58 protein-coding genes and 1 tRNA gene (2 of these 59 running past the window's edge) are annotated in these 57,204 nt (G+C 51.1%); 28 read left to right on the top strand and 31 right to left on the bottom strand.

Annotated features, from left to right (window positions below):
• The 4 genes from recN to V0288_RS05035 all read right to left on the bottom strand — a co-directional run.
• Nucleotides 1–507, bottom strand: the 5' portion of a protein-coding gene (gene recN / locus V0288_RS05050) for a DNA repair protein RecN (RefSeq protein ID WP_332863940.1). 1,239 nt of this gene lie to the left of the window's left edge; 507 of the gene's 1,746 nt are visible here — the first part of the coding sequence; the start codon lies at nt 505–507; its stop codon lies off the left edge, out of view.
• Between the two features lie 185 nt (nt 508–692).
• Nucleotides 693–1,376, bottom strand: a complete 684-nt coding sequence (rppA, locus tag V0288_RS05045; protein WP_332863939.1) for a two-component system response regulator RppA — start codon at nt 1,374–1,376, stop codon at nt 693–695.
• Between the two features lie 135 nt (nt 1,377–1,511).
• Nucleotides 1,512–2,231: a Uma2 family endonuclease gene (locus V0288_RS05040; RefSeq protein WP_332863938.1), complete on the bottom strand. Its 720-nt coding sequence runs from the start codon at nt 2,229–2,231 to the stop codon at nt 1,512–1,514.
• A gap of 134 nt (nt 2,232–2,365) precedes the next feature.
• Nucleotides 2,366–3,019 carry a glutathione S-transferase family protein gene (locus V0288_RS05035; RefSeq protein ID WP_332863937.1) on the bottom strand — a complete coding sequence of 218 codons (654 nt, stop codon included), beginning with the start codon at nt 3,017–3,019 and terminating at the stop codon, nt 2,366–2,368.
• A gap of 68 nt (nt 3,020–3,087) precedes the next feature.
• Between V0288_RS05035 and V0288_RS05030 the strand changes: the two genes are divergently transcribed.
• The 7 genes from V0288_RS05030 to V0288_RS05000 all read left to right on the top strand — a co-directional run bounded on the left by V0288_RS05030 (nt 3,088) and on the right by V0288_RS05000 (nt 9,747).
• Nucleotides 3,088–3,729 carry an L-threonylcarbamoyladenylate synthase gene (locus V0288_RS05030; RefSeq protein WP_332863936.1) on the top strand — a complete coding sequence of 214 codons (642 nt, stop codon included), beginning with the start codon at nt 3,088–3,090 and terminating at the stop codon, nt 3,727–3,729.
• Nucleotides 3,730–3,731: 2 nt separating this feature from the next.
• Nucleotides 3,732–4,382: an ATP phosphoribosyltransferase gene (gene hisG / locus V0288_RS05025; RefSeq protein WP_332863935.1), complete on the top strand. Its 651-nt coding sequence runs from the start codon at nt 3,732–3,734 to the stop codon at nt 4,380–4,382.
• 55 nt (nt 4,383–4,437) lie between these two features.
• On the top strand, nt 4,438–4,995 hold the full coding sequence (locus V0288_RS05020) for a Uma2 family endonuclease (RefSeq protein WP_332863934.1): 558 nt from the start codon (nt 4,438–4,440) through the stop codon (nt 4,993–4,995).
• Nucleotides 4,996–5,096: 101 nt separating this feature from the next.
• Nucleotides 5,097–6,473: a phospholipase D-like domain-containing protein gene (locus V0288_RS05015; RefSeq protein WP_332863933.1), complete on the top strand. Its 1,377-nt coding sequence runs from the start codon at nt 5,097–5,099 to the stop codon at nt 6,471–6,473.
• A 315-nt stretch (nt 6,474–6,788) separates the two neighbouring features.
• On the top strand, nt 6,789–8,441 hold the full coding sequence (locus tag V0288_RS05010; protein ID WP_332863932.1) for an acetolactate synthase large subunit: 1,653 nt from the start codon (nt 6,789–6,791) through the stop codon (nt 8,439–8,441).
• 78 nt (nt 8,442–8,519) lie between these two features.
• Nucleotides 8,520–8,798: a BrnT family toxin gene (locus tag V0288_RS05005; RefSeq protein WP_216403159.1), complete on the top strand. Its 279-nt coding sequence runs from the start codon at nt 8,520–8,522 to the stop codon at nt 8,796–8,798.
• The gene (locus V0288_RS05000; protein ID WP_332863931.1) at nt 8,779–9,747 is read left to right on the top strand and encodes a hypothetical protein; all 969 of its coding nucleotides are present in this window, start codon (nt 8,779–8,781) and stop codon (nt 9,745–9,747) included. The genes V0288_RS05005 and V0288_RS05000 overlap by 20 nt, the downstream gene beginning before the upstream one ends.
• 37 nt (nt 9,748–9,784) lie before the next feature.
• On the opposite strand, the gene V0288_RS04995 is transcribed toward V0288_RS05000, so the two are convergent.
• Nucleotides 9,785–10,147, bottom strand: a complete 363-nt coding sequence (locus V0288_RS04995; RefSeq protein WP_332863930.1) for a nucleotidyltransferase family protein — start codon at nt 10,145–10,147, stop codon at nt 9,785–9,787.
• 33 nt (nt 10,148–10,180) lie between these two features.
• Here V0288_RS04995 and V0288_RS04990 point away from each other — a divergent pair, with 33 nt between their 5' ends.
• The 3 genes from V0288_RS04990 (at nt 10,181) to trpE (ending at nt 12,511) form a co-directional block, all read left to right on the top strand.
• The gene (locus V0288_RS04990; protein ID WP_332863929.1) at nt 10,181–10,387 is read left to right on the top strand and encodes a hypothetical protein; all 207 of its coding nucleotides are present in this window, start codon (nt 10,181–10,183) and stop codon (nt 10,385–10,387) included.
• An 81-nt stretch (nt 10,388–10,468) separates the two neighbouring features.
• Entirely contained in the window at nt 10,469–10,894 is a 426-nt protein-coding gene (psaD, locus tag V0288_RS04985; protein ID WP_332863928.1) for a photosystem I reaction center subunit II PsaD, read from the top strand.
• Nucleotides 10,895–10,993: 99 nt separating this feature from the next.
• Entirely contained in the window at nt 10,994–12,511 is a 1,518-nt protein-coding gene (gene trpE, locus V0288_RS04980; RefSeq protein WP_332863927.1) for an anthranilate synthase component I, read from the top strand.
• A 69-nt stretch (nt 12,512–12,580) separates the two neighbouring features.
• Here trpE and V0288_RS04975 read toward each other — a convergent pair whose 3' ends face one another.
• From V0288_RS04975 to V0288_RS04965, 3 genes are all read right to left on the bottom strand, one after another.
• Nucleotides 12,581–13,240, bottom strand: coding sequence for a hypothetical protein (locus V0288_RS04975; RefSeq protein WP_332863926.1), 660 nt, complete (start codon nt 13,238–13,240; stop codon nt 12,581–12,583).
• A 322-nt stretch (nt 13,241–13,562) separates the two neighbouring features.
• Nucleotides 13,563–14,228: a hypothetical protein gene (locus V0288_RS04970; RefSeq protein ID WP_332863925.1), complete on the bottom strand. Its 666-nt coding sequence runs from the start codon at nt 14,226–14,228 to the stop codon at nt 13,563–13,565.
• 89 nt (nt 14,229–14,317) lie between these two features.
• Nucleotides 14,318–14,959 carry a hypothetical protein gene (locus V0288_RS04965; protein ID WP_332863924.1) on the bottom strand — a complete coding sequence of 214 codons (642 nt, stop codon included), beginning with the start codon at nt 14,957–14,959 and terminating at the stop codon, nt 14,318–14,320.
• Nucleotides 14,960–15,339: 380 nt separating this feature from the next.
• Between V0288_RS04965 and V0288_RS04960 the strand changes: the two genes are divergently transcribed.
• From V0288_RS04960 to ligA, 4 genes are all read left to right on the top strand, one after another.
• Nucleotides 15,340–17,241: a transketolase C-terminal domain-containing protein gene (locus V0288_RS04960; protein WP_332863923.1), complete on the top strand. Its 1,902-nt coding sequence runs from the start codon at nt 15,340–15,342 to the stop codon at nt 17,239–17,241.
• A gap of 228 nt (nt 17,242–17,469) precedes the next feature.
• Nucleotides 17,470–17,793, top strand: a complete 324-nt coding sequence (locus tag V0288_RS25260; RefSeq protein ID WP_479687453.1) for a deaminase domain-containing protein — start codon at nt 17,470–17,472, stop codon at nt 17,791–17,793.
• 105 nt (nt 17,794–17,898) lie between these two features.
• Nucleotides 17,899–18,597, top strand: coding sequence for a hypothetical protein (locus V0288_RS04955; RefSeq protein ID WP_332863922.1), 699 nt, complete (start codon nt 17,899–17,901; stop codon nt 18,595–18,597).
• Nucleotides 18,598–18,681: 84 nt separating this feature from the next.
• Nucleotides 18,682–20,691, top strand: a complete 2,010-nt coding sequence (gene ligA, locus V0288_RS04950) for an NAD-dependent DNA ligase LigA (RefSeq protein WP_422661903.1) — start codon at nt 18,682–18,684, stop codon at nt 20,689–20,691.
• Between the two features lie 55 nt (nt 20,692–20,746).
• Here the strand turns inward: ligA and V0288_RS04945 are convergent, their stop codons facing one another.
• The 3 genes from V0288_RS04945 to V0288_RS04935 all read right to left on the bottom strand — a co-directional run bounded on the left by V0288_RS04945 (nt 20,747) and on the right by V0288_RS04935 (nt 22,865).
• Nucleotides 20,747–21,475, bottom strand: coding sequence for a Uma2 family endonuclease (locus V0288_RS04945; protein ID WP_332863920.1), 729 nt, complete (start codon nt 21,473–21,475; stop codon nt 20,747–20,749).
• Between the two features lie 73 nt (nt 21,476–21,548).
• Entirely contained in the window at nt 21,549–22,313 is a 765-nt protein-coding gene (locus tag V0288_RS04940; RefSeq protein WP_332863919.1) for a sulfite exporter TauE/SafE family protein, read from the bottom strand.
• Entirely contained in the window at nt 22,314–22,865 is a 552-nt protein-coding gene (locus V0288_RS04935; RefSeq protein ID WP_332863918.1) for a DUF2854 domain-containing protein, read from the bottom strand. It abuts the gene before it with no gap.
• Between the two features lie 152 nt (nt 22,866–23,017).
• Here V0288_RS04935 and V0288_RS04930 point away from each other — a divergent pair, with 152 nt between their 5' ends.
• On the top strand, nt 23,018–23,200 hold the full coding sequence (locus tag V0288_RS04930) for a hypothetical protein (RefSeq protein WP_332863917.1): 183 nt from the start codon (nt 23,018–23,020) through the stop codon (nt 23,198–23,200).
• Between the two features lie 19 nt (nt 23,201–23,219).
• Here the strand turns inward: V0288_RS04930 and V0288_RS04925 are convergent, their stop codons facing one another.
• On the bottom strand, nt 23,220–23,630 hold the full coding sequence (locus V0288_RS04925) for a response regulator (RefSeq protein ID WP_332863916.1): 411 nt from the start codon (nt 23,628–23,630) through the stop codon (nt 23,220–23,222).
• A gap of 237 nt (nt 23,631–23,867) precedes the next feature.
• Nucleotides 23,868–24,368, bottom strand: a complete 501-nt coding sequence (locus V0288_RS04920; RefSeq protein WP_332863915.1) for a phosphoribosyltransferase — start codon at nt 24,366–24,368, stop codon at nt 23,868–23,870.
• Between the two features lie 352 nt (nt 24,369–24,720).
• On the opposite strand from V0288_RS04920, the gene V0288_RS04915 reads away from it, so the two are divergent.
• Entirely contained in the window at nt 24,721–26,589 is a 1,869-nt protein-coding gene (locus tag V0288_RS04915; RefSeq protein WP_332863914.1) for a chloride channel protein, read from the top strand.
• 96 nt (nt 26,590–26,685) lie between these two features.
• On the opposite strand, the gene V0288_RS04910 is transcribed toward V0288_RS04915, so the two are convergent.
• The 3 genes from V0288_RS04910 to V0288_RS04900 form a co-directional block, all read right to left on the bottom strand.
• Nucleotides 26,686–26,868, bottom strand: coding sequence for a hypothetical protein (locus tag V0288_RS04910; protein ID WP_332863913.1), 183 nt, complete (start codon nt 26,866–26,868; stop codon nt 26,686–26,688).
• A complete protein-coding gene (locus V0288_RS04905) occupies nt 26,868–27,143 on the bottom strand; it encodes a hypothetical protein (protein WP_332863912.1) in 276 nt (91 codons plus the stop codon). The genes V0288_RS04910 and V0288_RS04905 overlap by 1 nt, the downstream gene beginning before the upstream one ends.
• Nucleotides 27,144–27,733: 590 nt before the next feature.
• Complete coding sequence (locus V0288_RS04900) at nt 27,734–28,018, bottom strand: hypothetical protein (protein ID WP_332863911.1); 285 nt, start codon at nt 28,016–28,018, stop codon at nt 27,734–27,736.
• A gap of 251 nt (nt 28,019–28,269) precedes the next feature.
• Between V0288_RS04900 and V0288_RS04895 the strand changes: the two genes are divergently transcribed.
• Nucleotides 28,270–29,502, top strand: coding sequence for a lipid-A-disaccharide synthase-related protein (locus tag V0288_RS04895; RefSeq protein ID WP_332863910.1), 1,233 nt, complete (start codon nt 28,270–28,272; stop codon nt 29,500–29,502).
• Nucleotides 29,499–31,226 (top strand): ABC transporter ATP-binding protein, encoded by a 1,728-nt coding sequence (locus V0288_RS04890; protein WP_332863909.1) that lies wholly within the window; start codon nt 29,499–29,501, stop codon nt 31,224–31,226. Before V0288_RS04895 ends, V0288_RS04890 begins: the two co-directional genes overlap by 4 nt.
• A 21-nt stretch (nt 31,227–31,247) precedes the next feature.
• Here V0288_RS04890 and V0288_RS04885 read toward each other — a convergent pair whose 3' ends face one another.
• Nucleotides 31,248–31,994, bottom strand: a complete 747-nt coding sequence (locus tag V0288_RS04885) for a hypothetical protein (protein WP_332863908.1) — start codon at nt 31,992–31,994, stop codon at nt 31,248–31,250.
• 558 nt (nt 31,995–32,552) lie between these two features.
• Between V0288_RS04885 and V0288_RS04880 the strand changes: the two genes are divergently transcribed.
• Nucleotides 32,553–33,557: a DUF389 domain-containing protein gene (locus V0288_RS04880; protein ID WP_332863907.1), complete on the top strand. Its 1,005-nt coding sequence runs from the start codon at nt 32,553–32,555 to the stop codon at nt 33,555–33,557.
• A 472-nt stretch (nt 33,558–34,029) separates the two neighbouring features.
• Nucleotides 34,030–34,389, top strand: coding sequence for a hypothetical protein (locus V0288_RS04875; RefSeq protein WP_332863906.1), 360 nt, complete (start codon nt 34,030–34,032; stop codon nt 34,387–34,389).
• A 198-nt stretch (nt 34,390–34,587) separates the two neighbouring features.
• Here V0288_RS04875 and V0288_RS04870 read toward each other — a convergent pair whose 3' ends face one another.
• The 5 genes from V0288_RS04870 to V0288_RS04850 all read right to left on the bottom strand — a co-directional run bounded on the left by V0288_RS04870 (nt 34,588) and on the right by V0288_RS04850 (nt 38,314).
• Nucleotides 34,588–35,754 carry an LptF/LptG family permease gene (locus tag V0288_RS04870; protein WP_332863905.1) on the bottom strand — a complete coding sequence of 389 codons (1,167 nt, stop codon included), beginning with the start codon at nt 35,752–35,754 and terminating at the stop codon, nt 34,588–34,590.
• 190 nt (nt 35,755–35,944) lie between these two features.
• Nucleotides 35,945–36,673, bottom strand: coding sequence for an LPS export ABC transporter ATP-binding protein (gene lptB, locus V0288_RS04865; RefSeq protein ID WP_332863904.1), 729 nt, complete (start codon nt 36,671–36,673; stop codon nt 35,945–35,947).
• Between the two features lie 156 nt (nt 36,674–36,829).
• The gene (locus V0288_RS04860; RefSeq protein WP_332863903.1) at nt 36,830–37,330 is read right to left on the bottom strand and encodes an LptA/OstA family protein; all 501 of its coding nucleotides are present in this window, start codon (nt 37,328–37,330) and stop codon (nt 36,830–36,832) included.
• Nucleotides 37,331–37,504: 174 nt separating this feature from the next.
• Nucleotides 37,505–37,942, bottom strand: a complete 438-nt coding sequence (locus V0288_RS04855; protein ID WP_332863902.1) for a DUF309 domain-containing protein — start codon at nt 37,940–37,942, stop codon at nt 37,505–37,507.
• A 12-nt stretch (nt 37,943–37,954) separates the two neighbouring features.
• Nucleotides 37,955–38,314, bottom strand: coding sequence for a ferredoxin-thioredoxin reductase catalytic domain-containing protein (locus V0288_RS04850; protein ID WP_332863901.1), 360 nt, complete (start codon nt 38,312–38,314; stop codon nt 37,955–37,957).
• A 276-nt stretch (nt 38,315–38,590) separates the two neighbouring features.
• Here V0288_RS04850 and V0288_RS04845 point away from each other — a divergent pair, with 276 nt between their 5' ends.
• Together V0288_RS04845 and V0288_RS04840 are read left to right on the top strand one after the other, a co-directional pair.
• Complete coding sequence (locus V0288_RS04845; protein ID WP_332863900.1) at nt 38,591–38,884, top strand: DUF1816 domain-containing protein; 294 nt, start codon at nt 38,591–38,593, stop codon at nt 38,882–38,884.
• Nucleotides 38,853–39,530, top strand: a complete 678-nt coding sequence (locus V0288_RS04840; protein ID WP_332863899.1) for a ComF family protein — start codon at nt 38,853–38,855, stop codon at nt 39,528–39,530. The genes V0288_RS04845 and V0288_RS04840 overlap by 32 nt, the downstream gene beginning before the upstream one ends.
• Here the strand turns inward: V0288_RS04840 and V0288_RS04835 are convergent.
• The 6 genes from V0288_RS04835 to V0288_RS04810 all read right to left on the bottom strand — a co-directional run bounded on the left by V0288_RS04835 (nt 39,511) and on the right by V0288_RS04810 (nt 46,894).
• Nucleotides 39,511–40,668, bottom strand: coding sequence for an acyl-CoA dehydrogenase family protein (locus V0288_RS04835; protein ID WP_332863898.1), 1,158 nt, complete (start codon nt 40,666–40,668; stop codon nt 39,511–39,513). The two genes, V0288_RS04840 and V0288_RS04835, sit on opposite strands and share 20 nt — an antisense overlap.
• 48 nt (nt 40,669–40,716) lie before the next feature.
• Nucleotides 40,717–41,580 (bottom strand): hypothetical protein, encoded by an 864-nt coding sequence (locus V0288_RS04830; RefSeq protein WP_332863897.1) that lies wholly within the window; start codon nt 41,578–41,580, stop codon nt 40,717–40,719.
• A 174-nt stretch (nt 41,581–41,754) separates the two neighbouring features.
• The gene (locus V0288_RS04825; RefSeq protein ID WP_332863896.1) at nt 41,755–42,021 is read right to left on the bottom strand and encodes a MoaD/ThiS family protein; all 267 of its coding nucleotides are present in this window, start codon (nt 42,019–42,021) and stop codon (nt 41,755–41,757) included.
• Between the two features lie 348 nt (nt 42,022–42,369).
• Nucleotides 42,370–43,089, bottom strand: coding sequence for a hypothetical protein (locus tag V0288_RS04820; protein ID WP_332863895.1), 720 nt, complete (start codon nt 43,087–43,089; stop codon nt 42,370–42,372).
• Between the two features lie 820 nt (nt 43,090–43,909).
• Entirely contained in the window at nt 43,910–45,544 is a 1,635-nt protein-coding gene (locus V0288_RS04815) for a vanadium-dependent haloperoxidase (protein ID WP_332863894.1), read from the bottom strand.
• A gap of 705 nt (nt 45,545–46,249) precedes the next feature.
• Nucleotides 46,250–46,894, bottom strand: coding sequence for a hypothetical protein (locus tag V0288_RS04810; protein WP_332863893.1), 645 nt, complete (start codon nt 46,892–46,894; stop codon nt 46,250–46,252).
• A gap of 459 nt (nt 46,895–47,353) precedes the next feature.
• On the opposite strand from V0288_RS04810, the gene V0288_RS04805 reads away from it, so the two are divergent.
• From V0288_RS04805 to V0288_RS04795, 3 genes are all read left to right on the top strand, one after another.
• The gene (locus V0288_RS04805; RefSeq protein ID WP_332863892.1) at nt 47,354–47,485 is read left to right on the top strand and encodes a hypothetical protein; all 132 of its coding nucleotides are present in this window, start codon (nt 47,354–47,356) and stop codon (nt 47,483–47,485) included.
• A gap of 121 nt (nt 47,486–47,606) precedes the next feature.
• Entirely contained in the window at nt 47,607–48,455 is an 849-nt protein-coding gene (locus V0288_RS04800; RefSeq protein ID WP_332863891.1) for a methyltransferase domain-containing protein, read from the top strand.
• A gap of 15 nt (nt 48,456–48,470) precedes the next feature.
• Complete coding sequence (locus V0288_RS04795) at nt 48,471–49,244, top strand: PD-(D/E)XK nuclease family protein (protein ID WP_332863890.1); 774 nt, start codon at nt 48,471–48,473, stop codon at nt 49,242–49,244.
• Between the two features lie 37 nt (nt 49,245–49,281).
• Here the strand turns inward: V0288_RS04795 and V0288_RS04790 are convergent.
• From V0288_RS04790 to V0288_RS04780, 3 genes are all read right to left on the bottom strand, one after another.
• Nucleotides 49,282–49,355: transfer RNA gene (locus V0288_RS04790), tRNA-Met, on the bottom strand.
• 50 nt (nt 49,356–49,405) lie between these two features.
• Nucleotides 49,406–50,356, bottom strand: coding sequence for an undecaprenyl-diphosphate phosphatase (locus tag V0288_RS04785; RefSeq protein ID WP_422661898.1), 951 nt, complete (start codon nt 50,354–50,356; stop codon nt 49,406–49,408).
• Nucleotides 50,357–50,474: 118 nt separating this feature from the next.
• Entirely contained in the window at nt 50,475–51,704 is a 1,230-nt protein-coding gene (locus tag V0288_RS04780; RefSeq protein ID WP_332863888.1) for a hypothetical protein, read from the bottom strand.
• 736 nt (nt 51,705–52,440) lie between these two features.
• Here V0288_RS04780 and V0288_RS04775 point away from each other — a divergent pair.
• The 3 genes in view from V0288_RS04775 to V0288_RS04765 are tightly spaced (at most 23 nt apart) and all read left to right on the top strand, a layout consistent with a single transcriptional unit that may run on beyond the window.
• Nucleotides 52,441–52,935 carry a hypothetical protein gene (locus V0288_RS04775; RefSeq protein ID WP_332863887.1) on the top strand — a complete coding sequence of 165 codons (495 nt, stop codon included), beginning with the start codon at nt 52,441–52,443 and terminating at the stop codon, nt 52,933–52,935.
• A gap of 23 nt (nt 52,936–52,958) precedes the next feature.
• Nucleotides 52,959–54,452, top strand: a complete 1,494-nt coding sequence (locus tag V0288_RS04770) for an FtsZ/tubulin family protein (protein WP_332863886.1) — start codon at nt 52,959–52,961, stop codon at nt 54,450–54,452.
• A 10-nt stretch (nt 54,453–54,462) separates the two neighbouring features.
• Nucleotides 54,463–57,204: the 5' portion of a hypothetical protein gene (locus V0288_RS04765; RefSeq protein WP_332863885.1), read on the top strand. Its footprint extends 510 nt past the window's final position; 2,742 of the gene's 3,252 nt are visible here — the first part of the coding sequence; the start codon lies at nt 54,463–54,465; its stop codon lies off the right edge, out of view.

Raw genomic sequence — 57,204 nt, 5'->3', positions numbered from 1 at the left:
CGTGTATTCGGAAGCTACTTTCGATCGTTGGTTCTGAACCGTCTCGCCACCGTAGAGGTCGAGTAATTCCCGCTGTCGGGTTTCGTCCATTAACTGCACCGTTTGCCCCTGCGCGGTGATCTCTACCAGCAATTCGCGTAATTCCGCCAATTGTTGCCGATTAGCTATCACACCGTTAATCCTAGAACGCGAGCGGGAGGAAGTCCCCGAAACCGTAAGATCTCGGCTAACCACCACGGTATTCTCTTCTAAAAAGTCGATATCCTGACTTTCTAGCCACTGCCGAACTTCGGGGGACGCGTGAAAAGTCGCCTCGATAATCGCCTGACGGGTTCCCTGACGGATCACGCGAGTAGTAACTTTCCCACCGAGAACAATGTCGATCGCGTCCAGGATAATCGATTTTCCCGCGCCCGTTTCCCCCGTCAACACGTTCAATCCGGCGCCGAAGGATAATTCCAATCGATCGATCAGGGTAAAATTAGTGATTTGCAGGGAGGACAGCATGGAGAAAGGGGGATGGGGGGATGGGGGGATGGGGAGAAGCCCTATATCATTATAGACTTAGGGCATAATTCCCGTTTTATCGTCAGAAAGAATAGAATTGTAGAATTTATCGAATCAAGGTAGATCTTTTCTTTCTTTTCCACGCGGAAAATATACGCTGTTTCTTCCTCCTGCCTCCTGCCTCCTTAACGATTGTCCCCGAAACGGTAGCCCTTGCCGTAGACGGTTTGAATTAAGGGAATTTCGCCATCCGCTTCTATTTTCCGTCTTAAAAGCCGGATTAACGCGGGAACCACGTTACTATTCGGTTTTTCTTCCCCCGGCCACAATTGCTGATAGATTTGTTCGTGGGTGATAAGCTGTCCCGGCCGTGTCATCAGGAGGGTTAATAATTGTACTTCCTTATCCGATAGATTAATCGCCCGTCCCTGCCGGTAAGCGACCTGATTCTCGCTATCGAGTTCGAGATCGGCGATTTTAAGCCGATTGCTACTACTCGCTTCAAAATTCGGCGAACGGCGCAGTAAAGCGCGCACTCTCGCCAGTAATTCCCGCAATTGAAAGGGTTTTACTAGGTAATCATCCGCGCCCGCGTCCAGCCCCGAAACTCGATCGTCTAGGGTGTCCTTAGCCGTAAGAAAAAGAACGGGAGTCATATCGCCCCGATCGCGCAAAAATTGACAGATTTCCAAGCCCGATCGATAGGGTAACATCCAATCGAGAATTAATAAATCGTACTCGTTCTCGCGGGCTTTTTCCAGTCCCGATCGCCCGTTATCGGCGATATCGACCCGATAACCCTCTCTAGAAAGAATTTCCTCCAGAGGTTCCGTTAATTCTCTTTCATCATCGACCAAAAGAATTTTCATACAGCAGGAGTCAGGAGTCAGGAGTCAGGAGTCAGGAGTCAGGAGTCAGGAGTCAGGAGTAAAAAAGCTTTATAGTATCGCTTTAAGCATTAGAATCATACCTTTTTTCACCGAACAAGACTATCGGCGAAAAAGTTAACCATTTTCCTCGGGATCGATGCCCATCTCGCGCAATCTTCGCGCTAGTCGTTCCGCGCGTTGTTGTTCCCTCGCGATCCGTTCACTAGCCCATAAGAGCATATTCCCCTCGCTATCCCACCAACGTAACCAGTACGCGGTGATCTCTTGTCGTTTTCCGTGCCAGATTCCTAGAGAGAGATTCAGGGGGGGAAGAAAATAACGTCCGTCGCGATCCGGGGTTAGGAGTTCGTAGCGATCGCCCTGTAAAGATCGTACCTCTAAAATGGCGCGGGCGGGATCGAAAATTACATAATAAGGTACTTGTAGAATTCGTTCGTAAAACCAAAATTTTCCATAGGGATAAACGGGACGAGTCGAATATTCTCCACAATCACTATCGGAAAGAAATTCCATGACGATCTGTATATCCCCTTCCCCGCGCGGGGTGTAACTCCGTCGGATCTCGTTGTCCGGTGTGGGTTCGGCATCCGGGACGTAAAACCAATCGGGGGCTTTGACGACGGTTTTTCCATCAAGATTCGCGCAGATAGCCATATCGATCGCTACCAAGATCGCGGGAGTTAATAAACCCGCGAGATCGAGCGCTTCATTGAGGGCGAACGCGAGTAAAGGTTGTAAGATACTTTCCACGGGTTCTTCGGGTAAGATGTAATCTTCGGGAAGTTTTTCCCAGATCACTTTCGGCTGTTTTCGGGGGGTATCGATCGAGGTCATGATCGGTAGGGTAGGTAAAATTCTTGAACGGGAAGGGGAAAATTCTAGAGTCGGGACTCTGGATTCAGGAATCCTAGAAAAAATACCGCTGTAATTTACAATGCAGATCGAGGTCTTTGGTGGTTTATCTTCTCTCAGTATATCTCGGCATCGGCGATAATTTCTGTCTCCTGAACTCCCGCTTCTACCCAGGCTTGTAAATTATGGAGATTGTAAATCGTATCCGCGTATTCTTGTTCGATCGCTCCCAATTTCACCCCGTAGGTGACGAATCGTAACACGACCGGCGCGAACATGGCATCGGCGATCGAGAAATTCCCGAACAGAAAATCACCATCCTGCCCGTATTCCGTCCGACAATCGCGCCAGATTTCCGAAATCCGTTGAATATCCTTTTCTACTTCCGGTGTCATTCCTTGTCCGGGGTGACGCGCGCGACAGTTCATCGGCATATTCTGACGGAGGGCGAAAAATCCCCCGTGCATCTCGTGGGAGACCGATCGCGCGATCGCCCGAATCTTACCATCCTCCGGCCACAACCCCGGCTCGAACTGTTCGGCGATATATTCACAGATCGCTAGAGATTCCCAGATAACGAGATTATTATGTAGTAAAACGGGGACTTTTCCCGATGGCGAGTATTTTAGAATTTCCTCCCGGCTATTCTCGGCATAGAGGGGAATACGGATTTCTTGAAAATCTAACTCGGCCTGTTTCATCGCCAACCACGGACGCAACGACCAAGAGGAATAGTTTTTATTACCGATAACGAGGGTTAGTTCACTCATGATGGGGGATGAAAAGTTCTCTCTCTTTATGATAGTTTGAACAACCGGGTGATATTCGACTGAATACGATGACTTTACCGAAAACAGCGCGCGCGTCCACGAATTTACTGGACGAGATACGGCAACGCCTCGAATCTGGCGAGGTCGTCATTTTACCGACCGATGTTACTTATATTTTCGTCGCTCACGCCTTTAAACCGCGGGCGATCGCCGAGATCCACGAGTTAAAACGCTGGAATCCTCCCCAACCGCTCGTTTTACTCACCGATCGCCGAAAAGCCGGGGAGTTCGCCGAGATAAGTCCCGCTTGCGGGAAATTAATCGATCGCTTTCCCTACCCGATCACGCTGATCGTTCCCTCGAAAAATAAACTGCCGGAAAGCGTCACCGCGGGCTATAAAACCCTATTTATCGCCTGTCCAGACCCGTTTATACACGATATCGTCGAAAATTGTCCTTTCCCGATCGTCGCGACTCCCGCGGGTTTCGGGGCCGATTATAAAGCCCGTAGCTACCCATCCGCGGTACAGTTGTTCGGCGATCGGGTATCCTCGATCGTGGACGGGGGAAAATGCAAGTACGAGATGCGGGCGACACTGATCGACTGTAGTTTACCGATTCCGACTATTATGAATTTCGGGGCGGTTTCCGTCGATGATCTGCGTCCGATCGTCCCCGATATCGAACTCCCCTCCCATCTGCGAAAATAATCATGCTGACGATCGCACTGCCCAAAGGCGCGTTACTCACCGATACGATTAAACTCTTCCAGAATATCGGCCTGGATTTTAGCGCCTTTCTCGACTCCAAAAACCGCCAGTTACAGATTACCGATCCCACCGGACGAGCGAAAGCGCTGTTAGTCCGGGCGACGGATGTGCCGGTTTATGTCGAGTACGGGCAGGCACAGCTAGGGATCGCGGGGTATGACGTTTTGCTGGAAAAATCGCCGGATGTCGCCAATTTAGTCGATCTAAAGTTCGGTTACTGTCGGATGTCGGTGGCGGTTCCCGCGGACAGTCCCTACAAGAGTCCGGTGGATATTCCCCATCACGGCAAAGTCGCCTCGAAATTCGTCAACTGCGCGAAAGATTATTTCCGGCGCCTGGATATTCCGGTGGAAATTATTCCCCTGTACGGTTCGGTGGAATTGGGGCCGATTACCGGGATGTCCGAGGCGATCGTCGATCTGGTTTCCACCGGTCGCACCCTGCGCGAGAATGGATTAGTCGAGATCGATGAATTATTCGCCAGTACCGCGAGATTGATCGCCCATCCCCTCAGTTACCGACTCGATCGAGATAATATTTCCGATTGGGTAGAGAAGTTACGCGACGCGATCGCGGTCGTTCCTAGCGCGTGAATTCGAGAAGCTTTGTTATCATAAATGGGAGGATCATTTTCTCCCGTAACTCGCTATGGTACAAACTCCCACGACGATTAGTGATGAAGAATTACTTCAGATCAGTAGTCAGAACCCGGAATTACGCTTTGAACGCGACGCGGACGGAACGTTAGTAACTATGCCCCCAGTTGGAAGTATTTCTGCTAATAAAGAAGTAAAAGCCATTACCCGTTTAGGTGTATGGGTGGAAAACAACGATTTAGGAGAAGTGTTTAGTTCTAGTGGGGGTTTTAAACTCGCGAATAGCGCGGTACGCTCTCCCGATGCCGCTTTCGTGTCTAAGGAACGCTTACCCGAAGGATGGAAAGAAAAAGAAGATGAGTTTTTAAATCTCGCGCCGGATTTCGTGATCGAGATCCGTTCTAAAACCGATAGTTTAACCAAGTTGAAACAGAAAATGGAGGAGTATCGGGAGAATGGTGTTAAATTAGGTTGGTTGATCGATCGAATCAATAAACAGGCTTTTGTCTATCGTCAGGACGGTTCGATCGTGCAATATCCCGCGACGGCTACTTTAAGCGGTGAAGATGTGGTTCCGGGTTTCACCTTAGCGTTAGAAGTTCTGTTATAAACCCCGCGCGAACGAAAATACAGATTGTCGATCGCCACTCGGGGAAATTTTGCCGGGTAAAATGGGAATCATAAAAACGTGGTCTCGAACTTTTCCCGATTATGCGATCGATCGCCTTCCTCCTCTCCCTCCTCCTGCTAACCGGCTGTAATGCCCTCAACGCGGGGCCGGATCGTCCCGCACCTCTACCCCAAGAGAAATCGATTCAAGTGTATTTTAATCACGATCGATCGCGCGGGGATGACTACACCGATCCCTATCGAAAAATCTCTCGATCGGGCGATAATTTAGAAGCGATTATTCTGGAAAATATTAACTCGGCGAGGAGATCGATCGATGTCGCGGTTCAAGAATTACGCTTACCCGAAATCGCTACCGCTCTCGTCAAACGCCATCGCGAGGGAATTAAAGTTCGGGTGATCTTGGAAAATAGTTATAATCGATCGATCGCGAGCCTGAAAGATCGAAGCGACAAAATGAGCGATCGAGAACAGGAACGCTTACAGAATTTATTCGATCTAGTAGATAGTAATCGAGACGGTAAGTTAAGTCCCGAGGAGATCGATACAAGAGACGCGATCGCGATCTTGCAAAAGGGAGGGGTTCCCGTGATTGACGATACCGCCGATCGATCGAGAGGAAGCGGTTTAATGCACCATAAATTCACCATCATCGATGATGATATTACCCTCGTCAGTTCCGCGAACTATACCCTTAGCGATATTCACGGCGACTTTTCCAACCCGAAAACCGTGGGCAACGCCAATCATTTATTAGTCATTAAAAATCCCCAACTCGCCCGCGCTTTTCAACGGGAATTCGATATCATGTGGGGAACGGACGGCGAGCCGAAATTCGGTACCGACAAACCCTATCGAAAACCGCAAACCATCACGATCGATAACAGTACAGTTACCGTTAAATTCTCCCCGAACGCGGAAAGTTACCCGTGGAATATCAGCACGAACGGAGCGATCGGCGATACCCTAAGTACCGCGACAAAATCCGTCGATCTCGCTCTCTTCGTTTTCACCGAACAAAAACTAGCGGATATTCTGGAAAATCGACACGACAAAGGCGTGAAAATTCGAGTCCTGATCGATCCCGGTTTCGCCTTCCGCGACTATAGCGAGGGATTGGACTTACTCGGAGTCGCGTACCCGAAAAAATGTCGCTACGAGAAAGATAATAATCCCTGGAAAAATCCGATCGATACGGTGGGAGTCCCGCGATTGGAAGCGGGGGATAAATTACATCACAAATTCGGGCTGATCGATAATCGGATCGTCATTACCGGCTCTCACAATTGGTCGAGAGCGGCGAACTCGAAAAACGACGAAACCCTACTAATCATCGAGAATCCGACGATCGCCGCCCATTTTAGCCGGGAATTTCAAAATCTCTACCGCACCGCGTCGCTAGGGCTTCCCGACACGATTAAAGAGAAAATCGAGGCCGAGACCAAACGCTGTCGCTAGAGCGCGTTGTTTACATGAAGAAACATTACAATTATTCGCCCGATAGACAATCCTGTGTATTTAGCGAAAAACGATCGATACAAACCGTCAATCCCGGACTTTCCCCCGCGCTCGCGAGAAAGATTGTTCGGCCAAAACAGACGAGTGTAGGTCACAATAGAATACAGGACGAAGTAAACAAAATTTTGATTTAGCGACATCGGTACAAATCATCGACTGATATCGTCCCGAAGGATCGATCGCCCCGGCCTCGTTCCATCGGGATGTCGTATCTCTAGAGGAGTGAGTGATGAAGTGCGCGATGAGGAGAGAATTATGGGGGAATTGAACACAGCCGAATTATTGGTAAAATGTCTAGAAAATGAGGGAGTAGAGTATATTTTCGGGCTACCCGGTGAAGAAAACCTGCATATCCTCGAAGCCTTGAAGGATTCCTCGATCCGGTTCATCACCACGCGTCACGAACAGGGAGCGGCCTTCATGGCCGACGTGTACGGGCGCCTGACCGGGAAAGCCGGGGTCTGTCTCTCCACCCTCGGGCCGGGAGCGACCAACCTGATGACCGGGGTAGCCGACGCGAACCTTGATGGCGCGCCCCTGGTGGCGATCACGGGACAGGTGGGAACCGATCGAATGCACATCGAATCCCATCAATATCTCGATCTCGTGGCCATGTTCGCCCCGGTGACGAAATGGAACAAACAGATCGTCCGTCCCGGCATCACTCCGGAAGTGGTCCGCAAAGCCTTTAAAACCGCGCAGAGCGAGAAACCGGGGGCCGTACACATCGACCTCCCGGAAAACATCGCCGCCATGCCCGTCACCGGCACACCCCTTCCCCTCGATAGCAAGGAAAAAGTCTACGCCTCCTATCGCACCCTGAATATGGCGGCCGCGATCATTTCTAAGGCGAAAAATCCGCTGATTCTGGCGGGAAACGGGGCGATCCGGGCGAACGCCAGCGAAGCCCTGACGGAATTCGCCACCACGTTAAATATCCCCGTCGCCAATACTTTTATGGGGAAAGGCGCGATTCCCTACACCCATCCCCTGGCGCTGTGGGCCGTGGGACTGCAACAGCGAGATCTGATCAGTTGCGCTTTCGAGCGTAGTGACCTGATTATCGCGGTCGGCTACGATTTAGTGGAATATTCGCCGAAAAAATGGAATCCGGAGGGGAAACTGCCGATTATCCATATCGGGATGACCCACGCCGAGGTAGACAGCAGTTACACGCCGCTAGTCGAGGTCGTGGGCGATATCACCGATTCCCTGCTCGATATCCTCAAGCGGGCCGATCGACAGAACAAACCCACCCCCATCACCGCGGGACTGAAAACGGAAATCCGCGCCGATTACGAGTTCTACGCCAACGATACGGAATTTCCCATCAAGCCGCAAAAACTGATCTACGATCTACGGCAGGTCATGGGGCCGGAAGATATCGTTATTTCCGACGTGGGAGCGCATAAAATGTGGATGGCGCGCCATTATCACTGCGATCGACCGAATACCTGCCTGATTTCCAACGGTTTCGCCGCGATGGGTATCGCGATTCCGGGCGCGATCGCCGCCAAGCTCGTCCATCCAGAAAAAAGGATCGTCGCCGTCACCGGGGACGGTGGTTTCATGATGAACTGTCAGGAGTTGGAAACGGCTTTACGGGTCGGGACTCCTTTCGTGACGGTGATCTTTAACGATAACGGCTACGGACTGATCGAGTGGAAACAGATCAATCAATTCGGTTCGGCCTCGTTTATCAAGTTTACCAATCCCGATTTCGTCAAGTTCGCGGAAAGTATGGGACTCAAGGGCTATCGTGTCGAGTCCGCCGCGGATCTGATCCCGACGTTGGAAGACGCTTTTCAACAGAAAGTCCCCTCGGTGATCGATGTACCCGTCGATTACGGGGAAAATCTCCGCCTTTCCAAGAAGTCCGGGGACTTGAGTTGTCAGATCTGGGAATAGTAGGTTCCTAGAATGTAGAGAGTCAGGGAAAACGTTATCGGTTTTCCCTTTTTTTTCTAGATCTTCTATGATGAATATATGGAATTTGAGTGGGATCGATCGAAGGCGAGTAGGAATTTCCAAAAACACGGAGTTAGTTTTGAAGAGGCTAGAACCGTTTTTGACGATACCTTGGCTGGCATTTTCGACGATCCGATCCACTCGATCGAGGAGCGACGGGAAATTATTATCGGTTATTCCCGTCAAAATCGGTTACTTTTAATTAGTTTTACGGAACGCCCCAACGCTATCCGAATCATCAGCGCCCGTCCGGCCACGAGAAAGGAACGAGAGAACTATGAACGAAATATACAATAACTCGATCGATCCCGACTTCGAGGATGAACTCTTACCCGAATACGATTTTGATTATCAAAAAATGAAACCGAATCGTTTTGCCGTTCCTAGTAATCAAGAGATGTCTAAAAAAATGATAATTTATAGTTTTGTTTGTTCAAATAAAACCTACAATGAATGTATCGAACGCAGTCTTTTTGGAAATAACAACGCATGGCCAGAACAAGTCAGAAAAGGCGATTATTGTATTCTTTACAATTCTAGCAAACACAAGATCCTGTATCTTTGGAAAGCTGTTTGTGACGGTCGGAAAGACATTGAAAAAAATGCTTGGAATGGAAATTATCCCTATCAAGTAAGAGTTCAAAAGTGTACTGAAGAAATATACGACATCTCTTTAGATGATTTGGATACTCAAGCTAGAAAACAAGTTACTCAAGGTGAAAAACCCATAGAAGGAAAAGATGCAGAAGCTCTCTTAAACTTATTATTTAAAAATGAAAAGAAACAGTTAGAAACATTGCTCGATCTGGAGAAAATAAAAGATGAAGATAAACCGTTAGAACTGTTTCTCGATCCAGAAAATTTAAAGATAGAAAAAGACTATCGACAAGAATATCCAGCTACTTTTCGGTGTCGAGATGGTCATTATGTTCGCTCGAAGGCAGAAAAAATTATTGATGATTATTTTACAGAATACAAACTATTTCATATGTACGAACCACATATAGTAAATCTTCCAGAAAGAGATAGATTAATTCCAGATTTTAAGGTTTATAACAAGGATCACAAAGAAATTTATATTGAATATTGGGGGATGCTTGACAAGCCCAATTATTATCAAAGAATGAAACGCAAACAGGAAATATATAAAAAGCACAACTTGCGTTGTATTGATTTGTATGATAGAGACATTGAAAATATAGACTTCAACTTGTCAGAAAAACTAAAAAAATTTAAAGTTCTATAATTTCCGCTCAAGAATAATTGAGCGTCGAGATCGGTTTTTAGGATGGCGAGGGTGTTTTTGTCCATAGAATGCCCGTTTGCCGGATGCGATCGGCGAAAAAACAGCGATCGAGTTGAATGATATCCACGTCCCTCTCTAAATAGGTCGAGAGTTCACTGATCGCCGTAAAGTACCCTTCCATATCGATCTGTTCGACCGCGAGATCCACATCGGAATCGTCGTGAAATCGGTAGGGACGGGTGACGGAACCGAAGAGATAAGCCGTTTCGATGCCGTATTCGTCCGAGAACTCATCGAGCCATTGTTTGGCGCGCTCTAGCAGGAATTGACGCTCTCGCTCCCGTCGCTCGCGTCGATCGGCGATAATTTCATCGAGATCGCTAGTGGAAAAAGAACTCATGGCGCGGGGGGCAGAATTCGGACAATTTTTAGTATGGCGCGAGATCGGTACGTCCGACCACTCGATCGACCGTTCCGGCGGATTTCCCGATCCCGTTTTCCGTCCATCGCTTTAACCGCGCCGATTTTCCTTCTACCGTCGGAAAGCGGGGTGAACGGTTACGGGATCGATCGAGCGCCTTCCCGACGAGAGCGACGGAGGTTAGAAGCGATCGCCCCCGGCGAATGTTACAGTTCTTGACAAAACCGCCGGCGATCGGGGTGGCGAGTGATAGGATTCCGTAAAACCCCTTTTCTTTACTTGTAGAGAGAACAAAACCCTATGACAGAACTTTCCGGAAAACCCCCTAAGTTCGGTGGTAGCACGGGCGGCTTACTCTCCAAAGCCGATCTCGAAGAAAAATACGCCATTACCTGGACCAGCACCAAAGAGCAAGTCTTTGAAATGCCTACCGGTGGCGCGGCGATCATGAACGAAGGGGATAATCTCCTGTATTTGGCTCGCAAAGAACAATGTATCGCTCTCGGCGGTCAATTACGGACGAAATTTAAACCCAGAATCGAAAATTACAAGATTTACCGCATCTACCCCAACGGGGAGATCGAGTATCTCCATCCCGCCGATGGAGTCTTCCCCGAAAAAGTGAACGCGGGTCGCGAGTATTTCGGTAAGAAAGACAGAAGCATCGGCCAAAACCCCGAACCTGCCACGATTAAATTCACTGGCAAGGCTACCTACGAGGTATAACTAAAAAAGGTCGGCGCGGGAGAAGTCGGGAGTCGGCGGCAATCGATCGCCGGTTGTGGACTTCTAGAGCGCCGATCGAGTTTTTCGCTCCCATCACCTATGATCTTTCCCGACCTCGATCGCTTTCGTGACCTCGCCCGCCAGGGAAATTTCGTTCCCGTCTATCAAGAATGGATCGCCGATCTCGAAACCCCCGTCTCGGCCTGGTATAAGGTTTGCGCCGCACGGCCCTACAGTTTTCTGCTAGAGTCGGTCGAGGGGGGAGAGAAGTTAGGACGCTACAGCTTTCTCGGTTGCGATCCGGTGTGGGTACTGGAGGCGCGGGGGGAAAACACGACGAGAACTTTCCGGGACGGCTCGATCGAACGCTTTACCGGCGATCCCTTCAAGATTCTCGCCGATTGTTTAGAACCGATTAAACCGGTCAAATTACCGCAACTTCCCGCTGGAATCGGTGGATTATTCGGATTTTGGGGCTACGAGTTAATTAACTGGATCGAACCGCGGGTTCCGGTCTACCCGGCCGGCGAGGACGATTTACCCGACGGGATCTGGATGCAGGTGGATAACCTGATTATTTTCGATCAGGTGAAACGGAAGATCTGGGCGATCGCCTACGCGGACTTACGCGGGGAAAATGTCAATATAGAGGAAGCGTATCAAGCGGCCTGCGATCGAGTGACGAAATTAGTCCTCAAGCTTCAATTACCGCTCCCGATCAACGCCAAAGCCCTAGAAATGTCCCCGGCCGGACAAGCGCGGGAATTAGCCTACAATAGCAACACGACGCGCGATCGCTTCTGCGAGAACGTTTTAAAAGCCAAGGATTACATCAAAGCCGGCGATATCTTTCAAGTGGTCATCTCCCAGCGTTTGAACGCGATGTACGGCGGTCATCCCTTCGAGTTGTACCGTTCCCTACGGCTGATCAATCCCTCTCCCTACATGGCTTTCTATCAGTTCAAGGATTGGCAGATTATCGGTTCGAGTCCCGAGGTGATGGTCAAAGCGGAACGAACCGAATCGGGGAAAATGAAAGCGACGGTACGGCCGATCGCCGGAACCCGTCGTCGCGGGGCCACGGAAGCCGAAGACGAGGAATTCGCGCGGGATTTACTGCAAGATCCCAAGGAAATCGCCGAACATATCATGTTAGTGGATCTGGGACGCAACGATCTCGGTCGGGTGTGCGATCGGGGGACGGTGACGGTAGATGAATTGATGGTCATCGAGCGCTATTCTCACGTCATGCACATCGTCAGTAACGTCGTCGGTGAGTTAGCGGAAGATAAAACCGCCTGGGATTTATTAAAAGCTTGTTTTCCCGCGGGAACCGTCAGCGGCGCGCCGAAAATCCGGGCGATGGAAATTATCCACGAACTCGAACCCTGTCGCCGGGGTCCCTATTCCGGGGTTTACGGGTATTACGATTTCGAGGGACAGTTAAACAGCGCGATCACCATTCGCACGATGGTTGTCCGTCCGGATGGGGAAGATCATCTCGTTTCGGTACAGGCCGGCGCGGGTTTAGTGGCCGATTCCGACCCGGATAAAGAGTACGAGGAAACGTTGAATAAAGCGCGGGGATTATTAGAGGCGATCCGTTGTTTGAGTTAACGTGAAAGGGAACTGTAACCCCGACAAACGATGGCTAGGATAACCTTTTCGAGTGGTCGATTTTCTCTCCTATCGGTCATACACGCAGGCTCCTACAGCCGCCCAAACTAGATAGGCAAAAGATAGCCACATACCTAGCATGATATATAGATTCATTCGGGAAATTTCGGGCAAAAATGATTGTTTTAAGATCGCGCTCACGACGAGTTCTTCCCATACCGCCGTCAAGAAAAAGCTGACAGCCAAGGCACAATAGGTGTAGGTTAGTATCGTGATCCAATGGGTGAAAAACCCCGTGTCATTCAATCCGAGCGATCGCAATCGCAACATAGTGATATCGGAGAAAAATATAGATACCCAAAAAAGTAGCGTCACGAGCAATACCCAAAAAACTGGATTAATTTTTCGTTTCTTGATTTTTCGATTGAAGAGTAAAGATAATCGAATTGCTGGAGGAATAGAAATATAGGCGACAAAACCTACCATAATCACGCTATCCATCTTGGGATCGGCGACCTTCATGACTAAGAGCCATGCAATTACCGTGCTAACTATATTACCTAAAAACATTGCGATAAATAAACGCACGGGAGACAATCCTCTGTCTATGCCGATTTTGGCAAGCCATATCGCCTTGATAAAAATCACCCCGAGCAGAGATGAAAGCGGCCAAGAATATAAGAGCGACAAGGGAAAAATCGATTGTTCACAGCCAAGAGAGTCCAGCATAGCTTTCGAGAAGTTACGGTAATTGAAGGGACTAATCATCGTGTACTTTTAGCCGAACTATGGGAAAGTTATCATTAGATTCTAGTGAGGACTAATGAGCGCGGGAAAAGGCGGCGATCGACCGTTAACGTTGAAAGGTAGTAGCTCCCCTGTAATCGGGCGGTCTTGTATTCTTTTCAATAACTTTTCTCTCCCGTTTCTCCTCGCATTCTTATCGTACCTCCATCGAGTGCCACTTCCGAGAGCTTTCCTTTCATGTCCGCGGGGGAACCCTCGAATTTTTGCACTTTTCGATTCCGCTTCGAGTGGCCGATTTTCTCTCCTATCGGTCTCCACATGATACTGTAAGCGGCCAAATTATATAGGCAATAAATATCCAAATACCTAGCATGATATATAGATTTATGCGAAAGATTTCGGGCAAAAATGAATTTTTTAAGATCACGCTCACGACGAATTCTTCCCATGCCGCCGTCAAGAACAAGCTGACAGCCAAGGCACAATAGATATAGGCTAGTATCATGATCCAGTAGGTGAAGGAACCCGTGTCATCCCATTCGAGAGATCGCAATCTCGACATATTGATATCGTAGAAAAATAGAGATGTCCCAAAAAGTAGCGTCACGAGCAATACCCAAAAAACTGGATTAATTTTTCGTTTCTTGATTTTTCGATCGAAGAGTAAAGATAACCGAATTGACGGGGGAATAGAAATACAGGCGACAAAGCCTACCATAATCATGCGATCGAACTGGGGCTCGTCGATATTCATGGCTAAGACCAATGCAATTACCGTGCTGACTATATTGCCTAAAAACATCGCGATAAATGAAGACAGGGGACACAATCCTCTTCCTTTGTCTATGCCGATGAAAGCAAGCCATATCGCCTTAATAAAAATTACCCCGAATACTTGGGATACAACCGGCCACCCATATAATGCCCACAACGGAAAAATAAATCGCCCACAGGTAAGAGAGTCCAGCATAGCTTTCGAGAAGTGACGGTAATTGAAGGGACCAGAGAGCGATCGAGTCGCGTGCGGGAGAATTACCGAATCTAGCGGTAGAGGCGATTTTATCGATACAGCCCCAGACTCAGCGCGGCAAAAACTATCCAAACCCCTAGCATGATATATAGATTCATTCGAGAGATCTCGGGCAAAAATGAACTTTTTAAGATCGAACCCGCGACGAGTTCTTCCCATACCGCCGTCAAGAAAAAGCTAAAAGCTAAACCACAATAGATATAAGCGAATTTCGTGATCCAGTAGGTGAAGGAAACCCCCTCGCGCGATCCGATCGATTCCGCGAGAAAGAGAAAAATTATAGATCCAAAAAAAATTAGTGTCAGGAGCGGTACGAGTAATATCCAAAAAACGAGATTGATTTTTCGCTTCTTGATTTTTCGATTAGAGAGCAGAAATAATCGGATGACCGGGGGAATAGAAATACAGACGACAATAATCACGGAATATAACAGTAACATGGGAGCGGCGAAAAACGCTACTAAGACCAATCCAATTACCGTGGTGACTATATTGGCCAAAAACATCGCGACAAATGAAATAAAGGGAGAGAATCCTTTTTCCTCACCGATTTTAGCAAACCATATCGCCTTGATAAAAATCACCCCGACCAGAGAGGAAAGCGGCCAGGAATATAATTGCATCAACGGAATAATCGGTTCACAGGCAAGAACTAGAGGAGAGGTCAGCATAGCTTTCGAGAAGTGACAGTAATCGGATAGCCCAAAGAGCGATCGAGTTTCGTGTTGGCTCGCGAACCATCGTGACGGCAAGAAAAAGCACGATCATTAACTTATTTAACGATCCTCGATCGAGTCTTTTTTATAGTATAATTTTTATATTTCAAGCTTTGTGAAAATGCAATAATACAATACACGAATTGACAGAAAGTTAAAGTTATTTACCGTAATTGAAGAAAGATCCAGCCGGGGAAATCGCCGCTCCCGTCCCGGGGCGATCGATCGCTCCTTACCCGTTCACCTCGATCGACAAACCCACCGGCCGATTACCGAGGCCACCTTTCGGGCTATGATTTCCCTGGCTATAGTTATTTCTTAAGGAAGCATTACCGATGACTGCCTTTCCCATCGATTTAAGTGCCTATCAGCGCGTCAACCTGTCCGCCAGTAATCCCACCCTCACCGACGAGCAGAGAAACGCCCTCAAAGCCAATATACAACTCTGTCGCGACGCGATCGTCTTCTTCACCGCCACCGGCGCGGCCCGCGGAGTCGGCGGACACACCGGCGGCCCCTACGATACCGTTCCCGAAGTCGTCATCCTCGATGCCCTATTCCGCGGCGCGCCGGGTGAATACGTCCCCATCTTCTTCGACGAGGCCGGACATCGCGTCGGCACCCAATACCTCATGTCCGTTCTAGAGGGTTCCCTACCCGCGGAACAATTAATGCAGTACCGTACCGCCGGTTCCACCCTACCCGGACACCCGGAATTAGGACTCACCAAAGGCGTGAAATTCAGTTCCGGACGCTTGGGGCATATGTGGCCCTACGTCAACGGTGTCGCGCTCGCCAACCCCGGTAAAACCGTATTCTGTCTCGGTTCCGACGGTTCCCAACAGGAAGGTAACGACGCGGAAGCCGCCCGGTTAGCCGTCGCCCAGCATATCAACGTCAAACTGATTATCGACGATAACGACGTGACGATCGCCGGTCATCCCTCCAAATATCTCCCCGGCTACAGCGTCGCCAAAACCCTCACCGGCCACGGCGTGAAAGTGGTCGAAGTGAACGGCGAAGACATCGACGCGTTATACAGCGCCATTTGCGAGGCGGTTAGCACCCCCGGCCCCATCGCCGTAATCGCCAAACGTCCCATGTGTCCCGGAATCGAGGGATTAGAAGGCTCTAACCACGGTCACGACGTGATTTCCGTCCCCCTCGCCCTCAAATACCTAGAATCGCGCGGACACACCGCCGCGGTCGAATACCTCAACAACATCAAAAAACCCTCCCACGACTACAAATTTATCGGTTCCGGCGATAAATGGGGCTCGAACCGTAACGTTTTCGGCGACGCGGTAGTGGGAATCCTCGATAAAATGAGCGAGGAAGAACGAAAAGCGAAAGTCGTCGTCATCGACAGCGATTTAGAAGGTTCCTGCGGTCTGAAAGTCATCCACGACAAACACCCCGAAGTCTTCGTTCCCTCCGGCATCATGGAACGCGGCAACCTGTCCGCCGCCGCCGGTTTCGGGATGGAGAAAGGAAAACAGGGCATTTTCGCCACCTTCGCCGCGTTTTTGGAAATGTGCATTTCCGAGATCACGATGGCGCGTCTCAATTACTCTAACCTCCTCTGTCATTTTTCCCACTCGGGTATCGATGACATGGCCGATAACACCTGTCACTTCGGCCTGAATAATTTCTTCGCCGATAACGGTCTCGATGACGGTTACGAAACCCGTCTTTATTTCCCGGCCGACGCGGCCCAGATGACCGCTTGTGTCGATGCGGTTTTCCATCAGCCCGGTCTCCGTTTCATCTTCTCCACCCGTTCCAAAACCCCGAACATTCTCGACGCGAACGGCAATAATTTCTTCGGCGAGGGCTATACTTTCACCCCCGGAAAAGACGAGGTGATTCGCGAGGGAAGCGCGGGTTATATCGTCAGTTTCGGTGACTCGTTATATCGCGCCCTCGACGCGGTGGAACGGTTGAAACAGGAAGGCATCGACGTGGGGTTAATTAATAAACCGACGTTGAACGTGGTAGACGAGGAAATCATCGCTAAAGTGGGGAATTCTCCCTTCGTTCTCGTGGTGGAAGCCTTTAACCGTCGCACCGGATTGGGTAGCCGTTACGGTTCGTGGTTACTAGAACGCGGTTTAACGCCGAAATACGCGTATTTAGGAACTCATCACGAGGGTTGCGGTGGTCTCTGGGAACAGTACCCCCACCAAGGCATCGACCCCGCGGGGATTACGAGCAAGGTTAAAGCCTTAATCGGCTAAGATTCAACAGGGTGGGCGAAAGCTCACCCTTGTTTTTTGGGAATTATTCCGTAAAATGATAAATATCGTCGTCATACATCTGTAAAGGAGAAAGGATTCTGAGGGGTTAAGATTCTGGAAAAGGAAGATTTACAAAAGAACGCGGCATTAATTCGGGAATATTACCTGAAAAAGCCTATCGGTAAAAGTAATGTCGCGATCGCGGAAGTTCATCTCGATGCTGAAAATGTGAGGTTTTGCGCGGGAGCGACTTCTAGGGGTGGACGCAAAAGCCCGATTCCTGACATTCCGATTCCGTTCCCTGAAGGGCATTTTAAACCGGCTAGGGACTCTCGTACTGGAAGATTGATGGACACGGATGCCGAATACAAGGTCTTGGATGAAATTGCCAATATTCTGGATAGGTTCTACGATCGTACAATAGTAGAGGGGCAACTCTACCTATATACCGAGCTTCAGCCTTGCGAGAGTTGTCAAAGTGTTATCAAGCAGTTCGAGGAGAAGTTTCCAAACGTAAAGATAATCGTTTTCTGGGATTATCCGTATCCATGAATAATTTTGTTAAAAAGGCGAAAAAACTCTATGGATGTGCAGTACCGAGACACTATCCCCCCCCATTCACCGCTGAAGGAATTACCGATATCTCTTCAATCCGCGATGAATAAAGCATTGAAGGCAAGTTACGGAGAACTCTATGAAGAAGATGCTGACTATACAACTTCACTAGAGGATACGTTACGAGAAATTCTAGGTTTATTTCAAAGTAACAATCCTATAGGACATCTACGCTATGTTTGGATGGCACTAATATTATCCTTAACCGTACAGCCTACCCTCGCTTACTATCAACCAGACAATCCCCTCCCTGATTACACGATCAATAGGATGATTGTTTGGCTCATAGAAACTCTTGAAGAGATACTATCCTTAACCGAAAAAACGTCTCTAATTAAGAAATGCAATAATATCAATGAACTTAGAGATGATTTTTTCTCTTGTAAAACAACTAAAGCAATACCCAGCTTACAAATATTGTCGGAAGCTTTAGACGTTTACCAAAACGCGATTAAAACGATCGAACCCGATCGATCTCTAGAAGCTCTACTAGAAATTTTAGAGGACTGCTTGGAAGGTTACGCCATCTTCCCCGGTTCGCGAGGGAGACGAGAATTATTTAATTGGTGGTTACTCGATGTCGTTCCCGCGAGTTGGTATCTACGGCCTCCTCGTTCTTTCTATTCCGTGACCGATTCCCCGCGAGACCAAGAAATTTTCAGCGATCGAATGCAAGAATTACAGAGAATTAGCGATACTATACGGCCATTTCCAGATATTTTGAGATTACACGCATTATAAAATCGATATTTTTCCTAAATGTCGCGGAAAACGAGAGAAATTCTGCTAGTATCGATCGATCGAACCCTATCTCCCCTCCCTACCGTGTCTATCCCCATCGACCCCGGCCAGCGCGCCGAACAACTGCGCGAGGAACTCCAGAAAGCCAGTTACGCGTACTACGTCCTCGATGCCCCCTATCTGCCCGATAGCGTTTACGACCAACTCTATCGGGAACTGCAAGACCTAGAGGAAAAGTATCCCGAATTAATCCGCCCCGATAGCCCGACCCGGCGCGTGGGCGATAAGATTTCCGCTCAATTTACCTCCGTTCGCCACAATATCCCCCTCTATAGCCTCGAAAACGCCTTCAACCTCGAAGAACTGGAAAAATGGCGCGGACGCTGGCAGAGACAACTCGGGGAATCCCCGGAAGTCGAGTACGTCTGTGAGTTAAAAATCGACGGTTCCGCGTTGGCGCTGACTTACGAGAATGGTTATCTCGTCCGCGGGGCGACGCGGGGGGACGGGGTGACGGGAGAGGATATTACTCCCAACGTCCGGACGATCCGATCGATCCCCCTCCGGTTACACTTGGATAATCCCCCCCCGATTGTCGAGGTACGCGGGGAAGCCTTCTTACCTATCGAAACTTTCACCCGCATCAACGAGGAACGCGAGACAGCCGGGGAAGCCCTTTTCGCCAACCCGCGCAACGCGGCCGCGGGAACCCTACGCCAACTCGACCCGAAAATTGTCGATAAACGTCGTCTCCAGTTTTTCGCGTACACTCTCCATCTACGCGAATCGACGGCGCGTACCCAGTGGCAGGCGTTAGAAACCCTGCAAGAAATGGGCTTTCTCGTCAATCCTAATCGGAAACTCTGCCAATCCCTTGAAGAAGTCGGACAATATTACGAGGAATGGGATAAAAAAAGACATGACCTCGCCTATATGACCGATGGCGTGGTAGTGAAAATTAACGATTTCCCACTGCAAGAACGGCTCGGATTCACGCAAAAATTCCCCCGGTGGGCGGTAGCGTTGAAATATCCCGCGGAAGAAGTCCCCACCATCGTTAAGGATATTATTGTCAACGTGGGACGGACGGGCGCGGTCACACCGATGGCGGTGATGGAACCGGTACAGGTCGCCGGAACGACGGTACAGCGCGCCACTCTACACAATCGCGACCGCGTGGCCGAACTCGATATTCGCGTCGGCGATACGGTGATTATTCGCAAAGCCGGGGAAATTATCCCGGAAGTGGTGAAGGTTCTGACGGAATTGCGCCCCCCGGATACGATTCCCTACGAAATGCCGACGGTTTGCCCGGAATGCGCTTCCCCTCTCGTCCGTCCTCTCGATGAGGCGGTGACGCGCTGTGTGAATAGTTCCTGTCCGGCGATTCTGCGCGGAAGTCTGGTTCACTGGGCGAGTCGCGACGCGTTGGATATCCGGGGACTGGGGGAAAAGGTGGTGATTCTGTTAATCGAGAATGGATTGGTGAAATCGATCGCTGACCTCTACAGCCTCGAAATCGAACAAATTGCCAAATTAGACCGGATGGGCGTTAAATCCGCCTCGAATTTGATTACGGCTATCAACGAGAGCAAAGATCAGGACTGGTCTAGGGTACTGTACGGCCTCGGAATTCGCTACGTGGGCGCGGTGAATGCCAGGATTCTGACGGAGAGTTTCCCGACGGTAGAGGCGCTCTCTTCCGCCTCGCTGTCGGATCTGGCGGGAGTGTACGGGATCGGCGAACAGATCGCGGGATCGGTCTACGATTGGTTTAGAATCGAGGCGAATCGTCAATTAGTGGAGAATTTACGAGAATCGGGACTACAGTTAACCGCGACGGTGAAGCCGAAAGCGACTTCTACCGCGCTGACCGGGAAAACCTTCGTGATTACCGGAACTTTACCCACTCTCAAACGCGACGAGGCGAAAGATTTGATCGAGAAAGCCGGGGGAAAAGTAACCGGTTCGGTGAGTAAAAAAACCGATTATCTCCTCCTCGGGGAGGATGCGGGATCGAAACTGGAGAAAGCGATCGAACTCGGCATCACACAACTGACCGAAGAACAGTTACTCGCTTTAATCGGAAGCTAATTTCTGTCGATCGATTCTCCCGCGAAGCTATCGGCTATCCCCTAAAAGCCGAACGCTAAATCTCCTCGGGATCGATTCCTAACGCTCTCAATCGCGCCTGTAACTGTTCGACTCGCCGTTGTTCCGTTTCTAGCTGTTGTCGGGTGGATTCCGCTCGTTGACGTTCCTGTAATGCCGCTTCTTCGGGGGTGGGAACCAATTCCCCGGTCGCGGTAAAATAGCGTAACCGATCTTCGTGAATGCCGAGAAATAATTGTAAGCGATCGCTCCACAAATGACCCCGATCGTTCGGATCGATCGCCTCGTACCGGCCTTCCATTAATCGGAATCCCTGAAATTCTAGACTGTCGGGATCGAACCAGAAATAATCGGGAGTCCGGAAAGTATCTTGATAGATCCGCTTTTTCTCGGTTCGATCGATCGTCGCGGTACTACTCGAAAGAATTTCCACGATGATATCGGGATATTTTCCCTCCTCTGCCCAAACGACCCAACTTTTTCGGTCTAATCTTCTTTCCGTTCCCAACACCACGAAGAAATCAGGCCCGCGGAAGTCCTCGGATTTTTTCTGGTTCGGGCTATAGTAAATCGTTAGATTACCCGCCGCGAAATAATCGTTGCGATCCTGCCATAACCATTCTAAACAGGTCAGTAAAATGAAAATCTGGCGTAGGTGCGCGTAACTTTCTAAGGGAGGTTCATCACTATAGAGATCGGTAGGCGGAAAGATGATTTCTTCCCCCGCTACCGAATCGGGAATATCAACGCGAGCGGAAGTGGTCATTTTCGTTCGGGGAGAGCGATCGATATTTTGATTGTATCGGGATCTCGGGGAAAATGAACCCCATCGATCCCGTTTACAATTTTCGGAAATAGAGAATCGAAATTACCACACCGATCGATACTACCGTCCAACGTAACGCGGAAGGCGAGATCCGTCCCGCCAATTTCCCCCCGAATAATCCTCCCACGAGAGCGCCGATCGCCACCACGATCGCCACCGACCACACCACCTTTCCGGAAAAGAGAAAGAATAACGCCGCCGCGACATTCACCACGAGCGAGAGAACCTGTTTTAACGCGTTGAGTCGGGTCAAGTTATCCGGTAAAAACACGCCCAAGACCGCTAACTCGATCACGCTCAATCCCGCGCCGAAATACCCCCCGTAGATAGATGCGATCAGGATCGGCAGAATCGCCCAACTTTCCGGGACTCCCGCGCTTTTCCCTCGCTGTCGTCGATTCAACCAACCGCGCAGGGGATCTTGAAAGGCGAGTAAACCGGAAGCGAGCAGGATTAAAAACGGGACGAGAATATCGAAAAGCCTCTCGCTGGTATTTAACAGCAGGATTCCGCCGAGAATTCCACCGAATGCCCCCGCGGGAAGTAACAGGTACAGCCGATGTTTCTGTCCCTTTAAATCTTTCTTCTGGGCGATCGCCGCGCCGAGATAACCGGGACATAATGCTACCGTGTTCGTCACGTTCGCGGCCACGGGGGGAATACCGACGGCCACTAGCGTCGGGAAAGTGATCAGACTGCCACCACCGGCGAGCGCGTTCACCATTCCCGCCGCTACGGAAGCGAGTCCGACGAGGCTATATTGCCCTAGAGTCAGCATCTACGCGCTAGGGAGGGTAATTAGCGCGAGATCGATACGATTCTCGCTCGGTTGGCTAATTTCCGCTCGAATCCCCGGCCCGAAATATTTTTCCATTTTCTCCTTTTTCGCCTGCCATTTTTCTAAAGGGAGAAGGGGAGACTCGAACTCTAGGATAAAACAGTACGCGGAATCGATCGCCGTCTCGCGAATACCGATTAATACCGGTCTTTCCTCGTCGGTGGGACTCAAACCCAATTTTTCTAACGCTTCATCGAGGTGCGCTTCTTGTCCGTAACGGTAACGGGTAACATCGTTACGCAGTTTATTTTGAGCGACGGTAGCCTGTTGTTGTCGGAGTTTTAAGACTTCCGGAGTGGTCGGTCGGCTGAAAGGAATCGGTTTAATCTCGGACGCTTTTAACGCCAATCCCCCCAATAATAAAGGGAATCCGTAGAAGAAACCCGCTAGATTCAGGGTCGCGTTTCCCTCCGCGTAGGCTACCACACCGATAACGGTTAAAACGCTCCCTACTATCAAACCGAAGGAGGATAATCGAATTTTTCTCAGCATGAAAAGTGTTCTATCTCGCGCGTTAGCCTTGAGAGATTATAGCAGGGTGTCGGGTGCTGGATACGGAAGCTAAATTTTCCGCTCTTCGCCGATCGGGCTAACGAATCTCGCGAATGGTCTTATAATAAAGATCGAGTAATGGAGTGTTTGTCATGGAAAAAGCGAGTATCATCCAGAAAGTCAACGAAATCGCCAATAAACGAGAGTATCTAACCCGACTGCGCGATAAACCCGACATCGGGGGGTTAAGACTGGACATCGATCAGGCGCTGGAGGAATTAGAGGAATTACTCGACGAGTTTCACCAAACCTTTCCCGACGAGAGAATCGGCTAACGATTTTTAGCCGATTCGTTTACCCGATTAATTGAGTTTGTCCGGATCTCGCTAGACTTCCCAAGGTCTCGATCGCCTCGATCAGTTCTTGGGAAGAGATATCTTTCGGACAATAGAGATCGATCGGCGCGGTTTGCGTCATCACCTCGATCTGGGGGTCGGCCACGGAAGTATACGCGATAATACGCGTCGCGGGGGCGAATTGCTTGATCGGGGTAGCGGCGCTGAGTCCGTCGAGTGCGGGCATCTGTAGATCGAGAACGATCACATCGGGTTGCAGTTGCCGGACTAGCTCGATCGCCTGTTTGCCATTGACGGCGACCCCGACCACCTCGAAACGACTCCACCCGGCAATTAAGGCCTGTAGGCCTAAACGGGTTAACTCGTGATCGTCGGCTATCAAAACTCGGATTCGATCGGCTGACTTCATTTGCGGTTCTGTTATCCCATAAAATCTCACTCCTTACCAATATAAGAGTTTTTTTCCCTCTCGCCTTCTATCAAGGGAAAGAGATGAGGGAGGTGAGGGAGGTGAGGGAGATAGGGAGATAGAGGGAGATAGGGAGGTGAGGGGGATGAGAGAGGAGACAGGGTAAAGGAGAAAGAATGAAGAAAGCTCTTTTCCCTTTTCCCCGAAAAATTCCCCCATCTTCCCACACCCCGCTCCCTACTCTCCCACTTCTAAGTCTTTAGGTGTTATCCGTTCGTATCGCTCGAAAGGTTGATGAATCCACGGGTTATCGGGCAGAAACTCCACGTAATAATCCGGTTTAATGACGGACGCGCCTTTACACCAGATCACGGCCGATCGGATCTCGTCGATCGAGTGACGTTCCTCGATCCATCGTAGGGATTTTTCGAGGGTGATCCCGGAATCGGCGAGATCGTCTACTAAAAGAACCCGTTTTCCTAAAGTTTCCGTCGTCATGGCGAGATTAGAGGAGATTTTTAACTCGCCGCGTAGCTGGTTGTTGGTTCCCCCGTAGGAAGACGCGTAGAGAATCGCCAGGGGTTGACGGAAGAGACGGCAGAGAAGATCCCCGACTCGTAACCCCCCTTTCGCGAGACAGACGATCTGATCGAATTGCCACCCGGAGCGATCGATCTGTACCGCTAATCGCTCGATCAGACGGTGGTATTCCTCCCAAGAAACATAGAGATCGGACATGGTAGATTTTCAATAATTTCGGTCGGCTTTCGACGCGATCATAACCTTAAACGCTATCCCCCGAACGAGATTCCGGGACATCGCGGGAAAATACGGGAAACCCCGCCGATCCCCCTGACGATCGAGCCGCGAGAGGTATAGAATTAGAGTCGAGAGATAGATAAGGGAACGAGCTTCGCTACTGTCCTCGATCGAGGCGGATAGGGATTCCTGGGAAAGCTGGATATACACAAACTAGCCCGAAAGTCAAGCCCTGATTCCGATCATCTAGAAAGGGTCAAAAACGAGTAAAATCTTTTCTAATCCCTCTAATTTTTAAAATCCCCCTTTAGCGGTTGCCCCTTCCGCGTGAATGACAACTAAACTCATTGAATCTCCCGTTCTAGATTCTTCGGGTTCATCCCCCTCGCTCTCGTCCCGCCTGACGAGATTCCTCGATCGCTGGCAACCCACCCCGGAATTAACCTTTCTCGTGTCCGCTTTTCTCATCGGCACGGGATCGGGATTGGGAATTATCCTGTTTCATTTTCTCATCGGTTTTTTCGAGACCCTAGCCTTTAAAAACTTCCTCGGAACCCTGTCCGGATGGGGTTTCTGGATGGTGGCGCTCGTTCCCGTCCTCGGCGGTATTCTCGTCGGTTGCACGCGCGCGCTATTCCCCGCTATTTTCGGGCAAAAATCCCTGACCTCGCTCGGCCAGACGAGAGGAACGCCCATATCTCCCTGGCGACCGTTGATCAAAATGCTCGCGGCCGCTATCTCCCTGGGAACCGGCGCCTCTCTAGGTACGGAGAGTCCCAGCGTGGAAATCGGGGCGAGCGCGGGCGCGTTATTAGGGCAATCTTTTAAAGTCTCTCACGATCGCTACCGTTTACTACTGGGAGCGGGGGCGGCCGCGGGATTGGCCGCGGGTTTTCACACGCCGATTACCGGGGTGTTTTTCGCGCTGGAAGTGGTTCTCGGTTCGGCGTTCACCAGTCCCGCGCTCAGTCTGCTGTTACTGTCCGCGGTCGTCTCCGATATCGTGTCCCGTTTTTTTGCCGGGGGACATACGGCTTTATACCTGCCGGAGTACCGATTCTCCGGGTTGTGGGAGGGGGTGGTGTATTTGGGATTGGGTTTACTGGCGAGTGTATTTTCGCTGGTGTTCACGCGGGGGATTCAAATCGGCGATTCGCTGTTCGCGGGGGAGATCGCGGGATGGCGATGGGTGGGAAATTTGCCCGCGGTTCTCAAACCGACGATCGGCGGGATATTATTGGGTGCGATCGCTCTATTCCTCCCGGAAGTTCTCGGGGTCGGTTACGGAACCCTGGCCTCGATTCTAGCGGGCCGGGAACTCTCGATCGAGGAATTATCCCTACTGTTGGGCGTGAAACTGTTGGCGACGGCGCTCAGTTTGGGTAGCGGTTTCGTGGGGGGAATTTTCGCGCCGGCGATGTTTCTCGGGGGATGTTTGGGCGCGCTGTACGCGAAGGTTCTCGCGGTGTTACTGCCGGCGGGTTTAGCGGCATTCGCGCCGAGTCCGCCGATCGCCGCGATGGTGGGACTGGCGGCGGTTTTGGCGGGAAGCGTGAAAGCCCCGTTAACGGCGATCCTGCTGTTATTCGAGCTAACGGGGAACTATCAGGTGATTTTACCGGTGATGATCGCGGTCGGGATCTGTATCTGGGTGCTGGAACAGGCGCGATCGCTTCAATCGGTCGGGGGGTTAAACTTGCAACAGATGGGCATCGACGTGGAGGAACCGCGCGCGCTGGAGATCTTGCAGGGAGTGCCGGTATCGAGCGTGATGGAGGACAATTATCTCGGTTTACCGGCGAATACCCGTCTACGGGAAGCGACCCGAACGATGATCGAGAAGAAGTGTCACGCGACGCTGGTGATGGAGGGGGATAAGGCGATCGGGATTCTCTCGCTAGGGGACGCGCGGCGGAATTTGTTGGAGATAGAAAGCGGCGACGAGGAAATCCGGGAGTTAGATCCCGAAATTAAACGGATCTGCACCACGGAAATTCTCAGCGCCCACGCGTCCCAACCGCTCTCGGAGGCGTTGAAACAGATGGCCGCGCGGGGGATCTATCTATTGCCGGTCGTGGAGAGCGATCGATCTTCCCGGATTGTCGGGGTGGTGGAAAAACACCGCATCTCTCTCGCGGGGGAATTAGCGGAAACCGAGGCGGTTTTAAAGCGAGGGGATTCCCGGGGGATCGATCGCTAAAAGCGAGGTTTTCTCGCGCACGCTCTTCCGCTCGCGAGGTCGCTATACCGGACCCGATCTCGCGAGCGAGATCTGCCCGCGGCCACTCTCTCGCCATCAAGAAGAGATCACTAAACAATACTCGCCAACTTTCGCGAACATCTCTTGAAAAGCCGGTTTATACTTGCCGTCTCCATCGGCGATACGACGGAGTGTATAAGCTTTTTCGGGAGGTTTCCCGCCAAAACTATTGGTGCGATACCAGATATCTCCATCCGGCGCTCGTTCATCTATATCCATCAAAAATACCACGCGCTCCGGGGGGACGGGTATATCGTCCCATATCGGCGTGATGCGGGCGTGATGCGGGCGTGGTATAAGGTTCGATCGGTAAATCGGATTACATAGATCAAGCGGTGATTCACGACGGAATCCAGTAAGTTTTTCCCTTCGTCGGAATCGTGAAAAGTCCAGACCTTCGGCGCGAAAACGGGAAGGGTTAAGGTGAGTTCGTCGGGGTTCCATTTTCCCCCGGACATCGTGAGACAATCATCGGCAAAAACGTTCCCGTCCATATAAAAGATACCCTACAAGATTTCCGGTAATTCGCTCGGATCGTCCGGTTTCATCCAGGTCGCGATATCTTTGAGGGGCTGTTTTTGAATTTCCATTAGACCGCTCCTATCGTAGATCTCTTGCCAAAATCGAAACTCTCTCGCGCGGACATCATTTAGGATTCAGGAGAAGAATAAAAGAATCATAGCCTAAAAAACGAGTAAAATTGGCAATTCTATCCATTTTATTTGTATAGTGCTTTTCGCGAAAATCAAGTACGATAGACCTCTTGCATGAATAAGTAGGATTTGCTGAAAAAGTCCACGAAATAAACCTAGCCTTGGTACGGTAGGACAATTTTTTTTCCGTAGGTCGCGGGTGACGAGGGAAAACCTAAACGCCGAGGGGTGTCTTGTTGGGTTTCGCGGCCCCGACACGATCAACCGAGTCCGGTTTTCTTCTTCCGGTAAAGGTTCAACAAAAGCCAGGTTCTGGCTGGATTATCGAACAATTCTAAAAACTTTTATAGTTACAGATTTTTACAATTCTAGCTCGTATTGAATCGAGCTTGTCTTCGGCTTAATTTTTGGATTTTCAAGAGGGCTGATATTTACGGAATCGCTTGTCCATAGTCCTCGTCGGATTCTTTTTCGTACCGTTTTTTCCGTGAATAAACAATTATATTTTCTCGGATACGGGTTAAATATTCTCGTTCTCGATCGATTTTTTGAAACCGCTCTAAAATATCCTCGACCGCCCCGATCTCGATGCCGATCCAATGGCGTTTTTTAAGCTCCGCTACAAGATAGGTCGTTCCCGCGCCCCCGAACGGCTCGAAAAGTTGAAAAAAATAGATTCCCAAAGAAGTATCTTCAGGATTGTGGTCGGTCATCATCTATATCGCTTATGATAGCCCACATATACTAGAGTTCCCCGATCGCCCCGAAAAACTCGCGCCGAGAATTCCCCTACCGGAACGAAAGAACGATCGAGGCGGTCATGTCGATCGACCCGCTAGAGTAGAACGAATCCCCCCCGATCGGAAAAAGACCCGCGGATTTACGCCCGATCGTGAGAGGATATTCTGAAACCGTACACCACCGGATCGGGCCCGTCGATCGCCGATCCCCTCGATCGCGCTCACCCATGACCTTTTCTAAACGAATTTTATTTATCAGTAACGGACACGGAGAGGACAACCACTCTTCTTATATTATTCAGACGCTACGGGAACTCTGTCCCTCGATCGAGATCGTCGCCATGCCTCTCGTCGGGGAAGGACAAGCCTACCGACGCTTACATATCCCCATTATCGGCCCGACGCGAAACCTGCCCTCCGGTGGTTTCTCCTACATGAATCGTCTACTCCTGCTTAAAGACATCCAAGCGGGACTACTCGGCCTCACCTGGCAACAATTACAGGCCGTCCGGAAAGTCGCGCGCGATTGCGACCTGATCCACGCGACCGGCGACGGGGTGGGACAATCCTTCGCCTATCTTACCGGCCGTCCCTTCGTTTCCTTTATCTCCTGTCTTTCCAGCCTCTACGAAGGAAGATTAAATCTCGACCCGATTCTCAAGTTCATTCTCCGTTCTCCCCGTTGTTTGACCGTTTTTACCCGCGATCCGTACACCGCCAAAGATTTACAGGCGCAAGGCTTGAGTAAGGTACAATTCGGCGGGATTCCCTCGCTCGATCGACTGCTCCCGACCGGCAAAGATTTACACCTCGATCCCGGTGTTCCCATGCTCGCGCTCCTGCCCGGTTCGCGACTGCCGGAAGCCGAGGACAATCTGCGTTTACAGTTGCGTTTAGCCGTAGAGATCGCTAAAATCTCCCCTCCCCGATCGGTACAATTTCGCGCCGCGCTCGTTTCGGGATTGATGGCGAAATTACCGGAAATCGCCACGGGGGAAGGTTGGCAGTACGAGGGTGAAAAAATCATCTATCCTTCGGCAGAAGTCGAAATACGCTGTTACAACGACGCGTTTAACGATATCCTGCATAAAACCACCCTCGTTATCGGGATGGCCGGATTAGCCGTCGATCAAGCGGTCGCCATCGGCAAACCGGTCATTCAAATCCCCGGCAAGGGGCCACAATTTACCTACGCGTTCGCGGAAGCGCAGACGAGGCTGTTAGGGATCTCGGCACAGACGATCGGAACCGAACCCGCGACACCGGAAATCCTGCGACAAGCGGCGCGCGGAGTCCTGGAAACGCTCGCGGATAAGGAATATCTGGCGGCCTGCGTCAAAAACGGGATCGATCGATTGGGAACTCCCGGCGCGTCTTTCCGGATCGCCCGTTATCTCTTGGAAACGTTAGGGGAAACCCCCGTGGAAACTGTCAATATCACCGGAGGCGCGGGAATATGAAAACCCGATCGAGTTACTGGCAACTAAAACCCTTTATCGCGCCCCATCTATCGCTATTTATTCGGGGTTTCGTCTGTATTTTGGGATACGTGCTGGCTACCTTATCCCTGCCCGTTCTAGCGGGACTGGTCGCCAAATATGTCGGCGAGGGTAACGTTCCCCAGGTGGCTTACTGGATCGGTATCGCCACGATCGCTTTTCTAGTCCGTAGCGTCTTCCAGTATTTAGAAAACGTGCTGATGATGGACGCGGCGTTAAAGATGACGCTGGATCTGCGTCGGGCCGTCTACGCGCACCTACACCGTCTCGGCCTCGATTATTTTGAAGGCGCGCGCACGGGGGATATGACCTACCGGCTGACCGAGGAGATCGATCGAATCGGCGAGGTGGTGAACAAGATCTCCCAACAGTTTCTCTCTTGCGTCTTGCAGTTGATCGCCATCCCCATCTATATGTTCTGGTTAAATTGGCAATTAACCGCCGCTAGTTTGGTTCTCGCGCCGTTAATGGCTTGGTTAATCGGGGAATTCGGTCAACGCTTGTTGGTTCTCTCCCGCAAGAGTCAAAGCCAGATTTCTAACCTGTCCTCCCTACTGACCGAAGTATTTTCCAGTATGCGCGTGGTGCAGGCTTTCGCGGCCGGCCCCTACGAGGTAACGCGTTTCGGTCAGGAAGCGGAACAAAATCGCCAATACCGCTATCGGGCGGAGAAATTGAAAGCGATCCAGTACCCGGTGGTGGGATTTCTAGAAGCGGTGAGCATTATGCTCCTTTTTCTCATCGGAGGCTGGCAAATCGCCAATAATAACCTAACCCCGGCGGCGTTGATCAGTTATCTGGCCGCGGTCGCGCTTCTCCTGCACCCGATCGATCTGGTGACGAACCATTACAACGAGTTCAAGCAAGCGGAAGCCTCGGTCGATCGGGTGTTTGAACTGCTCGCGGCGCGTCCCACCCTGCTGGAGAAACCGGGAGCGATCGAATTACCCCCCGTGACGGGAAAAGTGGAGTATCGCGACGTTTATTTCGCCTATCAGAGCGATCGACCCGTTTTACAGGATCTTTCTCTGATCGTTTCCCCCGGCGAGGTGGTGGCGCTAGTCGGCCCTTCCGGCGCGGGAAAAACGACAATGATGAACTTGCTTTTGCGCTTTAACGATCCCTCGTCCGGACAGGTGCTTATAGACGGGTTCGATCTGCGGGATGTGACGCTATCGAGTCTCCGCAAACAGATCGGCATCGTCCCGCAAGATACCTTACTATTTTCGGGGACGATCGCCGGGAATATCGCCTACGGACAGACGGAATTGGATTTCGAGGCGATCGAGAAAGCGGCCCGAATCGCCAACGCGCACGAATTTATCGCCAAATTCCCCCAAAATTATCACGCGTGGGTGGGGGAACGCGGCGCGAATCTCTCCGGGGGACAACGACAACGGATCGCGATCGCGCGCGCCATTTTACTCGATCCGCGGATTCTGATCCTCGATGAAGCGACCTCCGCGCTAGACTCGGAATCGGAAGCGCTGGTTCAGGAGGCTCTAGAACGCGCCATGCAAAACCGGACGGTGTTTATTATCGCTCATCGGTTGAGTACGGTACGTCGGGCCGATCGGATTCTCTTCCTCTCCGGGGGGCAAGTGGTGGAATCGGGAACCCACGAGGAATTACTGGCGCTGGACGGACGCTACGCGAGTTTCTATCGTCAACAGTTTAAATCGTAGGGGATTCGGGGGGGCGAGCGATTAAGGGCGAGCGCGTTTCTCGATTACCCCTCGCGCGTGGTCGAAAATGGCGACAGCGACATCGAGTAACGCTTTTCGAGTGACGGCTAGATTGGGAGATAACACATCGGCTAAAGGGATGATATAGATGGCAACACTATAAGGATCGAGATTGTCTTTCGTTTTCCACGGTGCTTTCTCTGGCTCTAGTCCTATCATTTCAATATAGCGATTTTCTTGGCTTAGAAAACCTTCATCTAAATTTTCAAAAGCGTGAAGATAAGGAGAATTTTTCGGAAGCCAAACCAACCCCTCTAAATTCGGTCCCTCGATATATAAGTAGAGAAGATGTAACCAATGGGTGGGATATTTGATCCCAAAATTTGGTTTCTTGCTACTGTAAGGGCGACAAATCGCACCCATTTTTTTAAAGTGATCGCTTACTTCTCTCCATTGTTCTTGAAATTTCTCTAACGTGGCTGGATTAGATGATAGATCTTCCCAGCCCTCAAATTTTTCTGGCGGATTCATTTTGAGACAGAGCATCAATTCCGTGAATTCGCGGGCGAGTGGATCGTTACTGTTTAAAACCAATGGATAGAAATCTTTCCAGCGAAAATGAGAGTAAAGATCGGGAGAAAGGTAGTTTTCAGACTGTAAAGCATCGTCCGAAATCGTTATTTCGTCAATAGAGATGAAGGCGAGATAGGTTTTTTTCGGTTGTCGATTCGCCAGATCTAGATAGCGTTCGAGTTGACGATCGCCCAAACCACTCCCTAGTTTATGTTCGCAAATAATGTTAAACTCATCGCATTCTAATAAGAGATCTGGACGATTATTCGTATCGAGAAAGGGATGATCGATCGCTTTTTGGAACTTAGGCGATGGTAGTTCCGTAGACAAACATAGAGTATCGACAAATTGTTGACCGATATCGGGGACACGGTTGAGTAAATATTCTAGACAAGCGGTAAAACAATCTTCGGATTGTAAATTCTGAAAGGGAAGGAGAAAAATATTCGTCATGGTCGGTGCGAGGAAAGCTAATCTATCCCTAACGTTCCCCGATCGAACGCGAAAATTAGAAAAAATTTGATAAAAAAATGTTAAGAAACCTCGCATTTCTAAAACTCGATCGAACGGAGAAAAACATCCCTATTATCCGGTCTAGAAAAACGCGAACACCCGCTCGATCGAGATAGTTCGTACTCGCGCGAGAATCCGTTATATGCTTATATGCTGAAAAGAACTTTTATCAATGAAAAACTGACTCCCCTCCCGCCTCCCGCCTTCTAGCCCCACCCGACCCCGAATCATGAGGTAATCGTGTACCGTTTCCCCTTCTCGCGTCAAAAAGCCGATCCCGATCGACTCCAAGAACTTCAACTAGATTTACTATCGGAATCCCGGTTCGATTCGCCCTATCTCGTTCTGATTATTAGTTCCTGCGCGATCGCCACTTTCGGCCTACTTTCCAACAGCGCCGCGGTGATTATCGGCGCGATGATTATCGCCCCCTTGATGATGCCGATCCGCGGACTCGCTTTCGGCGCGCTGGCCGGCGATGCTGTTCTCTTCAAAAAAGGGGTGATCTCGGTCGCCATCGGTACGGTAGTCGCGATCATCATTTCCTATAGCCTCGGCCGGATCGTCGGTCTGTCTAGCTACGGGAGCGAGGTGTGGGCCCGTTCCGCGCCGACCTTGCTGGATCTGGGGGTCGCGGTGGCCGCGGGAGGCATTAGCGGCTATGCCAAGGTCGAGCCGAAAATCTCCGGGAGTCTCGCGGGAACGGCGATCGCGGTCGCGTTGATGCCGCCGGTTTGCGTCGTCGGTTTGGGATTGGCGAGCGGGGATACGTCCTTGAGTGTTGGCGCGACCCTGCTCTACCTGACGAACCTGCTAGGAATCGCCCTCTCCTGTATGCTGGCGTTCCTGCTGACCGGTTACGCGTCCTTCCGTCGGGCGAAAAAAGTCATTATTTCCACGTTCGTGTTCACGGCGGCGCTCGTCCTCCCGCTCGGGATTAGTTTCGCCCGTTTGGTGCAACAGGCGCATCTAGAGACGAGTTTACGCCGCGCGCTGGTCGATCGAACCCTCACTTTCCAGCGTCTCGACCTGATGAATAGCGAGACGAACTGGTTAACCCGTCCGCCGGAAATCCGTTTACACGTTCGATCGAGGGAACCCCTCACCCCCCGACAGGTGACGTTACTCGAAAAATTTATCGAGCGGGAAATGAACCAGAAATTTACCCTGATCTTCGAGGTGGGACAAGTGGAGGAAGTGCGCGGCGAAAACGAGGGGACGAAAGACGGAGAGCGTACAGAGTGAGAGCGAACCATCGGGATCGCCGGGAAAAAGTCGGAGCGGGCGGGAGACGGTCGGCTTTTCGCCGGGGTCGATCGGGTACAAGCCCCCCCTTTCCACGGGAAAAACGGTTCGGTACGAGTACGAACCTCTCGGGAATAAGATACCTTCCGCCGATCGCCCTATCGATCGCTCTATCTTCTCTCTAAAGAGATAAATTTACAAAAATATTTACGAATTCTTCTCCGTAATAGTATCGGTATATACGTGTTTTCTCGCGCGCCGATCGGGGGCGATCGGGGAACAAAAAAAAATTCATTGGCTAGAATAGATCTAAGAACAATTTTGGTAATTTCGGCTAAATACCGAGCGGGAAAATATTTTTCCCGCCGAGCGATTTTGTCTATCAAGCCTGATTTTTATGAGTTATTATCCTAAAAGATAGGCTTTTCGATCAAAAAAAAACTATCGATCGACTCAATAACATAAATTTACTATGCCATATCTAGAGCGTTTAACCGCGGCAAAAATCTCGCGACTATCCGAGGGAAGACCTTTCATCGTTCAGAAACCCGATAATATTCGATCGGAAAAAGTTTCGGTTCAAAACCTAGAAATCGGTCTGCTCTTCGGTATACCCCTTTTACTGTTTTTGTTATTAAGATTTTTTAAGATACCGAGAAACAACGGGAGGGGAGAAGAGGATGAAAATGCGGCCGCTCTTGGCAAAGCGACCCCCTGCGCGTCCTGTCGTTTTTTTTCCAATAACGTGTATTTAAAATGCGCGGTCCGTCCCTCCGACGCGCTCACCGATCGAGCTGTTGACTGCCCGGATTACCGCCCGCGCGATCGATGATCTGCCGGGAGACCGAGCTTATACCGAATTTCTGAACGCCGTAGCGGGGATACGGGAAAAAAGGGAAAAAGGCAAATCCCGCTCACCTTTTCCCTTTAACCTTTTCCCATTACTGGCGAGTCTCTTGTTTTTAGAACATCGGTCTTGGTTCTCTTGAAAAGCCGATCGCTAAATGCCTTCCCCCGAGAGAATCCCGGATTATCGGGCCGATCGGCTCAATAAAACCCCTCCCGCGGTCAAACCGAGCAGATTGGGAAGCCAGGCCGCCATCACGGGACTCAAAGCCCCCGCGACCCCCAGCGAGGTAGTGACGAAAGAGAGGAGATAGTAGGCGAAAATCAACACGATACAGATGCCGAAACTGGTCGCTTTATTGGCGTTTTGCGGGCGTAACCCGATCGCCGCGCCGATCAGTCCGAATACCAGACAGACAAAGGGAAGGGCGATTTTCTGCTCGATCTGTACCTCTAGTTTGCGAACCCTCGTCGGATTGCCGCTTAACCGAAGGATTTTTAAATAATCCCGCGCCTGTCTTAACGTCATTTCCGTCCCGGATCTCGCGCGAAAAGCGAGATCTAAGGGCGCGCTGGGAAGGGCTAACTGTTGGTGCTGGAAACGGACGATATTGCGATAGGAACCGTCGGGGGCGATTAAATAAACCGTCCCGTTATAAAAATCCCAGATATTCCGCTCGATATTCCAGGCGGCCGATTCCGAGGTGATAATCTGATTCACTTCCGGCTGGGTTCGATCGAGGATCGTCAATCCCTCCATCCGCTCCCCGTTAAAGCGCTCGGCGTAAAATAACCGCCTCAGTACAGTTCGATCGCTCCCGTCCTCTTGCCGGATTTGCCCGTATTCCGGGTAGATAATATTGTCCTCGATAAAGGCTTTGCGATTCGGTCGTAGGGCTTTCGTCAGCGCGGCGTTCGCCTCGTAACTCGCGGCGGGCGCGACATAATCGTTAAACAGATAGGTTAAACCCGTCACCACCAAACTTAAAATCACCGCCGGGATCACCAGACGATAGGCGTTAATCCCGATACTTTTGAAGGCGATAATCTCGCTATCGCTGGCCAGACGACTATAGGCCATTAAAGCCGCCAACAGCATCGACATGGGAAACGCCAGCACGATAAATTCCGGCATTTTCAAAACGAGAATTTTCAATGCCAGCGTCAGCGGTAAACCGGATTCCGTAACCCGACGCACCAGATCGAATAATGTCCCGATCGCAACACCGAGAGAGCTAAATAATCCCATACCGAACAGCCACGGCAGAATTAACTCGGTAAAGATATAGCGATCTAATAAGCTCAAACCGGGTATATTGCTAAATCTCGCCTGTAAATTGCCAGCTTTCATTATCCGAGTCGGTGAGGGTGGATCGGGGGGAGCGGGGAGCGGGGGGATGGGGAGTTTTTCGGGGAAGGGGAAAAGGGGAAGGGGGAAAGGGAAAAGAGCTTTCTTAAGCCTTTCATCATTTACCCTTTAGCCTTTGCCCTTTTCCCTTTCATCTCTTTCATCTCCCGCCTTCTACTCCCGAAATAAAGATCTATTTTAAAAACTTATCTCCTAAATAATACTGGCGCACGAGGGGATTCTCGTACAGTTCCTCGTCATTACCGGCGGCTAAAATTTGTCCCTCCCGCATGATGTAGGCTCGATCGGTGATGGCTAAAGTTTCCCGCACGTTATGATCGGTGATCAGGATACCCATCTGACGATCCCGTAACCCGGCGATCATGGCTTGAATCTCCGAGACGGCGATCGGATCGACCCCCGCGAACGGTTCGTCCAGCAACAGGAACCGCGGCCCCCGTTCCCCGACGGCTAAAGCTCTCGCCAGTTCCGTCCGTCTCCGTTCCCCCCCCGACACGTAGGCTCCCTTGGTGCGGACGATTTTATCGAGACGGAATTCTTTGATTAACTCGTACAGACGGTTCGCGCGTTGGGCGAAGGGAACCCCCGATTGTTCTAGGGCGAGTTGGATATTCTCCGCGACGGTTAGATAGCGAAAAATACTGGCCTGCTGGGTGAGATAGCCGACTCCCAACCTCGACCGTCGATCGAGCGGTAATTTGGTGATTTCCTGTCGATCGAGCCACACCCGACCTCGATCGGGTTTGACCAGTCCGGTGGCGATATAAAACGTGGTCGTCTTACCCGCGCCATTGGGCCCCAGTAAACCGACGATCTCCCCCGGCGCGACGGTAATACTGACCCGATTGACCACGAGCCGTTTCCCGTAATTTTTATGGATATTCTCTAAAACTAAGGTCACGATCGCTCTCTTTTATCTAAGGAGTCAGGAGCCAGGAGGCGAGGCAGGGAAAAGGTGAAAGGGTAAAGGGGAAAAAATTCAGAAAGATCTTTTCCCTTTTCCCGGGTCCCTTTGCCCCGAAAAATTTCCCCATCTCCCCGACCCCCCATCTTCCCATCACCGCGGGTTAATCGTCGGGGCGGCGGGAAGGGAGGGGGAGGGAACGGGGGCGGGAGCGGGAGAAGCGCCCGGTTGAGCGGGATTCGGGTTATCTTGGACTAAATAAATCGATTCTACCTGTTGACTGGTTTGGGGAGTGGCGATAAATCTCCCCTCATCGACGAGATAGGTGATCGTCTCGGAACGGATGCTGTTACCTTCTTGTAAAACGTAGACATTGCCCGTCATCACCAGACGACGCTCCCGACTGAAGTATTGAGCCTGAGCGGCGGTCGCTTGAATCTTGCGGGCGGGATAATATACCTGTACGTTTCCCCGCGCGGTGATCACGCCGGTTTTCGAGTTAGCTTCCTGAATGTCCGATCGAACCGTCATGGCGTTGCCCGGTTGCAGGGGCTGTTGTGCTTCTAGCGGCGCCCCGGTTCCCAATCCGATTACCAAACCCGTCGAGAGGAGGGAGACGAGCCAACCCCGAGCGCGCTCCTGTTTTTTTGTCATAGGGATTTTCAAAATAAACATGATTTCATTTACCAATTTACTCGTTAAATAGTGAGTTTTACGGGCTTTAGGTACGGTCTGTTTTCCGGTCAAGCGATCGGCTTTTCAGAAAATAGGGAAAAGACTACTTTTCATCCATTCTCCTTTCCCCTTTCCCCTAACTCCCGCCTCCCGCTAATCGCCCTTTCCTCCCGGCCGATGACTCTCGTGGATTTTCGGTAGGGGAACGATCGATCGATCGGGGGGAGAGGGCGAAGGTTCCGGGGGATTTTTCAGATGTTCCACGATCGCCGGCAATCGCGAGGGGTCGATCTCTTGCAGAAAGGTCAGTAACGCGTGACTTTCCTCCCGCAATCTCGCCAGATCGATCCCACCGTAATCGTCCGGGTAGGAATATAACCGCCGGATTCCTTCGCCGAGGAGGATCGTCGCGCCGCGTCCGTTGCCGTTTTTCAGATGGTAACACCCGACCGCGATCTGTAAGATCCCCTGATAAAACGTTTTGTGAGGCTCCACGGAATCCATCCACAGAGCCTCGAAGGTGTCGTGACAGGCGTAAAACTCCTGCCGGTTAAATTCGTCGATTCCTTGCCAGAAAGCGGGGGAAGTCATGCGCGGTCGTCACTAATGTCCTTTCATCGTTTCCCGAATCTGTTTGATATAGTCGAGGGAAATATCCTGATCCCGGCCGGCGAACTCGTTATCGGGAGTGATAAACAGCATACAGTGACATTCTTTCCGTTCCCGCATCGGCACGCAGGGGCAGTTCCAGAAAGTGTTTCTGACTTCCGCTTCCTTGTCCTCGTAATGACGGCAGGGACAGAGGGGCGAACCTAATTCTTCCTTGTGACGGGCTAACCCCTCGATCACCACGGCTGTAACCGAGAGATCGCTACAGAAATAGGTGTCGGTTCGTTTCGCGTACTGTTCGGCGAAATGTTTCATCGCTTCTAGGGTTTTTTCTTCGTTCGCGCTTTCTGTCATAAATATTTCGTGGCGTTCCGCGTCAGTAATGGTTCTCTATTATACCACTCCCGATCGAGCGCTCCCATCGTTTTTCCGTCCTCGATCGGGACGAATTTTTAGAATTTCTTCCGATCGCGGGAGCGATCCCCTTGTTAGGGTGAAGACGAGAAAATCCCGAACACGCCGGGGTTTTGTTCTTTATTGTTGACGATCGAGAGCGGTCAGAAAGTGTTCTGTCTCGCTTTTTTCCTCGCTCCCTCGATCCGAGGCGAATTCCTATAACCGACCACGACTATGCTATCTTTTCTATCCAACGGAACCCCGAACGGCGAGAATACTCCTTGGTGGGTGAAAATCACCACCGTATCTCCCCATTGTCTCTACTATTTCGGCCCTTTCGATTCTTTCGAGGAAGCGAGACAGGAACAGGGCGGTTATCTCGAAGATCTCGAAGAGGAGGGAGCGCGGGGGATCAGTCTCTCGATCGAGCGGGCCGATCCCCACGCGTTAACGGTTTTCGAGGACGGTAGCGACCCCCCGATCTCCCTATTCCCCCATGCTAGAACCTTTTCTCGGTTTATTTCTTAAATCCCCCTGTCCCCTCTGCCAGCGTCCCCGCGAGGGGGAAATCTGCGGGGACTGCCAACGACGATTACGGGATTATCGTTACCCGAATCCCCGTGTTTTCTGGCGCGGGGATCTTCCTTTATTCGTCTGGGGACGCTACGAGGGACAGTTAAAACGGGCGATCGCCGCCCTGAAATACGATCGCCACCCCGATCTCGGCCGCGTTTTCGGACGCTGGATCGCCGAGAGTTGGCGCGCGTCCGGGATCGTGACCGGCACCCGCCACGCGGTGATCCCGATCCCCCTACACCGTCAACGTTTACAGGAGCGGGGATTCAACCAGGCCGAGGCGATCGGTCGCGGCTTCTGTTCTCTGTCCGGATATTCTCTCCACCCGTCCGGATTGACGCGGGTACGGGATACGGTCGCGCTTTTCGGCCTCTCTCCCGAAGAAAGAGGGAAAACTCTGCGCGAAGCTTTCCAAATCGGCAAGGGACTCGCGAAAGAAGCCCCGATCCTGCTGATCGACGATATCTATACCACGGGAACGACGGTTCGAGAGGCGGCGCGGGTGTTACGGGAACAAGGGTACCGGGTCGCGGGAGCGATCGCCCTATCCAGTCCGAGAACCGTCGAAAAACCGAACGTCACGCCTCGTAACGGCTGATCACCGCCACCCCTAAATCCACGTCTAGCGTTCCCTGCGCCCCCCCACCGGGGATTAACCCGCAAAAATCCCGTAGATAGCGTTCGTAATGATTGGTTCTGAGTTGTCCGGCCCCTCCTAGTACCCGTTGCGCGGTTAAAACGAGCTGGATCGCGCTATCGGTGGTGTAGGATTTGGCGAGACTGGTGATCGGGTCCCATAACGGATCGTCGCGCTCGATCGATTGGTTTTCGAGGGCGCGATAGACGATCGCCCGACTGGTTTCCACTAATTTATACATCCGTCCGATTTCCGCCTGTACCCCCTGCATGACGGTTAGCGGTCGGTTGTAGCGGATAGAACCGCCCAGATACCGCGTGCAATCTTCGAGGATCGCCTGCATTCGACCCAGTACCGGACTGACGAGAATCGCCCGTCGGGCGTTCAAAAACTCTTGAACGTGGCTTAAACCGTCCGTCGCCACCATGACCGCTTCTTCCGGAACGTAGACATCGTGAAAATGAATGGTAGAGATTCCCGCGGCGCGCCAGCCGGCCATCGGCAGGGGAATCACTTCCACGCCGGGCCAATTCCGATCGACTAACAATACCTTCAGATCGTCAAAACCGTTCTTTTGATAGCGAGCGTAGGTCATCAAAGTATTGGCGTTCGCTCCCCCGGTCGTGAACAGTTTTTTTCCCGTGAGAAGATAACCCCCGTCGGTATCTTTCGCCACGGTCTTAAACGAGAAGGGATCGGCTCCATCGGTGTACGCGAAAGCGGGAACCCGATCCCCGGCGATCATCGGTTTGAGATAGCGGTCGATCAGGTCTTGGCGGCCGGTTTTATAGATCATTTTCATCACGGAACCGCGCAAGGAAATCACGAAGGGAAAGGAGAGATCCTGGCAGAGATAACCGACTCTTTCCAGCATCAGGCCCCATTCTAGTAGGCTCGCCCCACCCCCGCCCAATTCCCGGGGGATCGGATAGGAGGTCATGCCTAATTTACAGGCCCGATCGAGAATTTCTGCCGATAAGCAAATTCCCTTCTCGTCTCTCTCTAAAACTTGAGGATTAATTTCCTCTTGAATAAATTTGCCAAAAAGCTCATCGACCTCGCGGGCGATTTTTTGAGCGAGAAGATCGTGATTCATCATCGCGGATATTTCCTAATCGCTGACAGGGATACGGTAGACCGATGCGGATTAAATCTCCATTCGCTCGATCGCGGTCGCGTGAACTTCTTCCGTTCCCGTCCCGTAGCCCAATAGACGATGGATAAAAACCAATTGTCCGTTCCAAAAATACGCTTTCGTATCGACCACCCCTTCATCGAAGAGAAAATAGGGACGGTGTAACTCGATATCGAACTGTTGGAGCGGATGGCTTAACCCGGCTTTTAAACGGGAATCGCCGGACATTTTCGCGAGGACTAAGGTTTCGCGACTGGCGCCGACATAGGCGGAAGCTTCCATGAACGCCCACTGATCCGCGAAATCCATCGCGTGACGGTGTAGGGTAAAAGAATACCGGTGTTCCGCGATCGATTCCCCCTCTCCCGATTCCTCAATCTGTTTGAGAAGGGTCTGTACGGGACGATCGATCGTTCGGGAAATTTCTCCCGGTTTAAATAAATGGTAAACCTCTTCCGGTAATCGACTCGGTTTCGCCCCTAAACTAACCGTGTCGGTAATGGTAACGGGACGTAGAGCGATTTTTACCCGCGCGACCTCTCGATCGCCCGCGAAGAAAATCGAGGGCATTTCCAGCAAAACCCCACCTTTAATACAGGTGGCCGTGGTGACAATTTTAATGGTGTCGCTATCGTGAAAGGTAAACTTGTCCGTGTAGTGCGCCCGCGCCATCGCCACGACCATACTGGTCTGATATTTTTCCACTAAACCCTGAACGCTGATGAGGTGATCGCGTAACCATCTCGCCCATCCGTTTAACCCTACCTGTAAAATTTCCCTCGTGTGCATTTGAAAGGGAGTAAAAAAAGTGGGACAGGCCGCTATTTCTACCTCGCTACTTCTGGTAGCGATCGGAGCTTCGATCGCGATAGTCATGAGTTTTTGCCTTAAGTTCAATAGGAAGGTTTTTTCTCTCGGTACACGGGTATGGTTAGGGAACCGGGTTAGGAAAATAAAGTATAGTTCTAAAGTGTTAAACCGAACCGATCTGGAAATAGGCTCCGTAAGTCTATTCCCTCTCTCGGTGATTTTTCGAGAGATCGAGAGCTTCTAACCACCGGCGATCGCCGTTAGAATTTGCAGGCTATCATTTTCTTGAAGCGGTCGCTCGATTTCGTTTCCGAGAAGTTGTTCCCCGTTTAAAAAGAGTCGGTGAACTTTCCGAACATTCCCGTCGGCATCGTAGAGAGAGGTTCGCAGGGCCGGGTATTGTTCCGTAACGCGACCGAGCGCCTGTTCTACAGTTTCCGCTTCTAGGGAAATTTCTTTTTGGTAATCCACGAATCGAAGCAGGGTTCCAGAAAATGAAATATTCATCGTTGATTTCTCCAGATGATGAAGGGTTCGAGAGTCGGTCTGGTTCGAGTTTTTTCCAGAAAATTTCTCGCGGGAAAACGGAAAATTTCTCGGTTGTCTTTACTCTCCGCGGTTCTCGCTCGCGAGATTTTCTTGGGGGAAAGGGCGCGGGATAGCGGTTCTCGTAGAGAATCCCGATCGATCGGTAAGCCATCGGCGAAAAGCTAATCCCTCGAAAATTACGGGATTTTCTGTCTCGCCCTACGGTCGCGATCTATATTTTTTCCCGATCGAAGAACCGCTGTACAGATTCTGTATCGGATCGCGAGGGGGAAAAACCGTTCTCGATCGATAGACCTGTCTCGTTCTTTACTTTCGAGCTTCCCGTCCGGGAGCGGTCAAATCGCTCGTCGATCTTTTCCGTTTGGCTCCCGCGAAGATCCCGAAGGCGATCGCCGTTCCGATGATCGGTAGCGGACTCATATTTTCGGGAACCGCGGCAAAAGCGGTGAGCTGTCGATCCTGACAGGCGAATAAACCGTCCACGCCACCATTCGTGGTGCATCCACCATTAAAACTGTTGAGTTGTAGGGCGGCGAGCGCGGGATCGGAACTCAGCGGCCCGTGCCAACGAATGACCGTTTGAATTTCCGCGCCGAGAAGATTCGTGAGACCGTTTCCGAAAAGGACTTGATCGAAACCGGTGGGTAAAGAGTTGAGTCCTACTTGAGCGGTAAAATTGCCGATCCCGTTGCTACCGACCACGTTTCCCGTGGCGTAAAACGCGGACGCGTCAACTCCGGGCCGGGCAAAATCGTCTTCGCCACAACCACCCACGCAAGCGGAAGGATTATTAAAGACCACCCACCAATTCGTGTAGGCTCCTTCGGGAAGACTATTCGTATTGATGGTGTAGCTAACTTGATTCGTCGCGGTATCTCTCGTGAGTTGCGCGTTAGAACCGGCGATCGGATTGAGACCGTTGAGTAGATCCAGGGTTGACGTGGTTTGTGTAAAGGTGTTCGCGCCGACGCTCGGCACGATCGAGAAGAATCCGAGAAGGGTTAATGGCAAAAACTTTTTCAACAAGGCTTTCTCCTTGAGTCGATCCAAACTCCAACGGTTTTTCTTCGATCGAGGTTATTTTTCCTCGATCTCTGCATAATAACCTAGCATCACTTTTATTCGATCGTCAAGAGTTTTCAAGACCGTAATCTTTAAATCATGATTAAATTTACAGTCTATTGATCGGGACATTCTTTTAAATACATTTTGTCTATCTTTTTGCTGTATTTTTGAATTATTTTCTTTCAATACAAAAGTACAAAAAGCGAATGAAAATTGATGAAAAATACTATATTCCTGACTTTAACAGACAATAACCTATTTACAAGAGATAAGTGTTATGGTAATCCCCCTAGTTCTAGAAGCCATTCAAAGCGAAAAATTGATTCCAGTAGAAATGTCGGGCGATCGTTTTTCTTTTCCGATAGTGAAAGCGGTTCCCCCTTCCCCGAACCGCGTCGGTAGTAACCGAGAGCGGCGGATTTCAGGGACGGAGAACCGCGAGGGTATTCGTTATCTAGAAAAAATTGTCGAGGGCGCTATCCTCTCTTTTCGCGAGAATAGAAAACCGAAGTTTTCGAGAGGTCGCGATCGTTGCCCCCGTTCCGTCATCCCGGACGACGAGAAAACTCTCCAACGTCTACGAGTTCCGGGGAGAAAGACTAGAGACGATTTCTCGCGTGACGACGGGGAAGAAGCGATCCCGTCATTCAGAGCGGAAAATCGATCGCGAAGAATGGTTAGGAAACATTCAAGCTCTTTCGTGGTGATGGCTTCCGTTCTCTTATCCATTCAGCCTGTCGAAAAGACCGATCGAGAGGCTACCCCTCGAAAACACACAGAATTACTTCTCGATCGCTTTTTTCAGGCGCGCGGCGACAAAACAGCCACCAAGGCCCAAAAGCGCGACGATCTGACTCGGTTCGGGAGTGGCCACCCCGCCGCTAATGAAAAATTGAGCGCGATTCCAAGTGCTGGTTCCCACGCTCCGGCCTAACTGTCTTCCGAAAAGATCCCCGTCTTCAAAGTGAATCCCCCCGTACCGACGCGAGATTCCCGATTGGTCGGCGGCATCGGAAAAAGTATTCCAGGAGAGCGTTACGGGACTACTCGGGGTGATCCCCGGTTCAAAACTCGAGCTACCCGGCGCGAAACTTACCGATTTCCCGAAGAAATCACTGCCGGTAAAGCGCCGGAGAATTTCCGCGCCCGCCGCGCTGAACGCGCTATGACCGGAGGTGAATTCGGGGAAAGGCGGCGAGGGATTTCCGCCGGGGGTTTGATAGGTGATGAACTCGGTAGCGGGGATGGTTTGTGTGCCTAAACCCGGGCCCGCCCACGCTTGGATCTCGAAAACACCGCTCCCGTTGTCCGTACCGATCAGGCCCAGACGACCTAGCTCTCGGATCGCCCGCACCGGACGGGTATAGTCATAGAATCTTTTCGATTCCCAGGTGGCGATGCCCGCGTCGAAGACCGCGTTACCGAGAGCGAAGAATAACTGAGCGTCTTGGTCTAGGGTATGATTATCCCGATCGGAGACGAGTTCCCCGAATTGTATCCAGTGACCGGGCGGGAAGGGAGTTCCGCCGCCATCTTCCCAGAATTCGGCGATCAATTTCTGCTCGTCGGTTAAATTGGCGCTCAAATTCACCACGTCCACCGCCTGTTGGATAAAGGCGGGATTGATATCCACCCCGATTAAAGCGGCGCTGATGGGAACCACCGTATTATCGGCCCGGGTGATCGTTTTCGCCTGTAAATCCGCGGTCGCGTTAGGGTCGAGGAGAAAAGGCTCGGGAGCGGGGGGGCGGAATTGGGCGTTATTGGTGAGCGAGAAGGATTGAACGCCTCCCCATTGGGGGGTTAGGTACTTTTGTAGGGGTGAGGTGGAATCGATGGGGACGTGTTCCGGTGTCCAGCGCGTGATATCGACGACCTGCTCCGGGGTGTTGGGGGTGGTGTAGCCGGAGGTATCCGCGTAGTTGTTCGCTTGGTTGGAACCATCGTTCAGGCGAGAGTTGATTAAGGTCTGCGCCATCACGTTACCGATACCCGCCGCGGTGCTGGTGTCGGTCGTGGTGTTATTGGGATCGTAACCTAGACCCGTTAATACGGAGCTAAAAAAGGCGGTTTCCGAGGGTAAAAGGTTCGAGAGAACGCGAAATGCCGCGTAACTGAGCGCTTCGGTCTTGTTAGCCTCGGTATTTTCCACGAGCGGACGTTGTAGGCTATCGCCCGATACAGTGCTGATGGGCGTGGCCTCGTAGGCCGACCAAGCATCGTACATCGCCGTTCCGAGCAGTCCGTAGAGCCGGGAAGCGACGGTCGGCCCCTGCGGTCGGTTGACCACGCCCTGTCGAGCGGTACTCATCCATTGACTGACCACCGTAACCGCCCCCGCCGGAGACGCGGCGAGGCACAAGGACGCGATGAATCCCAAGGGCGCGAGCCGCCCTAAAAATAATCTTTTATTCATAATTGGCAGGAAAATCTTCGAGTTTAGTCCGATTTCCCTAAATTATAGTCGAGAGAAAAAGAATGTCAATAGTATCTACGCTAAAGAAATATCGCATTGTGTTTACCTGAAAACTTATCATGTTTGTATCGCTTTTATAAGAGTTTGCGGCGATCATCGGTTAGAATGGAAATTTTTTTTGGGATACAATCTTACGCTTTATCATTAAAAATGTATTTTTTTAAAAAATCACAAAAAAAAATTAATATTTAAAACTTTTCCGACAACACGGCGAAACCTTCTCTACCGGGGATTTCCCGCCCGTTCCCGATCGGGAAAAGACAGCGTTCGGGAGCGTTAGGGAGCGATCGGGAGATCCGTTGGCCTCTCCCGGCCCGGTAGACGACTATCCCCGAGAAACCGAGAGAATATCGGGGAATTAGAAAAATTTTATATATTGTTATGTTTTGTTATGTTTCCGGTTCGGTGAATCCCGATATCTTTCGGGACGAGCGATCGGGTTGTGAGTCGATAGAGCGCTCGGTGTCGATAGTTTTATCTCTATAGAATCGGTTTTCGACGATCGATCTCGCGATTGTTTTCAGAGAAATTAAAGTTTCGCGAGCGTCGGGAACGGTGGCGCGGAAAAAAAACGACACCCGAGCGAGCGGGTGTCCGGGAAACGGGAAAGAAAATCGGTTCGCTTCCAGAGCTTTACCTTGTTTTTTACGGTACGGTATCCGTTCGCGGGTTCAAACGTTGATCCGGTAAGGGCCGCGGGGGGGACGGTTCGGTGAGCGTGTCGTTCGGGAAGGGAGGAATTATCGGGGCGTTCGTAGCGTCGGGAGGAGTATCTCCGGGAGGGGTCTTCGCGGGAGGAGTATTTCCGGGAGGGGTCTTCGCGGGAGGGGACGGGGGAGAGGCGGCCGCGCCGGTCGTGGCGGACGGGGGAGGCGGGGGGCTACTCGGAGAGGAACTGGAACCCCCGAAACCCAGAAGATCTTTCCCGAAAGGAAACACCCTCGCCCAGCGTTGAACGTTGGGATTCCCGTTCCAATCTTGCCGGGAGACATTCACCGAGAGAAGGGGCGCGATCTCTCCTTGATTTTCAGCGGTGACGAGTACATTGACCCGATCGATGGCGGTATTTTGCTGGAACCGTTGTCCGATTGTCTCTCCCGCTAGTTTCGAGGCTCTCGCGAGCAATCCCTGATAGGATTCTCCCCGTTGTACCGCGACGGGAAGATTGATAGCGGTCGTTCCGGCGCGGGCGACATCGACGACCGCGACACTCGCGAAAAGGGTTAAGGCGGTGATGGACTTGAACATGGAAGAGGCGATCGAGCGAATTTTTCTCGATATGATTGACATATTCTATCTAGAGGATGACTTCCTTCGTATTCATTCTAGATGCCCCGATCGAAATTCTAGTTTCCGGGCGGGGCGGAATACAAGAGATCGAAGCTAAAAAGCGATAATCACCGATAATTCCCTAATAAGTCTCTAAAAACCCATTTATTTCTCGATAACCGATTTTTTAGGCCTCGCGGGCGATCTCGGGATCGACCGCGCCGGGAGTCGATCGGGGTCGGGCGATCGATTAGCGTGGCTTATGGCTATATATAAGATTTTGTTTGTCAAGAGTTATTTACAATTTGTAAAAAATCTTGTTATATTTATTTACATAAAGAACTGGTTATAAAAACCGTCTAGCCGAAAGACCTCTCTCGATCCGTACCGCTAGATATGTTTAAAACTTAGGTTTAATAGCCTAAATCCTCAAGGAAAGGCGATCGGGGGGTCGCCGCTCTCTATCTCGACAGATTTGACTTGAGTTCTCCTACATACTTGGCGCGACCTCGGGATTTATCCGGGGTTTTTTTATTTTCGGAGGCAGGAGACAGGAGGCAGGAGGCAGGAGGCAGGAGTCAGGAGTCAGGAGGCAGGAGAGTAGTAAATTAGGGATTGGGGGAGATGGGGAGATAGAAGTCATAAATTAACTACATTGTAGAGAAAGTGCTAACAGATATTTTCTCCCCCACCTCCCTCACCTTACCGTAACTAGAATCCTGCCTCGAAACCTATGACCGCCGATCTCTATCAACGTATCGCCCGATTTTACGATTCCTCTAGCGGACTCTGGGAGAGTATCTGGGGGGAACATATGCACCACGGTTATTACGGCCGGGGTGGGACGATTAAACTCGATCGCCGTCAGGCCCAGATCGATCTCATCGAGGAATTATTACGCTGGGGCAAAGTGGAAACCGTTAGCGCTCTCCTCGATGTCGGTTGTGGTATCGGGGGAAGCACCCTCTATCTCGCCGAAAAATTCCACGCCAACGCCACCGGGATCACCCTTTCTCCGGTTCAAGCCGCTAGAGCGACGGAAAGGGCGCGCGAGTTTCATGTAGAAGAAAAAGTTACCTTTCAAGTCGCCAACGCCCTAGAAACCCCCTTTTCCGACAATACTTTCGATCTGGTTTGGTCGCTGGAAAGTGGCGAACATATGCCGGATAAAGTGAAATTTTTGCGGGAGTGTTATCGGGTGTTGAAACCGGGGGGAACGTTTTTGATGGCGACTTGGTGCCACCGTCCCACGACCTCTCTCGCGGGCGCGTTAACGGAACGGGAGATACAGCTATTAAACGAGATCTATCGGGTCTATTGTTTACCTTACGTGATTTCCCTGCCCGAATACGAGTCGATCGCTCGCGAGATCGGCTTTAAGGATTTACAATCCGATGATTGGTCGCTGTCGGTCGCGCCTTTCTGGGACGTGGTGATCGAGTCCGCGTTCGATGGAAGGGCGATCGCCGGCTTGTTACGGAGCGGGTGGAGTACGATCGAATCGGCGTTATCTCTCGGATTGATGCGAAAAGGCTACGAATCGGGATTGATTCGCTTCGGTTTACTACGAGCGGGGAAATAAACCATGATCGGGGAAATGAATAAGACAACCCTCGTCCGTCTCTCCCAGGGACATTTAAACTTATTAGAAACCTGTCCCCCGCGTTTTCAACGGATTTACCTCGATCGACTCGCCACCCCTCCCGATCTGGAAAACTGGGAAAAACAGGAGTGGGGGAGTCAATTTCACCGACTCCTGCAACAGCGCGAACTGGGATTACCCATCGACGGGTTATTACGGGAAGATCCGCAACTACAGCACTCGCTGAACGCGCTATTAGAAGCGGCCCCGGAGATTTTACACGGACGGGGGGAGATCGATCGATCCGCGGAACATTGCCGGACGCTATCGGTGGGAAATTATTTACTGACGGTAATCTACGATCTGCTCCGTTTCGAGAGCGATCGGGCGACGATCTTCGACTGGAAAACCTATTTAAAACCGGAAAAACCCGATAAGCTGGCGAGAAATTGGCAAACCCGTCTCTATCTCTACGTCCTCGCGGAAACCTCTTCCTATTCCCCCGATCGCCTCTCGATGACCTATTGGTTCGTGCGACTCCCCCGCGAACCGGAAAGCCTCACGTTTGCCTATAGTCGAGAACTTCACGAACGAACCCGACAGGACTTAACCCGGTTACTGGACGATCTCGATCGGTGGTTAGACGATTATGAAAAGGGGATTCCTTTCCCCCACCGTGGCGATTGCGAGACGAACTGCCCCTACGGGAAATCGATCGGGATTCTACCGCGAGCCGGGAACTCGATCGAGGGAATCGACTCGATCGGGGAAATCGATCCTTTCGCTTAAAAAAACAAAGGACACGATCGAGTATCGTGTCCTTCAATGGCGGGAAGCGGATTTGAACCACTGACCTTCGGGTTATGAGCCCGACGAGCTACCAGACTGCTCTATCCCGCGTCGCTTTATCTAGTATAACCCTAACTTTAGATAAATAGCAACTATTTTTTTCACGAGAAGCGACCCATCGCCACACCGATGAGAATGGCGATACCGAAGAGGAGACGATACCAGACGAAAACCCAGGTGCTTTGTTTTTTCAGGTAATCGAGAAGCCAGGCGATCGAGAGATAGGAAAAGACCGCGGAGGAAATCACGCCGATCGCTAGAGGGATGAGCGCGTTACCCTGAATCTGGTCGAGAACGCCCTTTAACTCCACCAATCCGGCGAGGGTGATCGCGGGAATGCCCAAAAGGAAGGAAAATCGCGCCGCGGTCTCCCGTTCCAAGCCCATGAATAACCCCGCGGTCAGGGTGGAACCCGATCGGGATACGCCGGGGATCAGGGCGAGAGATTGGGCTAATCCCATTAAAATCCCGTCTTTTTGCTTTAGGGTCTCGAAATTCCGTTTATGTAGCCCGATCCGTTCGGAAAGGCCGAGAAGTAGGGACATGACGATCGAGGCGCAGGCGATGGCTGTCATACTGCGGAGGGGGGAATTATCGAGATCGGGGATGAATTTTTTCATTAACAACCCGAAAAAGACGATCGGGAGCGTGCCGAGCATGATCCCCACTCCTAAACGGAACGGGAGCGATCGATAGTTGGAGGTACGGATGCCCTCGATCGTTCCCGCGCCGATCTCATAAAGATCTTTCCAGAAATAGGACAATACGGCCGCGATACTTCCCAACTGGATCACCGCGGTAAAGGCGACCCCGGGATCTCCCCACCCGAGAAAGACGGGAACCGCTTTCAGGTGGGCGGTACTACTGATCGGCAGAAATTCCGTCACCCCCTGCACGAGTCCCAGAACGATCGCTTGAAACCAGTTAATTCGGGCGATCGGGTCCGTTGTTGCCGTGTCCGTTGCGGCGAGCGCGAGCGGGGAAAGGGCGAGAATTCCCGTCGCTACCGCCAATCCCCCGAGGCGCGCGCTTTTTTTCATTCGTTCGCTCATTCGCTTGGATAGATTGAAATCGATAATTTTCCATTCAATCTATCACTATTTTCGGGCGTTTCCCGTTCGGCGCGGCGGGTGGGGGGATCTCGTCGGTTCGATCGACGGGGGAATCTCGCTAGTTTTTCTCGATCGCGTAACAGAAACGACCGATTTTCGGGGGATTATCGGCCATGAGGTCGGTCGTGATCTTTTTGAGTCCCCGGAGAAAGGGGAGGAGATTATTCGTTTTCGAGCCGTCGTTTTCCGGGTCTCTGCCGACTTTCCAGTTCCACTCTTGCCACCACGGTTGTTCCTGTAGATCGCGGGCCACGATATCGATCGAGAAGAGATAGATGCCCGGTTCGGGAAATTTATCGGGTCGGATCGTGGTCTCGAAATTTAACTCGCGGGGGTTGTTTTGGCTCTCGGTATCGAGATTCCATCCGGCGATCTCGATCGCCCGCCGCAGAGCGGAATCATCTTTATAAACTTTTGTCGAGTCTTCAAAAGTTTTGGTGAATTTGTTGGGAACCTCGATGGTTTTGACGAGATCGATCGAATTCACATCGATCGGCACGGTATTTTCTGACATCTCTACGGGAACACTATCTTGAATAGTGACTTTTTCCGTAGAAGGAATTTTCCAGAATTGACTCCTCTCATCTTTCGCTTGAACTTCGGCACCGTTGAAAGAAAAAAACATTTTTCCCGAGATCGCTTTTTCTTTCGCTGGCTCTTCTTTAACAACTCTATCTAAAAGGGCGGTATTTTGAACGAGATTATTTCGGCTAAATATGGCAATTTCACTGTTTTCAAATAAATCTTTTTCTCGTTTCTTTAAATCTTGAATCGTTGTAATTATATCCTGAGGACGACCGAGAAAGATCACGTAAAAAGGGCGAAACTCTTCGTTCGATTCTTCATTAGGAAACGGAAAAGTTTTTAGGTTTTGTTGTCCTTGCACGTAAACGGTTCCCGCGAACTCACTCTTGATCGCCAAAATACCGATCGCGAATTCTGGATTTTGGGAATTTAAATACGTTTCTTTAATTTTTCTCGTGAGAAGCGTTACATCTCCCGAGGCTTGATCGAGATCGGTAACGATCACCAGCAAAGAATCTCGATCGCTCGGGGGGCTGACTAAGTTTTGAATGGGAACCGATACATCGGGAAAATTAGTCCCGTTATAAAATGCGGGGAGTTGGGCTTTTCTAAAATCGCCACGGGCGATCGGGGAACCCGAGCGATAGTATTGAACGGGAGTTTTCCCGGCTAAAGATAGGGTTTCATCGAGAAGTTTTAGGGTTTGCACGTAGCGACTATTCGCGTCGCTCACGTAGCCCAGCATCGAACTAGACCCATCCACTTGAATCGAGACCGCGAGGGAATTTGACGGAGTTGCCGATCGCTCTGGAGAGGGGGGTAGGCATGAAAAATCCTTCTGGACGGTATTACAGGATACAATTCCTAAAGAGATGACAATTGTTAGGACTAGCGATCGGGCGCGAACCATTCGATCTCCTCGTGACTTACGGATCTGATTTCTTCTATACTAGGGCGTATCGGGTGAAGTTGGCGTGAGAGGAAAGATTTAAGCTTCATTTAACAATCACTCGCGGTGCGCCGGGTATATCGAATCGGGAGTAGGGATTGAAAATTTCTCGGCCTGTCAAGTAGATTAAAGCCGCGGGCGATCACCCCGTTTATCTCTTGCCATCGAAGGGATTGACGAACCATCGCTCGACCCGTTCTCGAACCCGCGTCTATCAACGGCAACGGCTGTCGGTCAAAATCCTATCACGACGATAATCGTGGTGACGAGAGTAAAACCGACCGGGAAAAACCCCGGTGAACCGGTAGTTTCTGTTTCTAGTTTCGGGGTGTTGTTAGAGGACGCGTACCGCGAGCGATACCCTAGGCGCGGGCGAAAAAGCGAAAAAGTGAAAGTTTAAAAAAATTAATATCTGGCGGTCACGAGCGGCTATCAGTATTATCATTCTAGTAATCGATCCCCTAACCTTATCCCATTATCCGCAAAATCCAGTAACCCTATCGAAGATTTCTAGGTATCCTAGAACGTAAGAGAGAAAATTCAGATAAATATGAAAACAGGTGAAATCATTCGCGTTATCGTAATCAGCCTAGTGGGAGCGCTCCTGATGTTTCTCGTTCAACCCTTCATCTATAAACAGGGCTGGATGGGAAAAGATCCCGATCTCGCGGACCCGTTGGCGGCGTTGGAGAGTTGGGCGAACGGCAGTTATATGGTGGCGGCGGGGGTGGTTTTCGGGGTATCGGTAATCTGCACGATTTTCTGGTGCGCGATGGCGGCGAAATCGAAAGCCCATCGACCGGATGAACTGAGAGGTTGGAGTTTGGCGTGGTGGATTCTGGGATTATTTCCCGTTCTCAGTATCGGGCCCGCCATCGGCTTTTTTAACCCGATAGCGGGGCTACGTTTATCCCTGGCTTTATTTTTCGTCCTGGATATCCTGATCCTATTTTGGTTGCCAACGGCCAGCAGTACGCCGGGGTTATTGATCTATACCCCGCCGTTCGCCCATCCACTGCGGGATCTGATCGATCGATTCTTTTAGAGAGAGCGGGAGTGTAATCAATTATGTCCATGTACGTGATCGGTATCGGGGGAACGGGGGCGAAATGTATCGAGGCCTTGACGAAACTGGCCTCGGTGGGATTACTGCCCGATCACCCCCTGAAAGTGTTGTTTATCGACGCGGATGAAACGAACGGGAATCTCGATCGATCGAGGAGCGGGCTGAATACTTACAAAGAATGTCACGAGTTAATCGCCGTTCCGGATAGCCAGGGCTGTCCCTGGATGAAAACCAAGCTCGAGTCCTTCGATCTCTGGTCGCCGTTCGACGGCGTGAGTTCCAGTAAAGAACTGCAAGCCTTTTTTAACTACAACACGATCAAGCAAAATCAACCGGAACTCGGACACCTTTTCGATGTTCTCTATACCGGGGACGAACAGAAAGTCGCCCTGGACGTAGGATTTCGCGGTCGTCCGGCGATCGGCGCGGCGGTGATGAGCCAGGTCGATCTCGAAAAATTAGACCGAGAACCCTGGGGGGGACTGATCAAACAGATCCAGGGAGATGTGGGCGGGGGAAAAGCCCCGAAAGTGTTTCTCTGTGGCTCGATGTTCGGGGGAACCGGAGCGTCGGGACTACCGACGATCGCCCGTCTCCTGGCCAATAAACTCAAAAATATCGGGGTCAAAGATCGCGTCCGGGTCGGTTGTCTGTTCCTCCTGCCCTACTTCGGCTTCACGCCGCCGCCGGGGGAAGATCCAGACGGGATTTTCGCCCGGAGCGAGCAATTTTTACTGAACACCGAAGCGGCCTTGCGCTATTACGTGACCCAGGCGCGGGAGACCTTCGACACCGTTTTCCTGCTCGGCAACGAAAACTTCTCCAAGGTTCCCTTCAGTATCGGCAAAAATAGCCAGCGCAACGATCCCCATTTTCTCGAACTCTACGCCGCTCTAGCCGCCCGGCATTTTTTCCTCAATAGTGCCGAGTTAGAAGAAAAAGTCGTCCTGATCGGCCGCGAACAGATCGGTCGGCTGACCTGGGCGGATCTACCCGATCGCAACGAAATCAAGCCCGCGCTCGCCAACGGGACGCGATTCGCCTATAGTTGGCTTTCCGAGTTCGCGCCGGAACTCGATGATGTTCTCAAAAGAAAAGATTCCCGACTGGTTCTCGCCCCCTGGTTACGACCCTTCTTTCCCGCCGAGGGACGGGGCGACGGGGTAAGTCGGTTGAGCGCGCCCGAACAACAGGACGCGCTGAAGAGTATTAGCGCTTGGTGTCAGGATTATCTGATTTGGTTATATCGTTTGCACCAGATCGAGGGAGAACAGATCCAGCTATTCAACACCCAGGCGATGGGCGATCCGGAAAACAAAGTGCGGCTGGAACAGTTAGCCGAACTGGTACTGGATAATCCTCTCGATAGTCGAACCAAAGCGAGAGACACGATCGCCTCGCTCAAGCAAAATCTACAAAACTACAAACCCGACAAATCTACGGAACCGGGAATCGCGGGATTGGCCAGAACGTTATACACCTTTTGCAAGCAATAGTCGTTAGCGTATGTTTTTATTACTCCCCAAATTAAAATCCGATAGCGATGTCCGTCCCTCCGATAAAGCGGGCAAATGGGATGCCCAAGCGTTTAAAACCTTTGACGACGTGGCTTCCAGCCTCGATTACAAATCTCCCGGACAGGTAAAAAGCGTCAGTTCCGTACCGACCATCTGGGCGCGTCCTCTCTCGATGGAAATGGCCCTGCATAACAAAGCCTATCCCATCCACCGGCAGATGATCGAGCAGTGGCAGGGAATGTTAGCGGCGATCGCCCTGGCGGAAGTCCGGCGCTTTCCGCTCGCGGCGCAACTGCTAGAACTCGGCGAACTCCGCCACCGAGATCCGTTCGCCCGTTCCCTCTACGAACTTTTACCGAACCCGCCGAGTCAGGCCCTCTATTTTCTAGAAGGCAAGAATCCCTGGCAAGATATCTACGTCTTTTTATGGGACGGGAAACCGGTGGGAATGTCCTCTCCCAGCACGATCGTCGTTCCTTCCGAGGAGGGATGGTGGGAAACCCTCCCGTGGTGGAATCGGACGACCCGCGGTTTAGAGGCCCCGCACAGTTATCTCAACGCCAGTGAAAAAGCGCTCCTCTGGCGTTGGCTGGAAAATCTCAATAACGAATTGAATGGCTATTCGGGACAAAAGAACGCTCAAGATAGGATGCGGGGATTGTTACAGGAATTTCGCGATAGCTTGGGATCTTATCCCGGACAAACGCTGAGTTTAAGCTCGAATCCCCAGTTTTTCGGCGTTCCGCTCAATCGGGGAGTTTTAAACGCCCTGAATCGTCCCGTTAAGGCCGAACCGAAAGAGTCCTCCGTTCGTCTGATCGCCAGCGAGAGCAAGAAAGGACGGGTTCCCGACTTACTGATCATCGACCCCGAGATCGCCCGCTCGTGGGATCGATCGCCCCAAGATATCTGGATCTATCAAGATCAAACCCTCGCCTCTCTCGATATTCGGGATCTCCTGGACAAAAAAATTCTCTGGAAAGAGATCCGATGGATTCAGTCCGAGGATTTATTCACCCCGGAATTCTACTTTATCGATCAAGACGATGCTCTTCCAGGGGCTTTTCTCCCCGACAACACCCATCTGCTCATTTTTAAAGGACAGGAACTCACGCCGCTACTTCCCATCAATCCGATCCTGCTGGATTATTTTACCCCGGAAGATTTAATGCGACGGCTACAGTTCACTCCCCTCAACGGGAAAGACGGGCCGGTACTGCGAGTCTCCCTAGACCTGCCTTTATCGGGCATAAAAAATGACGAGAGAAATCCCGAGAACTTCCGCATCTTTAAAGACTATCCCATCAAAGAGGAAAACGCTTTAACCCAAGTTCCCGTGCTAGAGATCTGGCCGAACTTCCGGACGGAAAGCTGGAAAGAGTATTACGCTTTTTACTACGATCTCGATGTTCTCGCTTCGGCGAATCCCGCGGATAAAACCTTTCAGATCAGCCTACCCGAAGCGAAAGAACCGCATATTTTCCAAGAGGGCAAAGGTTCCTATCAACTCACGCGGCTGGAAAACTTTCCCCCGTTCATCGCCTGTCAGGATCGATCGAGAAATTCCCTCGGTTTAATCCTGCTCAAAACTCCCGCGACCGTCTTCCCGGAAAGTTCGTGGAAAGTCGGGGTAGATTTCGGAACCTCCTTTACCAATGTTTATATCAACCGCAAGGGGGATATCGGACCTCTCCCCTTGGAAAGTCTTCACCTGAAAGTGACGGAAGTGCAGGCGGACACTCGACTACCCGCGCTGTTCGAGTATTTTGTCCCGGAAAACTTTATCCCCCCGGAAAAGCCCTTACCGCTCAGTAGTGTACTGACCACCCGTAAGTCGAATAATGTAACGAAGGAACGTCCGATTTATGACGGTCGGATTTATATCCCGGATCGCGCGAGATTTAACCCTCTAGAGGGCTGGATCGAGACCGATCTCAAATGGACGAACATCACGCTCAATCGGCTTTTCCTCAAACACTTAGCCCTTCACATCACGGCCCTGGCGGCGAAAAACGGTATCCAACAAATTCAATGGTCTCTCTCCTATCCTTCCGCTTTCTCGCGCGCGGACAAAACCCGCTACGCGCGCAACTGGAAAGATTTAACCGCGGAGTTACAAACGAAGACCGGCGTGACTCAAATTAGCCCGGAACAGGATAATTTAAATTATTTCCGCACGGAAAGTCTAGCTACCGCCCAGTATTTCGCGGATCGGGAGGGATTGAATCTCGTTAATACCACCTGTATCGATATGGGGGGAGGAACCTCGGATATCTCGATCTGGGAAGACGGAAACGATCGCTTTCAACTGGTGCATCAATGTTCCGTACAGTTAGCGGGAAGACATCTTTTTTCCCAATTCCTGGAACTGAATCCCCGATTTTTAGTCGAAAAGTTCGAGATAGATGCCAAAGAATGGCAGGGGTTAAAGGAGGGTAACTTCCACGCCAAACTCGATGTCCTACTCCGTCTCGAAAGCGAGAACTGGCTCAAGAAAAGAGACTTTCTCGAAGAAGATCCGGAGTTTCAGGGACTACTCCGACTGATGGCGATCGGCACGGCGGGACTATACTATTACGTGGGAATCCTGTTACAGGTTCTCTACGCTCGGGAGAAGTACAGCCGCAACGAAATCACCCCCGTTTACATCGGTGGGAACGGTTCGCGGTTGTTGAACTGGCTGGCGGTCGGGGGGCGGTTCGATCGTCACGCCGAGGTTAACGAGTTATTC

The sequence above is a fragment of the Pannus brasiliensis CCIBt3594 genome (genome assembly GCF_036688125.1).
Classification (GTDB): domain Bacteria; phylum Cyanobacteriota; class Cyanobacteriia; order Cyanobacteriales; family Microcystaceae; genus Pannus; species Pannus brasiliensis.
Note: the sequence above shows the minus strand (reverse complement) of the source record. Positions and strands in the feature narration are given on the sequence as shown.

Excerpts from the sequence above, each read along its gene's own strand:
- rppA (WP_332863939.1), bottom strand. The coding sequence starts at position 1,376 with ATGAAAATTCTTTTGGTCGATGATGAAAGAGAATTAACGGAACCTCTG.
- V0288_RS05040 (WP_332863938.1), bottom strand. The coding sequence starts at position 2,231 with ATGACCTCGATCGATACCCCCCGAAAACAGCCGAAAGTGATCTGGGAA.
- V0288_RS05035 (WP_332863937.1), bottom strand. The coding sequence starts at position 3,019 with ATGAGTGAACTAACCCTCGTTATCGGTAATAAAAACTATTCCTCTTGG.
- V0288_RS05030 (WP_332863936.1), top strand. The coding sequence starts at position 3,088 with ATGACTTTACCGAAAACAGCGCGCGCGTCCACGAATTTACTGGACGAG.
- hisG (WP_332863935.1), top strand. The coding sequence starts at position 3,732 with ATGCTGACGATCGCACTGCCCAAAGGCGCGTTACTCACCGATACGATT.
- V0288_RS05020 (WP_332863934.1), top strand. The coding sequence starts at position 4,438 with ATGGTACAAACTCCCACGACGATTAGTGATGAAGAATTACTTCAGATC.
- V0288_RS05015 (WP_332863933.1), top strand. The coding sequence starts at position 5,097 with ATGCGATCGATCGCCTTCCTCCTCTCCCTCCTCCTGCTAACCGGCTGT.
- V0288_RS05010 (WP_332863932.1), top strand. The coding sequence starts at position 6,789 with ATGGGGGAATTGAACACAGCCGAATTATTGGTAAAATGTCTAGAAAAT.
- V0288_RS05005 (WP_216403159.1), top strand. The coding sequence starts at position 8,520 with ATGGAATTTGAGTGGGATCGATCGAAGGCGAGTAGGAATTTCCAAAAA.
- V0288_RS05000 (WP_332863931.1), top strand. The coding sequence starts at position 8,779 with ATGAACGAAATATACAATAACTCGATCGATCCCGACTTCGAGGATGAA.
- V0288_RS04995 (WP_332863930.1), bottom strand. The coding sequence starts at position 10,147 with ATGAGTTCTTTTTCCACTAGCGATCTCGATGAAATTATCGCCGATCGA.
- V0288_RS04990 (WP_332863929.1), top strand. The coding sequence starts at position 10,181 with ATGGCGCGAGATCGGTACGTCCGACCACTCGATCGACCGTTCCGGCGG.
- psaD (WP_332863928.1), top strand. The coding sequence starts at position 10,469 with ATGACAGAACTTTCCGGAAAACCCCCTAAGTTCGGTGGTAGCACGGGC.
- trpE (WP_332863927.1), top strand. The coding sequence starts at position 10,994 with ATGATCTTTCCCGACCTCGATCGCTTTCGTGACCTCGCCCGCCAGGGA.
- V0288_RS04975 (WP_332863926.1), bottom strand. The coding sequence starts at position 13,240 with ATGCTGGACTCTCTTGGCTGTGAACAATCGATTTTTCCCTTGTCGCTC.
- V0288_RS04970 (WP_332863925.1), bottom strand. The coding sequence starts at position 14,228 with ATGCTGGACTCTCTTACCTGTGGGCGATTTATTTTTCCGTTGTGGGCA.
- V0288_RS04965 (WP_332863924.1), bottom strand. The coding sequence starts at position 14,959 with ATGCTGACCTCTCCTCTAGTTCTTGCCTGTGAACCGATTATTCCGTTG.
- V0288_RS04960 (WP_332863923.1), top strand. The coding sequence starts at position 15,340 with ATGACTGCCTTTCCCATCGATTTAAGTGCCTATCAGCGCGTCAACCTG.
- V0288_RS04955 (WP_332863922.1), top strand. The coding sequence starts at position 17,899 with ATGAATAAAGCATTGAAGGCAAGTTACGGAGAACTCTATGAAGAAGAT.
- V0288_RS04945 (WP_332863920.1), bottom strand. The coding sequence starts at position 21,475 with ATGACCACTTCCGCTCGCGTTGATATTCCCGATTCGGTAGCGGGGGAA.
- V0288_RS04940 (WP_332863919.1), bottom strand. The coding sequence starts at position 22,313 with ATGCTGACTCTAGGGCAATATAGCCTCGTCGGACTCGCTTCCGTAGCG.
- V0288_RS04935 (WP_332863918.1), bottom strand. The coding sequence starts at position 22,865 with ATGCTGAGAAAAATTCGATTATCCTCCTTCGGTTTGATAGTAGGGAGC.
- V0288_RS04930 (WP_332863917.1), top strand. The coding sequence starts at position 23,018 with ATGGAAAAAGCGAGTATCATCCAGAAAGTCAACGAAATCGCCAATAAA.
- V0288_RS04925 (WP_332863916.1), bottom strand. The coding sequence starts at position 23,630 with ATGAAGTCAGCCGATCGAATCCGAGTTTTGATAGCCGACGATCACGAG.
- V0288_RS04920 (WP_332863915.1), bottom strand. The coding sequence starts at position 24,368 with ATGTCCGATCTCTATGTTTCTTGGGAGGAATACCACCGTCTGATCGAG.
- V0288_RS04915 (WP_332863914.1), top strand. The coding sequence starts at position 24,721 with ATGACAACTAAACTCATTGAATCTCCCGTTCTAGATTCTTCGGGTTCA.
- V0288_RS04910 (WP_332863913.1), bottom strand. The coding sequence starts at position 26,868 with ATGGATATAGATGAACGAGCGCCGGATGGAGATATCTGGTATCGCACC.
- V0288_RS04905 (WP_332863912.1), bottom strand. The coding sequence starts at position 27,143 with ATGGACGGGAACGTTTTTGCCGATGATTGTCTCACGATGTCCGGGGGA.
- V0288_RS04900 (WP_332863911.1), bottom strand. The coding sequence starts at position 28,018 with ATGATGACCGACCACAATCCTGAAGATACTTCTTTGGGAATCTATTTT.
- V0288_RS04895 (WP_332863910.1), top strand. The coding sequence starts at position 28,270 with ATGACCTTTTCTAAACGAATTTTATTTATCAGTAACGGACACGGAGAG.
- V0288_RS04890 (WP_332863909.1), top strand. The coding sequence starts at position 29,499 with ATGAAAACCCGATCGAGTTACTGGCAACTAAAACCCTTTATCGCGCCC.
- V0288_RS04875 (WP_332863906.1), top strand. The coding sequence starts at position 34,030 with ATGCCATATCTAGAGCGTTTAACCGCGGCAAAAATCTCGCGACTATCC.
- V0288_RS04870 (WP_332863905.1), bottom strand. The coding sequence starts at position 35,754 with ATGAAAGCTGGCAATTTACAGGCGAGATTTAGCAATATACCCGGTTTG.
- V0288_RS04860 (WP_332863903.1), bottom strand. The coding sequence starts at position 37,330 with ATGACAAAAAAACAGGAGCGCGCTCGGGGTTGGCTCGTCTCCCTCCTC.
- V0288_RS04855 (WP_332863902.1), bottom strand. The coding sequence starts at position 37,942 with ATGACTTCCCCCGCTTTCTGGCAAGGAATCGACGAATTTAACCGGCAG.
- V0288_RS04850 (WP_332863901.1), bottom strand. The coding sequence starts at position 38,314 with ATGACAGAAAGCGCGAACGAAGAAAAAACCCTAGAAGCGATGAAACAT.
- V0288_RS04845 (WP_332863900.1), top strand. The coding sequence starts at position 38,591 with ATGCTATCTTTTCTATCCAACGGAACCCCGAACGGCGAGAATACTCCT.
- V0288_RS04840 (WP_332863899.1), top strand. The coding sequence starts at position 38,853 with ATGCTAGAACCTTTTCTCGGTTTATTTCTTAAATCCCCCTGTCCCCTC.
- V0288_RS04835 (WP_332863898.1), bottom strand. The coding sequence starts at position 40,668 with ATGATGAATCACGATCTTCTCGCTCAAAAAATCGCCCGCGAGGTCGAT.
- V0288_RS04830 (WP_332863897.1), bottom strand. The coding sequence starts at position 41,580 with ATGACTATCGCGATCGAAGCTCCGATCGCTACCAGAAGTAGCGAGGTA.
- V0288_RS04825 (WP_332863896.1), bottom strand. The coding sequence starts at position 42,021 with ATGAATATTTCATTTTCTGGAACCCTGCTTCGATTCGTGGATTACCAA.
- V0288_RS04815 (WP_332863894.1), bottom strand. The coding sequence starts at position 45,544 with ATGAATAAAAGATTATTTTTAGGGCGGCTCGCGCCCTTGGGATTCATC.
- V0288_RS04810 (WP_332863893.1), bottom strand. The coding sequence starts at position 46,894 with ATGTCAATCATATCGAGAAAAATTCGCTCGATCGCCTCTTCCATGTTC.
- V0288_RS04800 (WP_332863891.1), top strand. The coding sequence starts at position 47,607 with ATGACCGCCGATCTCTATCAACGTATCGCCCGATTTTACGATTCCTCT.
- V0288_RS04795 (WP_332863890.1), top strand. The coding sequence starts at position 48,471 with ATGAATAAGACAACCCTCGTCCGTCTCTCCCAGGGACATTTAAACTTA.
- V0288_RS04785 (WP_422661898.1), bottom strand. The coding sequence starts at position 50,356 with ATGAGCGAACGAATGAAAAAAAGCGCGCGCCTCGGGGGATTGGCGGTA.
- V0288_RS04775 (WP_332863887.1), top strand. The coding sequence starts at position 52,441 with ATGAAAACAGGTGAAATCATTCGCGTTATCGTAATCAGCCTAGTGGGA.
- V0288_RS04770 (WP_332863886.1), top strand. The coding sequence starts at position 52,959 with ATGTCCATGTACGTGATCGGTATCGGGGGAACGGGGGCGAAATGTATC.